The 57,671-nt window shown below is 47.0% G+C and carries 53 protein-coding genes, 7 tRNA genes and 1 rRNA gene; 41 read left to right on the top strand and 20 right to left on the bottom strand.

Translation table 11 applies throughout. The features are described 5' to 3' along the window. Window positions 1–42: 42 nt before the first annotated feature. From rlmD (J2S00_RS14160) to rlmD (J2S00_RS14150), 3 genes are all read left to right on the top strand, one after another. Window positions 43–1,428 carry a 23S rRNA (uracil(1939)-C(5))-methyltransferase RlmD gene (gene rlmD / locus J2S00_RS14160; protein ID WP_307341072.1) on the top strand — a complete coding sequence of 462 codons (1,386 nt, stop codon included), beginning with the start codon at window positions 43–45 and terminating at the stop codon, window positions 1,426–1,428. A 3-nt stretch (window positions 1,429–1,431) separates the two neighbouring features. Next, window positions 1,432–1,683, top strand: coding sequence for a cupin domain-containing protein (locus tag J2S00_RS14155; protein ID WP_307341070.1), 252 nt, complete (start codon window positions 1,432–1,434; stop codon window positions 1,681–1,683). An 89-nt stretch (window positions 1,684–1,772) separates the two neighbouring features. Then, a complete protein-coding gene (gene rlmD / locus J2S00_RS14150) occupies window positions 1,773–3,164 on the top strand; it encodes a 23S rRNA (uracil(1939)-C(5))-methyltransferase RlmD (protein WP_307341068.1) in 1,392 nt (463 codons plus the stop codon). A gap of 102 nt (window positions 3,165–3,266) precedes the next feature. Here rlmD (J2S00_RS14150) and J2S00_RS14145 read toward each other — a convergent pair whose 3' ends face one another. Together J2S00_RS14145 and J2S00_RS14140 are read right to left on the bottom strand one after the other, a co-directional pair. Next, a complete protein-coding gene (locus J2S00_RS14145) occupies window positions 3,267–4,211 on the bottom strand; it encodes an LLM class oxidoreductase (protein WP_307341066.1) in 945 nt (314 codons plus the stop codon). A 126-nt stretch (window positions 4,212–4,337) separates the two neighbouring features. Further along, on the bottom strand, window positions 4,338–4,640 hold the full coding sequence (locus J2S00_RS14140) for an ArsR/SmtB family transcription factor (RefSeq protein WP_307341063.1): 303 nt from the start codon (window positions 4,638–4,640) through the stop codon (window positions 4,338–4,340). A gap of 294 nt (window positions 4,641–4,934) precedes the next feature. Between J2S00_RS14140 and J2S00_RS14135 the strand changes: the two genes are divergently transcribed. The 5 genes from J2S00_RS14135 (at window position 4,935) to J2S00_RS14115 (ending at window position 11,115) form a co-directional block, all read left to right on the top strand. Continuing rightward, the gene (locus J2S00_RS14135) at window positions 4,935–5,882 is read left to right on the top strand and encodes a DMT family transporter (RefSeq protein WP_307341062.1); all 948 of its coding nucleotides are present in this window, start codon (window positions 4,935–4,937) and stop codon (window positions 5,880–5,882) included. A gap of 308 nt (window positions 5,883–6,190) precedes the next feature. Continuing rightward, entirely contained in the window at window positions 6,191–7,606 is a 1,416-nt protein-coding gene (treP, locus tag J2S00_RS14130; RefSeq protein ID WP_307341060.1) for a PTS system trehalose-specific EIIBC component, read from the top strand. Further along, window positions 7,603–9,288 carry an alpha,alpha-phosphotrehalase gene (gene treC, locus J2S00_RS14125; protein ID WP_307341058.1) on the top strand — a complete coding sequence of 562 codons (1,686 nt, stop codon included), beginning with the start codon at window positions 7,603–7,605 and terminating at the stop codon, window positions 9,286–9,288. Before treP ends, treC begins: the two co-directional genes overlap by 4 nt. 21 nt (window positions 9,289–9,309) lie before the next feature. After that, entirely contained in the window at window positions 9,310–10,020 is a 711-nt protein-coding gene (gene treR, locus J2S00_RS14120) for a trehalose operon repressor (protein ID WP_307341056.1), read from the top strand. A 171-nt stretch (window positions 10,021–10,191) separates the two neighbouring features. Beyond that, complete coding sequence (locus tag J2S00_RS14115) at window positions 10,192–11,115, top strand: hypothetical protein (protein WP_307341054.1); 924 nt, start codon at window positions 10,192–10,194, stop codon at window positions 11,113–11,115. Between the two features lie 67 nt (window positions 11,116–11,182). On the opposite strand, the gene J2S00_RS14110 is transcribed toward J2S00_RS14115, so the two are convergent. Both J2S00_RS14110 and J2S00_RS14105 read right to left on the bottom strand, forming a co-directional pair. After that, entirely contained in the window at window positions 11,183–11,998 is an 816-nt protein-coding gene (locus J2S00_RS14110) for an ATP-grasp domain-containing protein (protein ID WP_370875883.1), read from the bottom strand. Between the two features lie 70 nt (window positions 11,999–12,068). Continuing rightward, window positions 12,069–12,731: a TerC family protein gene (locus J2S00_RS14105; protein ID WP_307341049.1), complete on the bottom strand. Its 663-nt coding sequence runs from the start codon at window positions 12,729–12,731 to the stop codon at window positions 12,069–12,071. 341 nt (window positions 12,732–13,072) lie between these two features. On the opposite strand from J2S00_RS14105, the gene J2S00_RS14100 reads away from it, so the two are divergent. The 9 genes from J2S00_RS14100 (at window position 13,073) to J2S00_RS14060 (ending at window position 22,486) form a co-directional block, all read left to right on the top strand. After that, window positions 13,073–14,458, top strand: a complete 1,386-nt coding sequence (locus tag J2S00_RS14100) for an amidase (protein ID WP_307341046.1) — start codon at window positions 13,073–13,075, stop codon at window positions 14,456–14,458. 119 nt (window positions 14,459–14,577) lie between these two features. Continuing rightward, complete coding sequence (locus J2S00_RS14095) at window positions 14,578–15,081, top strand: protease complex subunit PrcB family protein (protein WP_307341042.1); 504 nt, start codon at window positions 14,578–14,580, stop codon at window positions 15,079–15,081. Window positions 15,082–15,167: 86 nt separating this feature from the next. Next, window positions 15,168–15,800 carry a histidine phosphatase family protein gene (locus J2S00_RS14090; protein ID WP_307341040.1) on the top strand — a complete coding sequence of 211 codons (633 nt, stop codon included), beginning with the start codon at window positions 15,168–15,170 and terminating at the stop codon, window positions 15,798–15,800. 117 nt (window positions 15,801–15,917) lie between these two features. Beyond that, a complete protein-coding gene (locus tag J2S00_RS14085) occupies window positions 15,918–17,456 on the top strand; it encodes a fumarate hydratase (RefSeq protein ID WP_307341038.1) in 1,539 nt (512 codons plus the stop codon). A 226-nt stretch (window positions 17,457–17,682) separates the two neighbouring features. Further along, window positions 17,683–18,681, top strand: coding sequence for a phosphotransferase family protein (locus J2S00_RS14080; protein WP_307341036.1), 999 nt, complete (start codon window positions 17,683–17,685; stop codon window positions 18,679–18,681). Further along, window positions 18,678–19,880 carry a phosphopyruvate hydratase gene (eno, locus tag J2S00_RS14075; RefSeq protein WP_307341033.1) on the top strand — a complete coding sequence of 401 codons (1,203 nt, stop codon included), beginning with the start codon at window positions 18,678–18,680 and terminating at the stop codon, window positions 19,878–19,880. The genes J2S00_RS14080 and eno overlap by 4 nt, the downstream gene beginning before the upstream one ends. Continuing rightward, window positions 19,846–20,526 (top strand): mandelate racemase/muconate lactonizing enzyme family protein, encoded by a 681-nt coding sequence (locus J2S00_RS14070; RefSeq protein WP_307341030.1) that lies wholly within the window; start codon window positions 19,846–19,848, stop codon window positions 20,524–20,526. The genes eno and J2S00_RS14070 overlap by 35 nt, the downstream gene beginning before the upstream one ends. 12 nt (window positions 20,527–20,538) lie before the next feature. After that, entirely contained in the window at window positions 20,539–21,741 is a 1,203-nt protein-coding gene (locus J2S00_RS14065; protein ID WP_307341028.1) for a mandelate racemase/muconate lactonizing enzyme family protein, read from the top strand. A gap of 112 nt (window positions 21,742–21,853) precedes the next feature. Then, window positions 21,854–22,486, top strand: a complete 633-nt coding sequence (locus J2S00_RS14060) for a GntR family transcriptional regulator (protein WP_307341026.1) — start codon at window positions 21,854–21,856, stop codon at window positions 22,484–22,486. Between the two features lie 20 nt (window positions 22,487–22,506). Here the strand turns inward: J2S00_RS14060 and J2S00_RS14055 are convergent, their stop codons facing one another. Next, on the bottom strand, window positions 22,507–22,872 hold the full coding sequence (locus J2S00_RS14055) for a GAF domain-containing protein (protein ID WP_307341024.1): 366 nt from the start codon (window positions 22,870–22,872) through the stop codon (window positions 22,507–22,509). Window positions 22,873–23,088: 216 nt separating this feature from the next. Here J2S00_RS14055 and J2S00_RS14050 point away from each other — a divergent pair, with 216 nt between their 5' ends. Beyond that, window positions 23,089–24,003 carry a DNA-3-methyladenine glycosylase family protein gene (locus J2S00_RS14050; RefSeq protein WP_307341022.1) on the top strand — a complete coding sequence of 305 codons (915 nt, stop codon included), beginning with the start codon at window positions 23,089–23,091 and terminating at the stop codon, window positions 24,001–24,003. Between the two features lie 99 nt (window positions 24,004–24,102). On the opposite strand, the gene J2S00_RS14045 is transcribed toward J2S00_RS14050, so the two are convergent. Further along, window positions 24,103–25,176, bottom strand: coding sequence for a CdaR family transcriptional regulator (locus tag J2S00_RS14045; protein ID WP_307341019.1), 1,074 nt, complete (start codon window positions 25,174–25,176; stop codon window positions 24,103–24,105). A gap of 154 nt (window positions 25,177–25,330) precedes the next feature. Here J2S00_RS14045 and J2S00_RS14040 point away from each other — a divergent pair, with 154 nt between their 5' ends. Then, window positions 25,331–26,476, top strand: a complete 1,146-nt coding sequence (locus J2S00_RS14040; protein ID WP_307341016.1) for a glycerate kinase — start codon at window positions 25,331–25,333, stop codon at window positions 26,474–26,476. 76 nt (window positions 26,477–26,552) lie between these two features. Then, a complete protein-coding gene (gene larA / locus J2S00_RS14035; protein ID WP_307341014.1) occupies window positions 26,553–27,815 on the top strand; it encodes a nickel-dependent lactate racemase in 1,263 nt (420 codons plus the stop codon). Window positions 27,816–27,933: 118 nt separating this feature from the next. On the opposite strand, the gene J2S00_RS14030 is transcribed toward larA, so the two are convergent. Beyond that, window positions 27,934–28,434, bottom strand: coding sequence for a LysM peptidoglycan-binding domain-containing protein (locus J2S00_RS14030; RefSeq protein WP_442319990.1), 501 nt, complete (start codon window positions 28,432–28,434; stop codon window positions 27,934–27,936). A gap of 349 nt (window positions 28,435–28,783) precedes the next feature. On the opposite strand from J2S00_RS14030, the gene J2S00_RS14025 reads away from it, so the two are divergent. Next, window positions 28,784–29,962 carry a GTP-binding protein gene (locus J2S00_RS14025; protein WP_307341012.1) on the top strand — a complete coding sequence of 393 codons (1,179 nt, stop codon included), beginning with the start codon at window positions 28,784–28,786 and terminating at the stop codon, window positions 29,960–29,962. A gap of 119 nt (window positions 29,963–30,081) precedes the next feature. Next, on the top strand, window positions 30,082–30,396 hold the full coding sequence (locus tag J2S00_RS14020; RefSeq protein WP_307341009.1) for a DUF1811 family protein: 315 nt from the start codon (window positions 30,082–30,084) through the stop codon (window positions 30,394–30,396). A gap of 81 nt (window positions 30,397–30,477) precedes the next feature. On the opposite strand, the gene gltB is transcribed toward J2S00_RS14020, so the two are convergent. From gltB to J2S00_RS13985, 7 genes are all read right to left on the bottom strand, one after another. Continuing rightward, a complete protein-coding gene (gene gltB, locus J2S00_RS14015) occupies window positions 30,478–35,103 on the bottom strand; it encodes a glutamate synthase large subunit (RefSeq protein ID WP_307341007.1) in 4,626 nt (1,541 codons plus the stop codon). Window positions 35,104–35,281: 178 nt separating this feature from the next. Further along, window positions 35,282–36,274, bottom strand: coding sequence for a 2-hydroxyacid dehydrogenase (locus J2S00_RS14010; protein WP_307341004.1), 993 nt, complete (start codon window positions 36,272–36,274; stop codon window positions 35,282–35,284). Between the two features lie 38 nt (window positions 36,275–36,312). Next, entirely contained in the window at window positions 36,313–37,008 is a 696-nt protein-coding gene (locus tag J2S00_RS14005) for a LutC/YkgG family protein (protein WP_307341001.1), read from the bottom strand. Next, window positions 36,998–38,431: a LutB/LldF family L-lactate oxidation iron-sulfur protein gene (locus tag J2S00_RS14000; RefSeq protein WP_307340998.1), complete on the bottom strand. Its 1,434-nt coding sequence runs from the start codon at window positions 38,429–38,431 to the stop codon at window positions 36,998–37,000. Before J2S00_RS14000 ends, J2S00_RS14005 begins: the two co-directional genes overlap by 11 nt. Further along, a complete protein-coding gene (locus J2S00_RS13995; RefSeq protein WP_307340996.1) occupies window positions 38,403–39,158 on the bottom strand; it encodes a (Fe-S)-binding protein in 756 nt (251 codons plus the stop codon). Before J2S00_RS13995 ends, J2S00_RS14000 begins: the two co-directional genes overlap by 29 nt. Before the next feature lie 137 nt (window positions 39,159–39,295). Further along, complete coding sequence (locus J2S00_RS13990; RefSeq protein WP_307340992.1) at window positions 39,296–40,030, bottom strand: FadR/GntR family transcriptional regulator; 735 nt, start codon at window positions 40,028–40,030, stop codon at window positions 39,296–39,298. 149 nt (window positions 40,031–40,179) lie between these two features. Continuing rightward, a complete protein-coding gene (locus J2S00_RS13985) occupies window positions 40,180–41,967 on the bottom strand; it encodes an L-lactate permease (RefSeq protein WP_307340989.1) in 1,788 nt (595 codons plus the stop codon). Between the two features lie 401 nt (window positions 41,968–42,368). On the opposite strand from J2S00_RS13985, the gene J2S00_RS13980 reads away from it, so the two are divergent. Together J2S00_RS13980 and J2S00_RS13975 are read left to right on the top strand one after the other, a co-directional pair. After that, on the top strand, window positions 42,369–43,784 hold the full coding sequence (locus tag J2S00_RS13980) for an FAD-linked oxidase C-terminal domain-containing protein (protein WP_370875879.1): 1,416 nt from the start codon (window positions 42,369–42,371) through the stop codon (window positions 43,782–43,784). Further along, window positions 43,781–45,133, top strand: coding sequence for a (Fe-S)-binding protein (locus tag J2S00_RS13975; RefSeq protein ID WP_307340986.1), 1,353 nt, complete (start codon window positions 43,781–43,783; stop codon window positions 45,131–45,133). The genes J2S00_RS13980 and J2S00_RS13975 overlap by 4 nt, the downstream gene beginning before the upstream one ends. 56 nt (window positions 45,134–45,189) lie before the next feature. On the opposite strand, the gene J2S00_RS13970 is transcribed toward J2S00_RS13975, so the two are convergent. Both J2S00_RS13970 and J2S00_RS13965 read right to left on the bottom strand, forming a co-directional pair. After that, a complete protein-coding gene (locus J2S00_RS13970) occupies window positions 45,190–45,879 on the bottom strand; it encodes a glycoside hydrolase domain-containing protein (protein ID WP_307340981.1) in 690 nt (229 codons plus the stop codon). A gap of 140 nt (window positions 45,880–46,019) precedes the next feature. Continuing rightward, entirely contained in the window at window positions 46,020–46,199 is a 180-nt protein-coding gene (locus tag J2S00_RS13965; protein ID WP_370875882.1) for a DJ-1/PfpI family protein, read from the bottom strand. Window positions 46,200–46,342: 143 nt separating this feature from the next. Here J2S00_RS13965 and J2S00_RS13960 point away from each other — a divergent pair, with 143 nt between their 5' ends. Together J2S00_RS13960 and J2S00_RS13955 are read left to right on the top strand one after the other, a co-directional pair. Continuing rightward, window positions 46,343–47,242, top strand: coding sequence for a TIGR01777 family oxidoreductase (locus J2S00_RS13960; RefSeq protein ID WP_307340978.1), 900 nt, complete (start codon window positions 46,343–46,345; stop codon window positions 47,240–47,242). A gap of 74 nt (window positions 47,243–47,316) precedes the next feature. Further along, window positions 47,317–47,511 (top strand): hypothetical protein, encoded by a 195-nt coding sequence (locus J2S00_RS13955; protein WP_307340976.1) that lies wholly within the window; start codon window positions 47,317–47,319, stop codon window positions 47,509–47,511. A gap of 88 nt (window positions 47,512–47,599) precedes the next feature. On the opposite strand, the gene J2S00_RS13950 is transcribed toward J2S00_RS13955, so the two are convergent. Beyond that, entirely contained in the window at window positions 47,600–47,788 is a 189-nt protein-coding gene (locus tag J2S00_RS13950; protein WP_307340972.1) for a DUF2929 family protein, read from the bottom strand. Between the two features lie 80 nt (window positions 47,789–47,868). On the opposite strand from J2S00_RS13950, the gene mutY reads away from it, so the two are divergent. The 4 genes from mutY (at window position 47,869) to J2S00_RS13930 (ending at window position 51,656) form a co-directional block, all read left to right on the top strand. Then, window positions 47,869–48,990, top strand: coding sequence for an A/G-specific adenine glycosylase (gene mutY / locus J2S00_RS13945; protein WP_307340970.1), 1,122 nt, complete (start codon window positions 47,869–47,871; stop codon window positions 48,988–48,990). Window positions 48,991–49,049: 59 nt separating this feature from the next. Next, window positions 49,050–49,208, top strand: coding sequence for a gamma-type small acid-soluble spore protein (locus J2S00_RS13940; RefSeq protein WP_307340967.1), 159 nt, complete (start codon window positions 49,050–49,052; stop codon window positions 49,206–49,208). A 141-nt stretch (window positions 49,209–49,349) separates the two neighbouring features. After that, window positions 49,350–49,877, top strand: coding sequence for a DUF402 domain-containing protein (locus J2S00_RS13935; protein WP_307340964.1), 528 nt, complete (start codon window positions 49,350–49,352; stop codon window positions 49,875–49,877). A 27-nt stretch (window positions 49,878–49,904) separates the two neighbouring features. Then, window positions 49,905–51,656: an ABC transporter ATP-binding protein gene (locus J2S00_RS13930; protein WP_307340961.1), complete on the top strand. Its 1,752-nt coding sequence runs from the start codon at window positions 49,905–49,907 to the stop codon at window positions 51,654–51,656. 45 nt (window positions 51,657–51,701) lie between these two features. On the opposite strand, the gene J2S00_RS13925 is transcribed toward J2S00_RS13930, so the two are convergent. Further along, window positions 51,702–52,757 carry an FUSC family protein gene (locus J2S00_RS13925; protein WP_307340958.1) on the bottom strand — a complete coding sequence of 352 codons (1,056 nt, stop codon included), beginning with the start codon at window positions 52,755–52,757 and terminating at the stop codon, window positions 51,702–51,704. 80 nt (window positions 52,758–52,837) lie between these two features. Beyond that, complete coding sequence (locus J2S00_RS13920; protein WP_307340956.1) at window positions 52,838–54,151, bottom strand: glutamate-1-semialdehyde 2,1-aminomutase; 1,314 nt, start codon at window positions 54,149–54,151, stop codon at window positions 52,838–52,840. 95 nt (window positions 54,152–54,246) lie between these two features. Between J2S00_RS13920 and J2S00_RS13915 the strand changes: the two genes are divergently transcribed. From J2S00_RS13915 to perR, 3 genes are all read left to right on the top strand, one after another. Continuing rightward, complete coding sequence (locus J2S00_RS13915) at window positions 54,247–54,966, top strand: SDR family oxidoreductase (RefSeq protein WP_307340954.1); 720 nt, start codon at window positions 54,247–54,249, stop codon at window positions 54,964–54,966. A 174-nt stretch (window positions 54,967–55,140) separates the two neighbouring features. Beyond that, window positions 55,141–55,443 carry a cyclic-di-AMP receptor gene (locus tag J2S00_RS13910; protein WP_307340953.1) on the top strand — a complete coding sequence of 101 codons (303 nt, stop codon included), beginning with the start codon at window positions 55,141–55,143 and terminating at the stop codon, window positions 55,441–55,443. A 74-nt stretch (window positions 55,444–55,517) separates the two neighbouring features. Continuing rightward, the gene (gene perR, locus J2S00_RS13905) at window positions 55,518–55,985 is read left to right on the top strand and encodes a peroxide-responsive transcriptional repressor PerR (protein WP_307340949.1); all 468 of its coding nucleotides are present in this window, start codon (window positions 55,518–55,520) and stop codon (window positions 55,983–55,985) included. Between the two features lie 70 nt (window positions 55,986–56,055). Here the strand turns inward: perR and J2S00_RS13900 are convergent, their stop codons facing one another. Beyond that, a complete protein-coding gene (locus J2S00_RS13900) occupies window positions 56,056–56,397 on the bottom strand; it encodes a DUF2614 family zinc ribbon-containing protein (RefSeq protein ID WP_307340947.1) in 342 nt (113 codons plus the stop codon). Between the two features lie 174 nt (window positions 56,398–56,571). On the opposite strand from J2S00_RS13900, the gene J2S00_RS13895 reads away from it, so the two are divergent. From J2S00_RS13895 to J2S00_RS13860, 8 genes are all read left to right on the top strand, one after another. Next, window positions 56,572–56,647, top strand: a tRNA-Lys gene (locus J2S00_RS13895). 11 nt (window positions 56,648–56,658) lie between these two features. Beyond that, a tRNA-Leu gene (locus tag J2S00_RS13890) sits at window positions 56,659–56,746 on the top strand. Between the two features lie 87 nt (window positions 56,747–56,833). Next, window positions 56,834–56,908 (top strand) — tRNA-Gly (locus tag J2S00_RS13885). Between the two features lie 11 nt (window positions 56,909–56,919). Beyond that, window positions 56,920–57,008, top strand: a tRNA-Leu gene (locus J2S00_RS13880). A 106-nt stretch (window positions 57,009–57,114) separates the two neighbouring features. Then, window positions 57,115–57,191, top strand: a tRNA-Arg gene (locus J2S00_RS13875). A 4-nt stretch (window positions 57,192–57,195) separates the two neighbouring features. Next, window positions 57,196–57,272, top strand: a tRNA-Pro gene (locus J2S00_RS13870). Between the two features lie 23 nt (window positions 57,273–57,295). Continuing rightward, window positions 57,296–57,371 (top strand) — tRNA-Ala (locus tag J2S00_RS13865). Between the two features lie 201 nt (window positions 57,372–57,572). Continuing rightward, window positions 57,573–57,671, top strand: a 16S ribosomal RNA gene (locus J2S00_RS13860); the annotation flags it as partial.

The following is a 57,671-nucleotide window of genomic DNA, read 5'->3' as shown; positions in this document are numbered from 1 at the left end:
GTGGCAAAACTGGATAGAGCTTTGTGAAAGAGGGAACAGTTCATGTCTACCAAGGTACAGCTGCCGGTACAGAAAAATGATGAAGTAGAACTGAAGATACATGATCTCAATCACGAAGCAATGGGTGTGGGCCGTTATGATGGGTATACCCTGTTTGTCAAAGATGCCTTGCCCGGCGAAGTGGTGAAAGCAAAGGTCTTGAAGACAAAGAAAAACTTCGGCTATGCCAAAGTGGTGGAGATTCTAGAGCAAAGCCCGGCGCGAGTGGAACCGCCCTGTCCGCTCTTTGCCCGTTGTGGTGGCTGTCAACTGCAGCATTTAGCCTATGAGGAGCAGCTGAAATATAAGGAACAGCTGGTGAAAAGCGATCTTGAACGGATTGGCGGTTTGGATTTAAACAAGGTTAACGTTCACCCTGTGCTAGGCATGGAGGAACCATGGCGATACCGGAACAAAACGCAGGTGCCGATCGGGGAAGAAGAAGGGGGATTGATCGGCGGATTTTACCGCCTGCGCAGTCATGACATCATTGATATGAAAGCCTGTTTGATTCAGCATGAACAGCACGATCAAGTCATTCAAAAGGTCAAGGAGATCGGCACGCGCCTGGGGATCCCGGCTTATAAAGAGGAAAAGCACAGCGGTCTGTTGCGCCATGTGGTAGCCAAGTACGGCTTTGCCACCGGTCAATTGATGATTGTCCTCATCACCAATGGAGAGCACATCCCTGCCCAGAATAAATTAGTGGATGAATTGGTGTCCTCTTTTCCCAATCTGAAAAGCATCGTCCAAAATATTAACATCAAGCGGACCAATGTGATTTTTGGAGACAAGAGCAAAGTTTTGTGGGGAGAGCCTTATATCTATGACAAAATTGGCGATATCCGTTTTGCCATTTCAGCCCGCTCCTTCTTTCAGGTCAACCCGGTGCAAACCAAGGTATTGTATGAAAAAGCCCTGGAGTATGCCTGTTTAGAAGGGTATGAAACGGTGATCGATGCTTATTGCGGCATCGGCACCATCTCTCTGTTTTTGGCTCAAAAAGCAAAGCAGGTGTTGGGGGTGGAAGTTGTTCCCGAAGCTGTGGCCGATGCCAAGCGGAATGCCCGGCTTAATGGGATGACCAACGTGCAGTTTGCCGTAGGAGAGGCAGAGAAGATCATCCCTTGGTGGCGGGCGCAAGGCATTAAAGCCGATGTTATTGTCGTTGATCCCCCGCGTAAGGGCTGTGATGAGTCTCTGCTGCAGACCATTATTGAGATGAAACCGGAGCGGGTGGTGTATGTTTCCTGTAACCCTTCTACCTTGGCGCGGGATCTGCGTATTTTGGAAGTGGGCGGATTTCAAACCCGGGAAGTACAACCCGTTGATATGTTCCCCCACACCAGCCATGTGGAGTGTGTAATATTGATGGAACGTATAAAGTGAGATGTGACAGCATCGCTCAAAGGATTGAAAGCTCAAGTCGAAAAAAGGCTTATGGAATCGCTTTTGCGCAAGTCAATTGTTCGCAAAGATGAGAGTGTTGTCGATGGAGAAACGTATGAGCTTCATACGCACGAGGCGATTCGCTTTCGCGCAGATAAACCTCACCGCTGCAAAAATCCGACTGCATCGCAAGTGGCACTCCATTTCGTGATCATCTTCATGATGATAGAGAACATGGGGCTGTTTCAAAAATAAGCAGGATTGTGGGTCTAGTAAGTTTAGGAATTTTCTTATACGGCGTGCTATAATGGTAACCAGTCAACAAGAGAGACGGAGTGGAAGAAATGAAACGTGAGAAAACAAGAGATGTTGCAATTGAAAAGGGACAAAAAATTCCCCTTACGATAAAACGACTGGGCATTAATGGAGAGGGAGTCGGCTATTACAAGCGAAAGGTTATCTTTGTTCCCGGTGCTTTACCTGGTGAAGAAGTTGTCGTGGAAGTGACGAATGTTCATCCCGGTTATGCAGAGGGGGCGATTCACACGGTTCGCAAGCCGTCGCCGGAACGGGTAAAGCCGCCTTGTCCTGTGTATGATCAGTGCGGGGGTTGCCAGCTGCAGCATTTGCGGTATGATGCCCAGCTTCGCGAGAAAAAGGATATTGTACGCCAGGCGTTCGAACGCTATACGAACTTAACCGGAAGCAGCTTGCCGCTTCGTGACACGATGGGCATGGATGATCCGTGGCACTATCGCAACAAAAGTCAACTGCAAGTACAAAAGAAAAAGGAACAAGTCCTCGCCGGTTTATATGCGATGAATTCCCATCGGCTGATCGACCTGTCCGATTGCCTTATTCAGCATCCGGCAACGAATCGCGTCACTCAGGAAATGAAAGCGATCCTGCAAGACTTAAACATCCCGATTTACGATGAACGCAGGAAAACCGGCCTTGTCCGAACGATTGTGACGCGGGTCGGCGTGCAAACAGGGGAAGTGCAATTAGTGATAATCACAACGGAAAAGCATCTTCCAAAGAAGGAATTGCTGATTGAGGAAATCCGCCGCCGCCTACCGGAAGTGAAATCGCTCATGCAAAATATCAACGGCAGGAAAACATCGTTAATCTTTGGGGAAGAGACACTTCATCTGGCAGGAGAGGAAGTCATTCAAGAATCGCTCGGAGACTTGTCATTTGAACTGTCGGCCCGGGCCTTCTTTCAGCTGAACCCGACCCAAACCGTCAGGGTATACGACGAGGTGAAAAAAGCGGCTCAGTTGACGGGAAAAGAAAAGGTCGTCGACGCCTACTGCGGAGTCGGAACGATTGGCTTATGGCTTGCCCGGCATGCAAGCGAAGTGCGGGGCATGGATGTCACCCCTGAAGCGATCGCCGATGCCAATGCGAATGCGAAAAAACACGGCTTTCCTCATGTGCAATACGTCGTCGGAAAAGCCGAAACGTGGCTGCCCCGCTGGGTGAAAGAAGGCTGGCATCCTGACGTGATTGTCGTCGATCCGCCCCGCACCGGCTGTGATAAACGGTTGCTTGAGACGATCATTGCCGTCAAACCGAAGCGATTGGTCTACGTCTCCTGCAACCCTTCCACATTGGCTAAAGATAGCAACAAGCTCCTTCAATCCGGTTTCCGTCTTCAGTATGTCCAGCCGGTCGATATGTTTCCGCACACAAGCCATGTGGAGTGCGTATCGCAGATAGTTGGAAAAGGATAGTACCATTATTCATTGAGACTTTATTCTATTCATGGAGATTTATTCATTTATTCGTCCAGTTAAGTCCGCACCCTAGGGCCGAGAATTTCGACCTTAGGGTTGTTAACTTAATGCCGGAAAGTGCGGAACAACTTCTTCCCCTAATTCTTCAACCACTTCTTCAACAGGACGTTGGCCATATTTTAAGTTCATAATCACATGGTTCACACCCGCCATTTTAAGGCTTTCTATAAATTCAATGAGTGGATTGCGCCCGATTCGGAACCCTAAATGGATAGGGATTGGCGGATGATTCGGATCCTCCGTCAAATCTACATATAAGGATTGACTGAACGGTTTAAACTGACCGGTATGAGCACGCCAATTTTTAATCAGTTCCGCTTGGAATCTCAAGTTTCGGGGATAGTACAGCCAACCATCACTGTTTTCAGCAATCCATTCCACGGACTGGGAGCTGTGACCAGTGACCAACACCGGAATGTCCAACAGGCGCGGTTTAGGCAAAAGATCCCCGTTCGACAGCTGAACCCGTGGTGATCGGATCGCAGGAAAGTTCTCCTTCCACACTTTTTTCATGACCATGATGGCTTCTTGAAACAAAATACTACGCTGTTCAGGATCAACGGAGAAGGCAGGAAATTCGATAGGACGATCTCCTGTTGCCACCCCGAGAACCAGGCGTTCGCCGGAAATTTGGTCGATGGAAGCAGCCGCTTTGGCCACATGCAAAGGGTGACGCAAGGTTAGAATAATACTTCCCGTGCCCAAAGCAATGTTGTCTGTCTGGGCGGCTATATATCCTAAATAGACCCAAGGATCATAAATTTGGCCCACATCCCCAAAATAAGGATCATGTAACGGAACGTCCCTGACGAATAATGCAGCAAAATTGAGCTCTTCTGCTCTTTTGGCCAGTTTCATTTGCTGGTCAATGTCCATTTTTGGAATGCTGCCCTCGTATGATTCTATGGGAAAGAACAACCCAAGAGTGAGATGACTTTCTTTAAACATGCGTGAATATCCTTTATGCTTATCAAACCGGTTCATCATCATCCCTCCACACCTTTATATATAAATATCTAGAAATATCGATATATTACTATAAAAATAAGATGACTTCAAGGTATAAATTTTAATGATGCTTAGGGCGTAAATGGTAAACGTGGATTTTTTTTATAAATCATTCGATAACAATTCGATTATTTTTTTGATGTTCTCCTCATCCCGTTTATAATAAGTCCATTGCCCGATTCGTTTGGCTTTTATCAATCCGGCATTTTGAAGCATGGACAGGTAATGGGACACTGTAGATTGTGACATTCCAACTTTTTTTTGGATGTCGCTCACGCAAACCCCGTCTTCGCGTATATTTGTGTTTTGCGATTTTGGAAAGTGAACTTCAGGATTTTTTAACCACTGTAAGATCTGCAATCTCGTTTCATTGGACAAGGCCTTAAACACTTCCAACAGTTCCATTGCTACCTCCAAGTTTATCACATTCAATCGTTTTTCGTATTTTTATATTACATGATTTGCAATGGTTCAGGAATGCCTTGAGTGGTTTTATGTCAAAAAAAATTGGTACCCGCGGGAAAAATGGAGATAAGGGAGATCTTAAAAGGGAATGAGGCTCGTAGTGGAAATTTTGGTCCGCTACGAGTATTCTTTATGATAAAAGATCTGCCAATATATTATAGATGAACCACATGTAAAAAATCTGGTTAGAAGTTGACGGGACCTTACAGAATCTATTGATAAGGAGTGGGTCACATGCAGAAAAAGTGGCGGCAAGCTTTGGCTTTATTTACGTCATCTAGGATGTTTATCGTCGTTCTTATTCTAACCATAACGTTTATCTGGGGTTATGGTTGGGTATGGATGAAAGTAGGTTTGGATTATATGGGCCCGTTTACCTTTTCAGCTTTCCGTTTTACCGTGGGATCATTGGCATTGCTTCTGCTTTTATGGGGGCTTCGCCGGCTTACTTTTCACAACTTACAATGGAAACCCTTGCTCATTCTTGGACTGATACAAACAGTTTTGGTTTTTGCCCTGATTATGTATGGGATGCGCTTTGTTGAAGCAGGAAAGTCGTCCATTATCCTGTATACGATGCCCATTTGGAGCAGCTTGCTAGCCAGTCACTTTTTAAATCAAAAGCTCGGGTTGAGAAAAGTCATAGGCTTGATTTTAGGCATCGCAGGGCTCTTCCTTATCTTGGGAGTCGACTTATGGAAACAGCAAACCCCTGCCGTGATATGGGGAGAAAGTCTCATTTTGCTTGCTGCCCTGTGCTGGGCAGTGGCTAACATTTATTATCAACTTAAGTTCTCTGGTCAAGACCGTATACAGGTGAATGCCTATCAAATGGTGTTTGGGGCTGTGGGCATTACTATTTTGGCTGTTCTGGCGGAGTGGGGCCAACCAATTGTGCTGAACGTAACAAGCCTCTTTGCCGTGCTGTTTACCGGTGTGCTGGCCTCTGCTTTGTGCTTTACCATTTGGTTTTATCTTTTAAACAGGATAGATACAGCGACAGCCACCATTTCAACCCTGTTGGTTCCTGTTTTCGGGGTGGTGTTTAGCTGGCTCTTTCTGGGGGAACCACTCACACTGGAGATGGTGTGCGGAGGATGTATGATTGTGCTAGGAATCAGCTTCTCTTCCTTGTCCAAAACTAAAACAACCACAAAGGAAACAGTTGAACAAAGCTATTAAAGGAAACTTGAGTTTCAAGCAGCTTCGCTCGTGTGAGCTGATTTATTAATAAAAGAATTTCCAACATAAAACGTTCATCCTGGAAATTAACAGAGGCTGCCCTGAAGTACCATGACTTTGGGGCAGCCTTTCTGGGTTAGGCAAGGATACGGTTTGGACAACTTTGTCATTGACGATCTTGTATAGACAAGTTAAACTTGTAAAGGGTTCAAATCTTGTATATACAAGATCAGTTACAAGTGTAGCAACAATTGGAAGCGCTTTTTCAAAAACATTTGTTGGATATATTGGAAACGGGAGGAAGAGCGATGGCAGTCGACAGAGCATCAGTAGAACAGATTGTTGAGGCGATTGGGGGTAAAGACAATATTGTGGCGGCCAGCCACTGTGTCACCCGCTTGCGTTTTGCTTTAAAAGATGAAAGTAAAGTGGACAAAGAGAAACTGGAGAACATTGACTTGGTCAAGGGGGCTTTTTCAGCCAACGGCCAGTTTCAGGTCGTCATCGGTCAAGGTGCAGTCGATAAAGTATACAAAGAATTGACCGAGATCACGGGCATCGGCCACGCGACCAAACAGGATGTTAAAGATGCCGCGGAGAAAAAGCTCAATCCTTTACAACGGGCCATTAAAACCTTGGCCGACATTTTTATTCCCATCTTGCCTGCCATTGTCACGGCTGGCTTGTTAATGGGTATTCACAATCTTTTGGCTGGTCCGGGCATTTTCTATGAGGATCAAGCCTTGATTGACGTTCACACCCAGTGGGCTGATTTAGCCGACATCATTAACCTGATTGCCAATACGGCCTTCGTTTTCCTGCCGGCCTTGATTGGCTGGTCTGCGGTTAAAAAATTTGGCGGAAGCCCTCTGTTGGGGGTTGTTCTTGGTCTCATGCTGGTGCACCCGGCCTTGTTAAATGCATGGGCTTATGCTGAAGCGGTACAAGAGGGAACGGTCCCGACCTGGCATTTATTCGGATTTGAGGTGTCCAAAATCGGTTATCAGGGGCAAGTCCTGCCTGTGCTTTTTGCCGCTTATGTTCTGGCCAAAGTGGAGCAGTTTTTAGACAGGAGAGTACCCGATGCGTTTAAACTGCTGGTGGTCGCCCCCGTTACTTTGTTGTTAACAGGCTTCTTAGCCTTTACCTTGATCGGTCCGGTCACTTTTGCGGCCGGCAATGCCATTACCTCTGCTTTTGTGACGCTGTTCGAGCATTTTGCCCTCTTGGGCGGATTGATCTACGGTGGCTTTTATGCTGTGCTTGTGGTGACAGGGATGCATCATACTTTCTTAGCCGTCGATTTACAACTGATCGGCACCATTGGCGGAACATTCTTATGGCCCATCCTGGCCTTGTCCAATATTTCTCAGGGCTCGGCGGCTTTGGCGATGATGTTTGCCAGCCGGGATAAAAAAATAAAAGGATTATCGTTAACATCTTCAGTTTCGGCTTATCTGGGCATTACGGAACCGGCCATGTTTGGTGTGAATTTGAGATTTAAGTATCCCTTTATTTGTGCCATGATCGGGTCCGCTACGGCTGCTGCGTTTATTACCCTTAATCAAGTGAGAGCGGCATCCATCGGTGTCGGCGGGCTGCCGGGATTCCTCTCCATCTTCCCGCAGCAGTGGGGGGCGTTCTTCATCGGCATGGCGATTGCCTTGATTGTTCCTTTTGCCCTGACGCTGGGCTATGCCAAACTGAGAGGTGGACAAGTATGAGAGAACCCTGGTGGAAAAGAGCAGTGGTCTACCAAATTTATCCCAAAAGTTTCAAGGATACCACAGGAAACGGTGAAGGCGACTTGCAAGGCATCATCCACAAGCTCGACTATCTTAAAACATTGGGGGTTGACGTCATTTGGTTAACCCCGATCTATCAATCCCCACAGCGGGATAACGGTTATGATATCAGTGATTACTATCGAATTGACGAGCGTTATGGCACGATGGCCGATTTTGAGCAGCTCTTGGCTGAAGCCCACCGGCGCAACATCAAAGTGATCATGGATATGGTCGTTAACCATACCTCCACCGAACATGAGTGGTTTAAAGCCAGCCGCCAATCCAGAACCAACCCTTACCGGGACTTTTATATTTGGAATAACCCGAAAGACGGACGGGAACCGAACAATTGGCAATCTAAATTTGGCGGTCCGGCTTGGGAATATGATCCTCAGACCGGGCAGTACTATTTGCATCTGTTTGATGTGACCCAGGCTGATCTGAACTGGGAAAATGAAGAGGTGCGCCGCCGCATCTATGAGATGATGCATTTTTGGTTAAAAAAGGGGGTTGACGGCTTCAGGCTGGACGTGATCAACCTGATTTCCAAAGACCAGCGCTTCCCCGATGATGACGGGAGCGTGCCTCCTGGAGACGGACGCCGTTTCTATACGGATGGCCCCCGGGTACATGAATTTTTACAGGAGATGAACCGGGAAGTTTTTTCAAAATATGACATCATGACAGTCGGTGAGATGTCTTCCACATCTATCGAGCATTGTATCCAATACACCAATCCTGAACGGAAAGAATTGAATATGACCTTTAACTTCCATCATTTGAAAGTGGATTATCCCGGCGGAGAAAAATGGGCAGTAGCTGACTTTGATTTTCTGGCTTTAAAACGCATTTTGTCCGAATGGCAGGTTAAAATGCATGAAGGCAACGGCTGGAATGCCTTGTTCTGGTGTAACCATGATCAGCCTCGCGTGGTCTCCCGCTACGGGGATGACGGACAGTATCACCGGGAGTCGGCCAAAATGCTGGCCACCACCATCCATATGATGCAGGGCACCCCTTATATTTATCAGGGGGAAGAGATTGGCATGACGGATCCCAAGTTTGAGAACATCAGCGATTACCGTGACGTTGAGACCCTGAACATCTACCGCATGAAAAAGGCAGAGGGGCTCAGTGAACAGGCAATAATGGACATGATTAAAAAGAAATCCAGAGACAACTCCCGTACCCCCATGCAGTGGGATGACAGCCGGCACGCCGGATTTACCGACGGAACGCCTTGGATTAACGTGGCCCCCAATTACAAGCAGATTAATGTGCAACAGGCACTAGCCGATCCGGACTCGATTTTTTACCACTACCAAAAGTTAATCAAGTTGCGCAAAGAGCTGGACATCATCACCTACGGGGATTACCGCTTAATATTGGAAGATCATCCGCAGATCTTTGCCTATCTGCGCACCTATGGCCAGGAAATGTTGCTGGTGATTAACAACTTCTACCGGCAAGAGACACTGTTTGAACTGCCTGGTGATATAAACGTGGACGGGGCAGACAGCCGCATCCTGATCTCCAATTATCCGGACACACCGGCCGATTTCAGACAGATCAGGCTGCGTCCTTACGAATCGGTTGTGTATCATCTCAGAAAGCATTAAAATGGAGATAGGGTGTGGCAGATGGAGAACAAATACTTGCACATTTATGCTGATTTGTCCGGAAAAATAGAATCAGGGGAGCTCAAGCCCCAGGCCAAACTCCCTTCAGAACATGAACTGTGTGAGCTGTACCAAACGTCGCGGGAGACGGTCCGCAAGGCTTTAAACCTGTTGGCCCAGCAAGGATATATCCAAAAAATCCAGGGTAAAGGCTCCATTGTCCTGGACATTCCCCGGATTAACTTTCCGGTGTCGGGGTTGGTCAGCTTCAAAGAGTTGGCTGAAAAGATGGGCAGAGAGGCCGAAACCATTTGCCACCAGTTGGCTTTGATTGAACCGGACGCCTGGCTGAAGGAACATCTGCCGGTCTCCCCCAAGGACAAAGTGTGGAAAATTATCCGCAGCCGCAAGATTGATGGGGAAGCAATGATTCTGGACCGGGATTATATTGCCGCCCAGCACGTCCCCCGCTTAACTAAAGACATCTGTGAACGGTCCCTGTATGAATATCTGGAACAGGATCTGGGCTTGAAAATCAGCTTCGCCAAGAAAGTGATCTCCATCGAAAAAGCCACTGCAGAAGACAGGCGCTATCTTGATCTGCAAGGTTATGATTTTATTGTGCTGGTCAAAAACTATGTCTATCTGGACGATGCCACCTTGTTCCAATACACCGAGTCCCGCCACCGCCCGGATAAATTTCAATTTGTTGACTTTGCCAGACGGCATTAAACCACAGCAGAGGCCCCCAGGCAGGGGATGGCCTCTGTTTTTTATACCCACCTTTTTATACCCACCGGCACCATGCATCAATTTCAATTTTAACGTAATTTTTTACGCATATTACCAGCTCCTGGGTACAAGATAACATATGTACATATCTTACTCAGGAGGAAGAACAGCATGATCAACACAATCATGAGGTTTTGGCCGGTGTTGGTGATAATGATGGTTTTGGTAACGACCGGCTGTCAGCAGCAGGGGCAAATGAAGGCCCAAACCATTGAAAAGATGGCCAAGAATGACGCCATCCAAAGGTCATTTTCCGAGGGCAGGCTGCAAACCGTCCAAAAAAACAATAAAACTGGCCGTGTGATCCTGCGCAATAGCCTGAGCGAACAACAGCATATGCTTAAAGACCCTGAACTGAGAGACCGGTTGATACAATTTAATGTAGATGTGAATAAACTGATGACGAACACGAAAGAGGGTCAACAACAATTGATGGATTCAACGCTGGCAATCATGGAAAAAATGACCGAGGAAGAAGACAAATACCGGCGGCTTGTCAAAAGCCAGCAAGAAGCCAGGGCCAAGGCTGTCCGCGATTCTGACCTGCGCCAGGCCATTTTGGAACAGAACCTAACCGAACAGGAATTGGCTTTAAAACATGATGCCACTGCCAGAAGAGTGCGAGCGTTAACATTACAGACAAACGAACAGTTGTTAAAGGACCAACAACTGAAAAACCGCCTGCTTAAACAACAGATTGAAGCGTTTGGGGCCATTGCTGAAAATCCTGATTTACGCGCTGACATGGCTGACGCCATGCTGTTGCTCATGAAAGATCCAAAAATACAAAAGGAATTGGAAAAAATGATCAAAATGGCTGTCGCCAAGGAGATGGCCAAGCTTAAAAAAGAATTGCAAATTCTCTACCAAAAGCTGGGTCAGCTTCAACAGGAATCGGGGCAGCAACAACAGCATTCCTCAAATGAACAGGCACAACCCCAGGAACAAAAGCAGTCCAAAGCACCAGCACAACCTGTTGAACCGCAGGCGGTGCCTGAACAATCTGAAAATGTTGAAGGAGAACCTCAGAGCTAATCAAAAAAACCAGTCCTGTCCTTGCTTGTGTGCAAAGGCGGGACTGGTTTTCCTTTCTGTCAAGGGTTTACGAAGCACGGGGCGCTGGTGTGATTGGCTTAAACGGCGGAGAATCGGGGGAACTGTGGGTTAAGAGGTACTCCCATATCTTGCGTTCAATCAGCTGCTGGTTATCCCTGAAGCCCATATTGCCAAATAGTACATTAAACTCGAGAAAGTACAAGCGCTCTCCCACCACCGCTATATCGAAGCCGGCATGGTTAATCCCTAACTGCTTGGCCACGGTTTCCACCAGGCGAATGGCACCGGGCGGGACGTGTTCGAAGGAGATGGTTCCCCCTTGAGCCACATTATTAAGAAAATGTCCCTCTTGCCCTACACGCCAGTAAGCCCCGATCACTTCATCACCGACAAAGGTGATACGCAAATCACGGTCGATAGGCAGATACTCCTGCACATATAATATATCATTATGCCGGGCATAGTCTTGAAGCTGGGCTTCTGACTCGATCAGGAAGACCCCTCTGCCCATGGAGTTGCGCACTTCCTTGGCGATAAACGGAAAGGGAAACTCCTCCAGAATGTGTTCAATATTAGCCTCCGTATTGGCCAAGATTTGGGTATAGGGCACATGTTCAGGACAAACGGCCCATAAGGCGCGGGTCATTTCAACTTTGTTATGTCCTAGATGGTAAGACTGGATGCTGGGGAAAATACGCTTTTTCAGGCCGTAAACCAGAACATTAACTTGCCAATATTCAGGAAACAAAATCCAATCTGCTTCAGCAATGGTTTGTTTCTCTTTGAAAAGATGTTCCGGCTTAATATAAGAGACATTGGGCAGACCAATGGTGCGCATCGGTTGAAAAGTGACCAGCTTCATTGCTCTTCCTCTCCGTTCCCCAAGTAAGAAACTCATTCTATTATCTATCATATGCGCAAAAAGCTTTTCGTCAATAGCACGTTTTGCTATTTTTGGAGATGTGTCCTGCCCCCATAACCAGTAAAGCCAGGGCAACTGGGAGGCCCCAGTGAGGAAGAGGCCACACACTTTCAAGCCAGGGAGATACTTTTTGATCTTCCAACACCATTTCTCCGGCCGTGAAGCCTAAGATGGCGGCACCTAAATATAAAAAAACAGGATAGCGGTCTAAGAGCTTCAAGACAAAATGGCTCCCCCAGATGATAATGGGGATGCTAAGGATTAAGCCCAATGTGATTAAAAGCAGATCCCCTTTGGCAACGGCAGCAATAGCAACCACATTATCCAAGCTCATAATAAAGTCAGCCATCATAATGGTCATCACCACAGTCAGCAATACATTGGATGCTTGGATGTCTTTCTCTTGTTCTTGATCGGCCAACAATTTAATGGCCACCCACAGCAGCAAAAGCGCGCCAACGGCCATTAAAAAGGGGATACTTAACAACTGAATAGCGACTACGGTAAGGATGACTCGTAAGGCAATGGCGCCGAACGCTCCCCAAAAGATAGCCAGCCGCCGCTTGGCTTCAGGCAAATTTCGGCTAGCCATGGCAATGACAATGGCATTGTCTCCACTTAAGATCATATTGATGAACACAATTTTAACAAAAGCCAGTAACCACCACTCCATGTTCTTGTCCCTCCCCTTGGGACATGTATATGTCAAAAGAGGAGCAGATAGTCGTTGTGCAGTCGATTTTTACAACTCGAAGTGCTGCAACTGGGGTATGTTGAGGATGTTAAAGTGACATTTCAGGCTGATCTGGGGTAATCTTGATCCGCAGTGACTTTTTTCAGTATTCAACGAGGAGGCACTCGGTTGCTTTGCCTCCTCGTGTTTTTTGTGTAAAATTTCATTAAAGTTAGGTATTAGCTAACATTTAATATCCTGAACTATTAGAAAAGAGGTGCAAGAGTTTGGATAGTCCAAACGTATGTTATATGTCTGCAGTACAGCTGAGGAAGTTGATGGTGGCAAAGGAACTCTCGCCTGTGGATGTGATACAGACCTTTTTGAAACGGATTGAGCAAATTAACCCTAAGGTTAATGCTTTTTGTACCCTCAATCCGGAAGGTGCGTTAATGCAGGCTAAGCAGGCTGAGCAAGCAATCATCAAGGGTGAAAGGCTTAATCCCTTGCACGGGATTCCTGTGGCGATTAAAGATTTAACCCCTACCAGAGGGCTGAGAACCACCTATGGTTCACTGGTCTATGCTGAGCATGTGCCCGATGTGGATGCGATCTGTGTTCAGCGCATTAAACAGGCTGGAGCTATTATCTTGGGCAAAACCAATACCCCCGAATTTGGTTACAAAGGAACCACCGATAACAAGTTATTTGGCCCAACCCGCAATCCGTGGGCTCTGGATAAAACGGCGGGCGGATCCAGTGGCGGGGCAGCAGCGGCGGTTGCCGCCGGTCTGGTTCCTTTAGCTGAAGGAAGTGATGGAGGAGGTTCGATCCGCATTCCGGCCAGCTTGTGCGGTGTGTTCGGTTTTAAACCAACCTATGGGCGGATTCCATCAGGAACCGGATTTCATACGGAGAACAGTTTTGGCTACCAGCATCCATTTCTGCACCATGGCCCGCTCACCAGGACAGTGGAGGATGCGGCTCTTTTTTATTCAGTGATGGCCGGGCCTCATCCCAGTGATCCTTTCTGTTTGCCTGAAGATCCCATAGATGTTGTGCAATCTCTTCAAGACGGGGTCCAAGGGAAGCGTGTCGCATACAGCCGCAACTTGGGGTGGTACGAAATTGATAAAGAGGTAGAGAAAGCAGTGGAGCAAGGGATGCAGCACCTAAGTGAGCTTGGCTGCTATGTGGAAGAAGTGAACCTTGACTTTGGTCTGTCTAAGCGGACGGTGGACCAAGCGTTTAACCTTTTATGGCTGGCCCATTTTGCCTCCCAGCACCGGGGACTGCTACCTCGTTTTAAAGATCAGTTGAGTGAAGATATGGTCTATATCATTGAAAAAGGTCAACAAGTGAGCTTAATGGATTACAAACATGTGGAGCGGGTGCGCACGAAAGTGTGGCAAACCCTGCAGCAGCTGTTCCAAACCTATGATCTGCTTGTTTGCCCCACTTTGGCGGTTGCAGCTTTTTCCTATCAAATTAAAGGGCCGTCAACTATTAATGATAAAGAGATACATCCCGCCTCTGACTGGATGTTGACCCCTGTCTTTAACTTAACGGGTCATCCAGCCGCTTCTGTTCCTGTTGGATTTACGAGAGATGAAAGACCAATTGGCATGCAAGTGATTGGCCGCAGGATGGAAGATTCCCTGGTTTTACGTCTCGCTTATGCTTATGAACAAGCGTTTCCCTGGCATACAAGAAAGCCTGGAATTTAATCTTCAAAAAAGTAACCCACCCTGTCTAGGAAAAAACAGGGAACTTTTACCAGGGTGCAACATTAGCAATATATTTCTCGTCTATATAATTAAACAAGACAAGAACAGGGTGATATTAGATGAGCAAATTGAAAGGGATCAAAGGCTGGGGCTTTACGGTGCTGGTGATGCTTATTCTGGGGGGCTGGATCTTCGCTGTCACCGATATCTTCTCTACCGAAACATCCCAATCCGGTTCCGGTGAGCTTCTCCCTGACGAGACAGAGACAAGAGAAGTGGACTATGACATTATACTCAGCCAGGATATTCAATCGGGTACCCAAGCAAAGCTGCCAGCAGACATTCAAGACTGGGTGGAGCAAAATGGAAGAAAGGAGTATCAGGGAATTAAACAGGCTGAAGGAGCCACCTATATCCTCATTGCCCGTGGTGAAAGCGCCAGTTCCGGATATGGCATCGAACCGGTCCGTGTGCAAGTCCAGGGTCACACACTCCTCGTGGAAGCGGCGTATACGGATCCGAAGCCCGGTGATATGCATTTGACCATGATCACCTACCCGGTCCTGTTGTTAAAAGTGGATGGAAAGTATGAAGAAGCCGAGTTTAACCTGTCTAAATCTTAAAGTTCAGGGCGCTGGTTGGAACACCAGCGTCCTTGTCTTATGGCCCGGTATGTTACAATAGAAAGAAAAAAGAGAGGAGAAACAGTGTGCATTTACGTTTGATTCGGCATGGGGAAACTGTGGCTAACAGGGAAGGGCGGATGCAGGGCCAGTCTGACTTTCCTCTCTCTCCAGAGGGAAAGCAACAGGCCCAGCTGTTGGCCGAATGGCTGGCGGACGACCAAATTGACGCACTTTATTCCAGTGATTTGAGCAGGGCCTATGATACCGCTCTGGTCATTGCCCGTTACCATGATCTTTCTGTTCAAACCAGAGAGGATCTGCGGGAAATCAAGTTAGGCCGTTTTGAGAAGTTAACCGCAAGTGACATCAAACAAAAGTATCCCGCTTATTTTCAGACCGATTTGTTATCGTGTGGTCTGGAAGATGTGGAACAGGCCGAGCAGGTGTATCAACGGGCTTTAAGTGTTGTGGATGACCTGTTGCAACGTCACTTTGGAGAGCGGGTTGTAGTTGTCTCCCACGGCACATTCATCGGGTGTATGTTGATGGCCCTTTTAGGCATTAAATGGCCGGGAAAACGAATATTTTCGGTAGGAAATACCAGTATCACCACCATTGATTTTCGTACGGAGAAGCAGTTCATGATTTTGGGGGTTAATGAACAACCTCATCTGCAAGTGAATCAGGTCATAAACCAAAAGCTGGGAGCTGGTTAAGCCGCTTTTTGCTTTGAGCCTGTTCAAGAAAGCGTTTATAATAATGAAAGAAGATTATTCTTAATCGTTAAAATCATAGAAACGGGACCGTTGATGATGGGAAGGGGTATATTGTCTATGAAAAACTTTAGGGAAAGCATGTACAAGTTAATTGTAGAAACATCCACCAACTTGCCGCCTGATGTTCGGGCAGCCATTGCCAAAGCGAAGGCCCGGGAGAATGCGGGTACACGTGCCGCCTTATCATTATCCACCATCAGCGAGAACATCACCATGGCAGAAGAAAACGTGTCCCCCATCTGTCAGGACACCGGCTTGCCCACCTTTATCATTAAAACACCGGTTGGTGCCAATCAGCTGGAGATGACCGAAGCGATTCGTGAGGCGATTGCTCAGGCCACTAAAGACGGCAAGTTGCGTCCCAACTCTGTGGACTCCTTAACCGGGGAGAACAGCGGAGACAACCTTGGGGAAGGAACGCCTGTCATTAAGTATGAACAGTGGGAAAAAGATGAAATTGACGTCCGCCTGATTCTCAAAGGAGGCGGCTGTGAAAACAAAAACATCCAGTACAGCTTGCCCACTGAACTGGAAGGATTGGGCCGGGCGGGCCGTGATCTGGACGGGATTCGCAAATGCATTTTACACAGTGTCTATCAAGCCCAGGGACAGGGCTGCAGCGCCGGTTTCATTGGTGTCGGTATTGGCGGAGACCGGGCCACCGGTTATGAACTGGCCAAGAAGCAACTGTTCCGGGAAGTGGATGACGTTAATCCTAACCCAGAGCTGGCCAAGCTGGAAGAGTACATCATGGAAAACGCCAATAAGCTGGGTATTGGCACTATGGGATTCGGTGGTGAAACCACCTTGCTGGGCTGTAAGATCGGGGTGATGAACCGCATCCCGGCCAGCTTCTTTGTTTCAGTCGCTTACAACTGCTGGGCTTTCCGCCGTCTGGGTGTCGTGGTGGACCCTGCAACAGGGGAGATTAAACGCTGGTTGTATAAAGATGAACGGCCAATCGAGATGGAAGTGAAGAGAATCGTTGAAGTGGCCAAGAGTGAAGGCGCCCGGGAAGTGGTCCTAACCCCGCCGATTACAGAGGAGCAGATTCGCCAGCTAAAAGTGGGCGATGTGGTGATCATTAATGGTTCCATGTACACTGGCCGTGATGCCATTCACAAGTATCTAATGGACCATGATGCACCGGTTGATCTGAATGGCCAGGTGATTTATCACTGCGGCCCAGTGATGTTACAGGATGAAAACGGCAAGTGGCATGTCAAGGCAGCAGGACCTACCACCAGTATCCGTGAAGAACCTTACCAGGCGGATATCATCAAAAAGTTTGGCATCCGGGCCGTGATTGGTAAAGGCGGTATGGGCCCCAAAACACTGGCTGGTCTTAAAGAACACGGGGCAGTGTATCTCAATGCCATTGGCGGAGCGGCCCAATATTACGCCAAGTGTATTAAAGATGTCAAAGATGTTCATTTCCTGAAAGAATTCGGTATTCCGGAAGCCATGTGGCATCTTGAAGTGGAGAACTTTGCCGCCATCGTCACCATGGATGCTCATGGCAACAGCTTGCATGAAGATGTGGAAAAATCTTCACTGGAGCGTCTGGCTCAGTTCAAAGAGCCGGTATTTAATTAAAAGACATTTATAACAGAAGTTCCCTCCGTCACTGGAGGGAACTTTCATTTTTGTGCGCCTGGAGTATGACAAGATCACAGCCCCACAACCATAAAAAATAAAAATAAATTGACATTTTGTATGATTATCGATAATATATCGATAAGACAGATGTTAAAAAATAAGCAAAACATATCCTCTCCAAGAATTACCTAAAAGTAATTCTTCGGCAACGGGAGGCTGTTAAATGAGCTGGTTATTAAGTACCCATGAAGAAGTAGTTTCATATCTGCGGCAAATGGAATGGGTAAACATCGATGAACAATTGAAAGTTGAATTATTGACAGGCGGTGTTTCAAATATGGTTTGGAAAATCACGACACCGTCCAAACGTTGGGTGTTGAAACAAGCTCTGCCCAAACTTAAAGTTCAGGAAGAATGGTATTCGGATGTCGATCGTATTTTTCGCGAGCAATTGGTGATGAGGTTTTTGCAAGACTTAATCCCAAGTGATACAGTACCTGGGATCATCCATCATGATTTAGAAAGGCATATTTTAATTATGAATTGTGCACCCGAAAGCACAATACCCTGGAAGAATCAACTGATGGAGGGTATATTCGATCAATCTGTTGCTAGCAATGTAGGTCGATTGCTGAAGATGATTCATAAGCAAAGTTTATCTATGAATGAAAATCAAATCGCTCAGTTAAAAGATTTGAGATTTTCTAAACAACTTAGAATTGACCCTTTTTATCATTACATAGGACAAAAGTATGCTGAATTAAAAAACATGGTTCAAGTGTTAGTCAAGGACTTAACTGAGGTACAATTCTGTCTTGTCCATGGAGATTTTACACCTAAAAATATTCTCGTCGATCAAGATCATTCGTTAATTTTACTGGATTACGAAGTTGCCCATTGGGGGAATCCTGTTTTTGATCTGGTATCCTGTATTGCTCATTTGTTACTTAAGGGATGGGCATTGGAAAAACGGACAGAAGCTGTCCGTACAGTTTTGGCATTATTAGATGAATATGGGGAGCAAATCAGTGAAAAATTTCCATGTCATTTAGGGCTTTTTCTACTTAGTAGATTAGATGGAAAATCTCCGGTCAGCTATTTACAAGATGATAAATTAATTAAAGAAATACGAATGACGGCTTTAAATATTTTAAGAGGCTCAAGGAAGGTTCCGCTAGATCAATTTTTTCATGAAGTCATGGGAGGGGACAGCACTCTATGAATCGCATTAAATCGATAAATGGGAGGGAAATCTTGGATTCACGTGGGAACCCAACGGTAGAGGTAGAAGTCTTACTTGAATCTGGGGATACAGGGCGCATGATGGTTCCTTCGGGTGCATCAACTGGAAAATATGAAGCATGGGAACTTAGAGACGGAGATCTCAGTCGATTCCGGGGGATGGGTGTACTTTCTGCAGTAAAACATGTTAATGAGGAATTGGCTGCTAAACTTATAGGGATGGATGCGGAGGAACATGAAGCAATTGACTACACGATGATTGAAATGGACGGTACTGCAAACAAGTCCCGATTAGGTGCGAATGCCATCCTTGGTGTTTCCTTTGCAGTCATTCATGCAGTTGCCAAAGCAAAGAAATGTCCTTTGTATCTTTATATCGCTCAAAAATATTTTAATAATCATAATCTTGAAATTCCATTGCCTATGGTCAATATGATTAGCGGTGGTCTTCATGCAGGCAAAAACATTGATCTTCAGGATTTCTTGATTATTCCCATCGGCGCGATGAATTTTCCACATGCGTTGGAGATCGTATCCAATGTTTTTTGGAATCTTAAGCAAGTATTAGAAGAAAAGGGATACCAATCCTCCCTATTTGCGGATGAAGGAGGATTTGGTCCTCAATTAAGCTCACATCGAGAGGCATTAGAGTTACTTCTTCAGGCCGTAGAAATGGGAGGGTTATTGCCGGGTAAGGATGTTATGATTGCCCTGGATGTAGCTGCTTCACATTTCTATCATCCAGAGGATGGAATGTATCATTTAAAATCTGAGAATCGTATATTGAGTTCTTTAGAAATGATTGATTTGCTTGAAAAATGGGTCAATGAATATCCAATATTATCAATCGAAGACGGCTTGGCTGAAGAAGACTGGGAGGGGTGGAAGGAACTGACACGAAGATTAGGACATCGCGTTCAATTGATTGGTGACGATTTGTTCGCAACAAACCCGCAGCGAATAAAAATGGGCGTTAAGGAACAAGCCGGAGATGCGGTACTAATAAAAATGAATCAAATTGGCACGTTCACGGAAACGATTGCAGCAATAAAGTTGGCTCAACAGTCTGGTATGAATACTATTATTTCAGCTCGTTCTGGAGAAACAGAAGATGCTACTCTGTCTGATTTGGCAGTGGGAGTCGGTGGAGGGCAGATTAAAATCGGATCCAGACTATAACCGTTCCTTAGCAATGAAGGAAATCGAGTTCATGGTAAGCCTGGTGGAAGCAGTCCGTGAAGCGGTGGGAAATGAAGTGGACCTCGCCATTGATTGTCATTGGAATTACAATGTCAACGACGCTATTAAATTGGCTAGAGCTTGTCAACCTTTTAACCTATTGTGGATGGAAGATCCTGTCCCTCCGGAGAATATCTATTCCTTGCATTGGGTGACGCACGCCACAAGTGTTCCGATCGCTTCCGGTGAAAATCACTATTTAAGGCACCAATTTTATGAGATTTTGCAAAAGCAGGCAGTCAATATTCTTGCTCCTGATTTTCAGAAAGTGGGAGGCTTGTTGGAAGCCAGACGTATCGCAGATTTGGCGGATATGCACAATGTCGCAGTTGCTCCCCACAATATCAGTAGTCCGATTGGAACAGTTGCGGCCGCCCATGTTTGTGCAGCGATTCCGAACTTCCTTGTCCTGGAGTGGCACTCTGCCAGTGTACCCTTCTGGAATGATCTAGTGAAGGACTCGGATAAACCCTTGATACACAACGGATATTTGACGCTAACCGAGAAACCGGGTTTGGGAATCGAATTGGACGAAGATATCGCATACCAATACCGCAAAGATGGAGAGAGTTTTTTTGAAGCATAGGGGGGGATCAAGATGAAAATCACTGCAGTTGAAACCATTCAGATTCCGGAACATCCGCATCTTTTATTTGTACAAATACATACCGATGAAGGGATAACCGGACTTGGGGAAACATTTCCGCGACCATCCTCTTCGGTGGCCGTGATCCACGATGTATTGACAGGTCTGATCCTTGGCCAGAATCCTTTCGATATCGAACGTCTGTGGAGGGATATGTTCCAGGCGATTAACTACCATGGATACGCTGGAGCGGAACTTCGTGCGTTAAGTGCCATAGATATGGCGCTTTGGGATATTCTTGGCAAGGCCAGCAATTTGCCTGTCTATCGCCTGCTGGGTGGAAAATGCAGGGAAGAAATCCCGGTTTATAATACTTGTGTGAGCCATGGTCCGTACCAGGATCATGAACTCTTTACCGAAAACCCCGAAGAGCTGGCGCAAAGCCTTTTGGCTGACGGCATTCGCGCCATGAAAATCTGGCATTTTGACGAATTATCGGTCAAAACGGGAGGTCAATCGATTTCGAAAGAGGACCTGGCTTATGGGGTGAGCATTGTCGAACGGATTCGCCAGGCTGTGGGAGACAAGATGGAAATTGCCATAGAGGGGCATGCCTGCTGGAATCTGCCTTCCGCAATCAAGATTGCCAAAGCACTGGAACCTTATGATGTGATGTGGCTTGAGGATCTTATTCCTGCGGATAACATCGGGGCATTGAGACAGCTTCGCAATACAACAACGTCTCCTATTTGTGCGAGTGAGCGGTTATTTAGCCGGTTCCAATTCTTACCTCTGCTTCAGCAGGAAGCAGTAGATATTGTCATGCCGGATATTGCTTGGGTTGGCGGCATTTCTGAAATGAAAAAGATTGCCACTTTGGCAAGCGCGTATCAACTCCCAATTGCTCCCCATAACTGCGGAGGTCCAATTATCAGCCTTGCTAATGCACATATTTGCGCCAATATCCCGAATCTGTTTATTTGTGAGTCGGTACGTGCATTTTATAACACATACTTCAAAAATATTGTGACCAATCCGATTCAGGTGAAAAACGGGTTTATGCAGATCCCTGAGGCTCCAGGAATCGGAGCGGAACTCTTGCCGGAACTTTTAAAACGGGATGATCTCATTCGTAGAGTGACAAAAGATTCAGGAGTAAATACCCATTGGGCGGTGGGTGATCCTTGGAAAGATGATTTAGGAAACAATTTTTAAATTGACATCTTCAGGGATCATCGTTAATCTAACTACCAGAAGTCTCATTTTAAAAGTTTTTAACATACGGCTATCAATAACCAATATATACAGCATTGGAGTGCAGGCACAAGTGACAACCAACGTACGGCGGGAGCAAATTTTATCCGAGTTACGGCTACAGATCATAACCGGTCAATTGCGTCCGGGAACGCGAATCAGAGAGCTCCAAGTCGCCAACTCTTTTGGCACAAGTCAAGCGCCGGTGCGCGAGGCGCTGAGGGTTTTAGAAATGGAGGGCTTGGTCAACGTCATTCCACACACAGGAACCTTTGTAACAGAAATCTCTTTTCATGAAATGGAGCAGCTTTTTGAGTTCAGGAAGCTGATCGAAATCTCTTCGGCCAAGGCGTTGATCAAGCGTCCTTTTGATTTGGCCCCCTTCGAGGACGTTGTACGGCGTATGATGCAGCTTGCCTTGGATGGAAATGTACTTCAATTTACGGCCGAGGATTGCCGTTTTCACCAGTTGATCATTGAAGGCGCCAACAAGAACGTGTTTTTGCGGTTGTGGTTAACCGTCGATGCCCAGATTCGAAGGTTCATTGCACTGGTTTCCACCCAATATCACCAAAACCTGACCAGGGTGGCGGAACAACATCTGTCGATCCTGGAAGCAATTCGCAATCGGGACGAGGCGCGGTTAACCGCAGAGTTGTATCGCCATCTTGATTTAGATGATTCGTGGAGGGTGTTCCTTGAGTAACAGGAACACCTTTTTATAAGTCAATGCAGGCTCAACCGTTGGCTAAGCTCATGAGCCAGGGTTTGCAGAGTGGAAACGTCTGTCATATCAAAGCACAGGGGATCCCGGCTTTTAACCACAATTTTCCCTAATTCCTGTTGTTGAACTTGGTCTTCAATGGGGATGCGTAGCTCGGCATTAGCTTCCCATTCCAGTTGCTTGTCTTGGTCGGATGCCGCTACCAATTCTGATGCGTTCCCTTGTCTCAGATAAACGCCGACCCAATCAAAATAGGGCACTTGCTTCTGCAGTGTGCGTACAACATCCGCAAAGCTTTGATTAAGATTTCGGTTTCTCAGCACTTTGGCTAAAGCGGCAAGGGATGCTACATCGGTTCTAATTGACATAAAACTTCCCTCCATCATTGTACGATCTATGTGTGAAGTTTGAACACTCTGACCACGCTGGGCTTAGAGGGTCAGTTCAATGGTGATTTATGATAAAATCATTGTATCAAAAGTTTGATCCGTCATTCGCTAGTAGTTTAAGGTAATGGAGGGACAAACACACAGGTTTCTGTTTGTCTAGCGTTAATTGTTATAAACGAACTGAGGAGGCATAACATGGAGTTTGTTATCCTGCCCCGGCCACCCTATGACTTTGCGAGGGTGATCCAGCGCTGTTCAAGGGAGCCTTTTTATCATGTGAATGAAGAGGGAGACGAACTGTCATTTGCCGTACGCATCAAGCACAGTCTGGTGGAGGAAAACTGGAAGCCCGTGGTGTGCGTATTAACCAATGAGGGTACTGTGGATACCCCTCAGATCCGGGTTACTGTCAAGGGAGACACACTGACCAGTGCGGATCAAAATTGGTTGCAACACCACCTTAACCAGCGCTTTCAGTGGCAAACTGATGTGCTTGTACGATTTTATCAGGCCGTTCATTCATACCCGCCATTACGCCGCTTAACTCATCATTTGCGTGGTCTTCCTCTGATACAAGATGAGGGAATTTACGAGGGACTCGTGCAAACCATTATCCAACAGCAGCTTAACTTTTCTTTTGCCCGTCAACTTTCTCGAAATTTAGCCCGTTTTTATGGACAAACCATCTCGTGTGATGGTCAGGAGTACTTGTTGTTGCCTACACCCGCCCAATTAGCTGCTCTTACCATAGAAGAGCTCAGGCAACATAAATTTAGTGCCCGCAAGGCAGAATATATCATTAATGTGGGACGTAAGGTTGCATCCGGTGAATTAAACTTGACAGAATTGGCCCAGCTTGACAATGAGGCTTTTATTGACCGGCTCACCCGGGAAAAAGGCATTGGGCTGTGGACTGCCGAGTGTGTCTTATTATTTTGCCTGGCCCGACCCAATCTGTTTCCGGCAGCAGACATCGGCTTGCGCAACGCCTTGCAAAAACTTGAGCAGCTTGAACGGCGGCCGGAGCCTGAAGAATGCCGGGAGTGGGTCAAACCTTACGCCGACTGGGCCAGCTATGTCACCATATATTTATGGGGTTCACTTGGATAGGAGAATAAACATGAAAGTGAAACGCGGACAAGAAGTGACAATGACCATCAAGCGTTTGGGCATAGATGGTGAAGGGATCGGTTACTACATTGTTCACTTCTATTGCCGCATCCATAGAGCAATCTGCAACGTAACGGCATCTTCAAAATTTTGGGGATCATAACCTGTATCTTGTTTGATTTTTTTCAAACGGTAAATCAACGTATTCCGGTGCACATATAGTGCTTTGGCAGTCTTGGCCAGATTCAAATTACAGGAAAAAAATACTTCCAGTGTTTGGAGTGCTTTAGGCGAAAGGTTTCCCAAAATCCGGGAAGTAAATTTTTGTTTAAACTCCCTGTCAATTTGAGAAAGCAATGCTCTCGTCTCAATGTCAGCATAAGAAATGAGATCCTGATCTTGGGTCCCCATATCCAGGGCAATCCTTGCCTCTTCATAAGAGATCCATATCTTTTCCTTTTCTTCCACTGCGGAACCCAGTCCCATTTTTAGTGGAATCCCCATCCGTTTCATAAACGCGCAAACCTTTTCCAAATTTTGTATAATGGTGAGTTCAGCAAGGCCGAAAGAAAGAATGAACAAACGGTTGAAGCCAAGAAAGCCGGTGACCATTTTTTTGTCATCAAGAAGGTCTTCTAGCGTTTTAATCAACATCTGGCTTTTCATGGTCATTTCTCCAAATTCAACAATAGTCACATGAAATGGGGGATGGAGATGAATCTGTAACAGATTTAAACGCTGGTCCACCCCTTCATAATTAGTTTTTGGTTGAATTAATTCATGGAAAACAATTTCTTTCATCCGCTGTTTCCATTCCAATTGAGTTTCAACAAAAGCTTGGTTGATCATCATCTCTGTGATCATTTTGACCAACTCCGCGACTTGCCCGATTTCATCCGGGGCTCCAGTGATTCCAATGACTCCCACAATTTGACCTTGGAATACAACGGGCAAATTGATACCAGGGAGGGCTCCCATCCATTGTGAAGGATTTTGAATAATTAAGGGTTGGCCGGTCTCCAAAACATACTGAGCACCTTCATGAATTTGATTCAGCCGGGAAGCATCTCCGGAGGCGATGATCTTTCCAGTGTGATCCATCATATTGACATTTCGATTCAGCCGTATCATTGTTTCCTTTACAATGTCGCGGGCAATTTCCTTGGTCAGCATGCTGCTTTCACTCCCTGTGTCATTTATGTTTATATTAACCAAAAATATGCTATAATTTAAATCTTTCTTTTGTATATTTTAACTGAAGATTTTTGGGGTTTAAATTTTTATAATATATATAACTAAGAGCGTTTTACAGGGAGGCGGTGAAAACGTGAAAATTGTAATTGCACCTGATTCTTTCAAGGGCAGTGTATCGGCATGGGAAGCTTCGCTTGCAATCGAAAAGGGAATTAAACGTGTACTGCCAAAAGCGGAAACGGTCCTTGTTCCCGTAGCGGATGGAGGAGAAGGTACGCTGGATAGTCTTGTTGCCGCCACCAACGGTCGGAAGGTGGCGGTATCCGTGACCGGGCCCTTGCACAGGCCGGTTCAGGCAGCATATGGCGTGTTGGGAGATGGGGAAACCTGTGTGATCGAAATGGCCAGCGCTTCCGGCCTATGTCTCGTCCCTCCCGAAGAGAGAAATCCCATGGTAACGACAACCTACGGAACGGGGGAGTTAATTAAAAAAGCCCTTGATGACGGATGTCGCCGTTTTATTTTGGCGATTGGCGGAAGCGCAACCAATGATGGCGGAATAGGGATGCTGCAGGCTCTGGGTATTCGGCTTTATGATAGTAAAGGGAATCCCATCGGATGGGGCGGGCAGGCCTTGGGCGATATCGCCGATATTGATGATCGAAACTTTGATCCTCGTATTGAGGAGTCCCAATTTTTAATTGCCTCCGACGTACAAAACCCTTTGATTGGTCCTCATGGAGCTTCCCATGTGTTTGGTCCGCAAAAAGGGGCAACACCGGAAATGGTGGAACAATTGGATCATTATCTCACTCGTTGGGCGGATCTGGTGGAAAAGAAAAAAGGGATCCGTTTGCACGACCTGCCTGGAGCGGGGGCGGCTGGCGGGATTGGGGGAGCATTTCAAGCCTTTTTCCCAGCCACAATGAAACGGGGGATCGATATTGTGATTGAGTTCACCAGGCTGGGGGAAAAAATGAGAGGAGCTGAGTTGGCCTTCACAGGGGAAGGACAAATCGATTTCCAAACCGCTTCCGGAAAAACACCGATGGGAGTGGCCCAGGAAGCCCAAAAGCAGGGGGTACCGGTGTTTGTCTTAGCAGGCTCTGTGGGGCCTGGAGTGGAAACCCTCTATCAATATGGGATCCATAGTATTCATAGTATTGTCAGCGGTCCAATGTCCCTCGAGGAAGCGATCGATCGTGCCGAAGAATTACTGGCGCAAACGGCGGAACAAGTTGTACGAACATATATGGCAAATCCAGCTCATCATGAATAGCAAGGAGGTCTAAACATTGAAAATCAAACAAATGATTGAAATAAAAAAGTAAAAATTGGGAAATGGGGAGGCTTGTATGAAAACAACACTGCTTTACGGAAAACAAGGATTGGCGATTGAAGTACCGGATCATTCGGTCATTCTTGAACCAAAAAACTTGCCTGGACTTGAAAATGAAGAGGAAGCGGTTCTTCATGCCTTGCGAAATCCGATCGGGACAGCCCCATTACGCGATAGAGTGAAAAAAACGGATAAAGTGGCCATCGTCATCAGCGACATTACACGTCCCACCCCTAATCACAAGCTGGTTCCATGGTTATTAAAGGAATTGCATCACGTTCCCCTTGAAAACTTTGTTATCATTAACGGGACCGGAACCCATAGAGATCAAACGAGAGAAGAATTTGTTCAAATGTTGGGCGAGTGGGTTGTTGACAATGTTCGTGTCATCAATCATCATTGCCATAATAAAGAGGAGTTGGTCAAAGTCGGGGAAAGCCGATTTGGCTGTCATGTTTATTTGAATAAGGAGTATGTGGAAGCCGATTTCAAGATTGTGACTGGATTTATTGAGCCTCACTTCTTTGCGGGATTCTCCGGAGGACCGAAAGGGATCATGCCGGGGATTGCGGGAATCGAAACAATCATGACCTTCCACAATGCACGGATGATTGGCGATCCTTTAGCCACATGGGGAAATATGGTAAACAATCCAGTCCAGGAGATGGCCCGGGAAGTGAACCGGATGTGTCCGCCTGACTTCTTGTTGAATGTCACCTTAAACAGGGAGAAAGAAATTACGGCGGTATTTGCCGGGGAGTTGTTTCAAGCCCATGACCGGGGCTGCGCATTTGCCAAAGAACATGCGATGATCCGTTGCGAGCATCGTTTCGATGTGGTCATTACATCGAATTCAGGTTATCCGTTGGATCAAAATCTTTATCAAGCTGTAAAAGGGATGAGTGCCGCGCATAAAATCGTAAAACAGGGCGGAACCATTATTTGTGCAGCGGAATGTTCGGACGGTCTTCCCAATCATGGGAATTACGCAAAGATCCTTCAAATGAGAAAAACGCCCCAGGAAATCCTGGATATGATCAATGACCCGTCATTTAAAATCTTTGACCAATGGCAAGTACAAAAACAAGCCGTCATCCAGGTTTGGGCGGATGTTTACGTTTATTCGAGTTTGCCCGACAAAGATGTGGAAAAAGCCATGTTCAATCCTACTCATGATATCGAACACACATTGGAACAATTAAAGGAAAAATATGGTGAAAATATGAGTGTAGCTGTGCTTCCCCTCGGTCCATTAACGATTCCCTATGTTGAAGAGTAAAAGTAAAGGGGTTGCCCCCAATGTCATGGGGCAGCCCCTTAAACCGGATGGAAGAAAGAGAGGTTTGTGCTGGATGCTAGTCAGGGACAGCAAGCCGGCAGCTCCTTGGTTGATTGCCTTATGCTGTGTGCGGAATAATTAGCCCATATCCCGGATACAGTAAATCCGGTGAAAAAAACGGGCGCCCTCGATTTGCTGTAATAATGGACTGGATGGAAACCTCAAATGTTTCGGCAATCCGGGAGAGCGTGTCTCCTGGAGAGATGACATAAATAGCCGCAGGAACCCTGATGAGTTGGCTGGGAGCAAGCAAATCCGGGTCGATAATCTGGGGATTCGTCTCCAGCAACATTTCCACAGTAGTTCCAAACCGATCAGCAATGCTACCGAGGGTATCTCCCCAATTCACAATATAAATGACTTGATCATCAGGAAAGAAAACGGATGGGGCAATCAGGACCTGACCTGGAAAAATGAGGCCAGGATCAGTAAATGGTGGGTAAAGGGCGTTTAGGCGTTCAAGTTGATTGATATCGCTGCCTAATATGGTAGCAATCCAATAAAGTGTATCAGTGGGCCGGACAGTATAAATAAAATGTGTTCCATGAGCCACAGGCAAAGGTCATTCCCCCTTAAGACTTTTTCATATTAGGGTATGTAACCATAAGGGGAATGGTGATAAATGACTACTAGCTGGCAGCAATCCAACTTTATCACCCTGAATTCCGCCTCCGATGAAGAGCCAGTCAAGCATGTCTACAACTCCTTTGATTGATGTATTCTTAATCTGATCATAAAGCAGAATAATTAGGAATATATTATTTGACAGAGGTTATTTATTACTCTACAATGGCTAATGTAAATCGTAATAATTATTATAAACAAACTACTTAGGATCACAAGATGTTTTTTTATAAGAAAATACCAAGCAGGGTGTAAAAAATTTTTATATATGGGAGAGAAGAACAATGGAAGACAAACGGATTCCTGTGACGGTTTTAAGCGGGTACCTAGGGGCGGGGAAAACAACAATCCTTAATCATGTCTTAAACAACAAACAAGGGTTGAAAGTGGCCGTCATTGTGAATGATTTGAGTGAAGTGAATATTGATGCCAATTTAATTCAGAATGAAGGGGCTTTATCCCGCACTGATGAAAAGCTGGTGGAGATGTCCAACGGCTGTATTTGCTGTACATTGCGTGAAGACTTGCTGGTAGAGGTAGAACGTCTGGCCAAGGAAGGCCGGTTTGATTACATCTTAATTGAATCTACTGGCATAGGGGAACCCGTTCCGGTTGCCCAGACGTTTACCTATGTGGACGAGGAGCAGGGCATCGATTTATCCAAATACTGTCGCCTGGATACCATGGTCACAGTGGTTGACGCCTACCGTTTCTGGATCGACTTCTCTTCAGGGGAGAGCCTGATGGACCGCAATCAAGCGGTGGGAGAGGATGATACCCGGGACGTGGTTGATCTGCTTATTGATCAAATCGAGTTTTGTGATGTACTCATATTAAATAAATGCGATCTGGTCAATGAGCAGGACTTGGCGAAACTGGAGAAATTGTTACGCAAGCTGCAGCCGACAGCCAAGTTTATCAGGGCTTCCCATGGCCAGGTAGATCCCAGGGAAATTTTGAACACTGGCTTGTTTAACTTTGAGCGGGCCAGTCAATCGGCTGGATGGATCAAAGAATTACAAAAAGGAGAACATACTCCGGAAACAGATGAGTACGGCATCAACTCCTATGTATACCGGCGCAAAAGGCCTTTTCATCCTGAACGACTGGCCCGGTGGTTTGAAGAGTGGCCAGAAGAAATAGTTCGGGCCAAAGGGCTGGTCTGGTTAGCTTCCCGTCCAGACGTTGCTAACAATATAAGTCAAGCGGGTCCTTCGATTCAATTCGGTCCAGCCGGCTACTGGATAGCTGCTTTGCCAGAAGAGGAGCGGGAGGCTCTACTAGCTGAACAACCTCAATTGAAGCAAACGTTGGCTTCGGAGCATGGTGACAGAATTAATGAGATCGTATTTATCGGGATTCATCTGGATCCTGAAAGGGTGACAAAATCCCTTGATGAGTGCCTGGTTTCAGATGAAGAGTTCAAACGTTCGGCGGATGACTTTGTCGATCCGTTACCATAAATTGTATCATGTGCTCATTTATCCCCATGAAAATTTCATGTACAATAGGGACAGAATGGATACAGGCCTTTCACTTTTGCATGATAGGGAAAAGAGCCGGGAGAAAGGGATGGGACAACATGACCAGAATGAGTGAGATGAGCAGGGAAGAACTGGAGCGGGAAATGCGGCGGCTGTTGGCTGAAGCAAGGAAAAAGGAGCAAGCTGGGTTTATTTCTGAGGCTAATATATTGGAGCAAAAATTTTACATGGCTAAATCGTATCTGATGGATCCGGCTGAGATTAAAATAGGAGGCACATACAGAGTTGTCGGTGAAAAAGGCATCTTCACTGTAGAGTATATAAACGGCGTGTTTGCTTGGGGGAAGCTGGATACATCACCGGAGGAACGTGGTTTCCCCATTGGAAGATTAGAAGAGGTAAAAGAGAACTAACAGATAAAGACCCTGGCCAGAAGGCAGGGTCTTTATTATGGGTGGCTTGTGGATCAGCGATCAGTTTACTTTGGTAGCAAGCTATTTAGCAGATACTGCAATCTGCTTTTTCTTCTTTTTCTTGGTTTGTGTACCGACGACTTCTTCAAAGGCAACAAGGGCTGCTTCATATCCGCTTAAACCTTGCTCTTGTTCAACACGGGCAATGGTCTCGACCATACGCTTGTAATCTTTCGGAATTACTTTGACGAAGCAGGACACAACCAAGTCCCACTGCTCCAGGATTCTCTTAGCATGTTCGCTTCCCGTATATTGCACGTGCTTCTCAATCATCGCCTTAACTTCTGCGATTTCAGCGGGATCTTGCAAGGATTCAAACTCGATTAATTCTGTGTTGCAGGTGGATTTAAAGGTGTTTTTCTCATCCAGCACATAGGCGATACCGCCGGACATACCAGCTGCAAAGTTCTTGCCAGTCGGACCAAGAATCACGACCCGGCCGCCAGTCATATATTCGCACCCGTGGTCACCGACACCTTCCACGACCACCCGGGCTCCGCTGTTACGGACGCAGAAGCGCTCTCCAGCCAAGCCGCGGATATAAGCTTCACCCCCGGTGGCCCCATAGAAAGCGACGTTACCGATAATCATGTTTTCTTCCGCTTTAAATGTGGCTTTGGGTGACGGGTAGGCAATGAGCTTGCCGCCGGACAGTCCTTTGCCGAAGTAGTCGTTGGCGTCTCCTTCCAGGGTTAAGGTTATCCCTTTGGGTACAAAAGCGCCAAAACTTTGGCCGGCTGAACCGGTAAAGTGCAGGCGGATCGTATCTTCAGGCAAGCCTTCAGCACCGTAACGCTTCGTCACTTCATGTCCCAGCATGGTGCCTACCACACGGTTGGTGTTTTTGATTGGGAAAGAGGCTTCCACTGTTTCTTGTTTCTCCAGGGCCGGTCCGCAGCGTTCTATCAGCTGCTTATCCAGCGCTTGATCTAAACCATGATCCTGTCTTTGAGAGTTGTAACGTTTGTGCTGGCCTTCCACCGGAGGCTGGTAAAGCAGCGGTGACAGATCAAGACCGCTGGCTTTCCAGTGGTCAATGGCTTGCTTCGGCTCAAGCACATCGGTGCGGCCCACCATTTCATCAATGGTGCGGAAGCCGAGCTGGGCCATTAATTCTCTGACCTCTTGGGCGATAAAGCGCATGTAGTTGACAATGTATTCCGGATCACCCTTGAAGCGTTCCCGCAGTTTAGGATCTTGGGTGGCTACTCCTACCGGACATGTATTCAGGTGGCAGACACGGGCCATCACGCACCCGAGCACCACCAAAGGAGCGGTAGAGAAGCCGTACTCCTCGGCTCCCAGCAGGGTGGCAATAACCACATCACGCCCCGTCATCATTTTACCGTCAGTTTCAACAGCAATGCGGTCACGCAAATTGTTCAGGACCAGCGTTTGATGAGTTTCAGCCAATCCCAGTTCCCAGGGTAAACCGGCGTGCTTAATGCTCGTTTTGGCTGCTGCACCTGTACCGCCGTCATAGCCGCTGATTAATACGGTATCGGCCCGGCCTTTAGCCACTCCGGCTGCCACAGTGCCTACTCCCGCTTCAGAAACCAGCTTGACGCTGATGCGGGCTTGAGGGTTGGCATTTTTCAGATCATGAATTAATTGGGCCAGGTCTTCAATTGAGTAGATGTCATGGTGCGGAGGCGGTGAAATCAGTCCGACACCCGGGGTAGAACCTCTCACTTCTGCAATCCACGGATACACTTTGTTCCCCGGCAATTGTCCCCCTTCGCCCGGCTTGGCTCCTTGGGCCATTTTGATCTGAATCTCATCGGCGTTGGTCAGGTAATGACTGGTCACCCCAAAGCGGCCGGATGCAACCTGCTTGATCGCACTGCGGCGCCAGTCACCGTTTTTGTCACGGGTGAAGCGGGCCGGATCTTCTCCCCCTTCACCGGAGTTGCTTTTGCCACCGATGCGGTTCATGGCAATGGCCAGAGCTTCATGGGCTTCCTTGCTTAAAGCCCCATAGGACATGGCGCCCGTTTTGAAGCGGCGGCAGATGGATTCGACCGGCTCTACTTCGTCTAAGGGGACGGGCTGCCGGTCTGTTTTAAACTTAAGCAGACCGCGCAAGCTGTTTTGTTTCTCATGGAAGCTGTTGGCCAGTTCGGCAAATTTTTTGTATTCCTCATAATCGTTGTTACGGCAAGCTTTTTGCAGCTGGTGGATCACCTTGGGTTCAAACATGTGCTCCGTATCGCCATTGCGTCTGAACTGGAAGTCGTCTCCACTGTCCAGCTGCTGGGCCTGTTCAGGATCTCCATAGCCCCGTTCATGGCGGAGCAAGGCCTCTTTGGCGATGATGTCGAGATCGATGCCGCCCAGGCGGGAGGTGGTCCAGGTGAAATATTTGTCGATCACAGTCTGGGCAATACCGATCGCTTCAAAGATTTGTGCGCCTTTGTAGCTCTGGATGGTGGAGATCCCCATTTTGGAGATGACTTTGAGAATCCCTTTGGTCGCCGCTTTAATATATTTGGCAATGGCTTGCTCCACCGTGATGTCTTTCAGAATTTGATTTTCAACCATATATTCAATAGATTCAAAGGCAAGATACGGGTTGATTGCATCAGTGCCGTAACCCAGGAGCACACAGAAATGATGGACTTCCCGCGGCTCTCCAGATTCGACAATGATGCTGGCTTTGGTGCGTGTGCCCTGACGGATGAGATGATGGTGCAAACCTGAAGCAGCCAAGAGCGCAGGCATAGCAGCATGCGCTTCATCCACATTGCGGTCAGACAAAATCAGGAGGCTTGCACCGCTTTGCAACGCTTTATCCGCTGCTTGGAATAAGGCTTGCAGAGCCTTTTCCAGGCCTTGTTCACCTTCAGCGACAGGGAACGTGATAGGCAGTGTGGCTGCCTTGAGCCCTTCGCGGGTGTTGGCCCGGAGGCGAGCCAGCTGTTCGTTGGTCAAAATCGGTGTCTCCAGGCGAATATGGCGGCAGCTTTCCGGTTCAGGATGGAGCAAATTGCGCTCCGGACCGATAGTGGTGCTGACCGCTGTGACCACTTCCTCGCGGATGGCATCAATAGGCGGGTTGGTTACCTGGGCAAACATTTGCTTGAAATAGTTATACAAGAGCTGTGGCTTTTTAGACAACACCGCCAAGGGGGCATCATAGCCCATGGATCCGACTGGATCTTCGCCACCCTCCACCATTGGTTTGATCATTTTATCCAGTTCTTCTTTGGTGTAGCCAAAAGCGTTTTGACGCTGGGTTAAGCTGTCAAAATCGGCTTGGGGCATTTCAGGATTGTTCGTTTCAAGCTCATCCAGGTCAATTAAATGTTCATCCAGCCACTCCTGGTAAGGGTGTTCTGTGGCGATTTGTTGTTTTAGTTCCTGGTCGGAGACAATGCGTCCCTCTTCCAGGTCAACCAGCAGCATATGGCCAGGATGCAACCGTTCTTTAAGCACAATATTCTCTTCCGGGATGTCCAAGACACCGACTTCAGAAGCCATAATCACCCGCTCATCCTTAGTGACATAATAGCGGGCAGGACGCAAGCCGTTGCGGTCCAGACAAGCGCCCACCTGTTTTCCGTCCGTAAAAGCAATGGCAGCCGGTCCATCCCATGGTTCCATCAAACAACTGTGATACTCATAAAAGGCCCGTTTTTCCGGATCCATATGCTGATCATGAACCCACGGTTCCGGAATCATCATCATCACGGCATGGGCCAGAGAACGTCCCGATAACATCAAGAACTCCAAGGCATTGTCAAACATGGCAGAGTCACTGCCATCCTGATCAATGACGGGGCGGATTTTTTCCATGTCCTGGCCAAAATAAGGGGATTCACATACGGCTTCACGGGCATGCATCCAGTTCACATTGCCTTTTAAAGTGTTAAACTCCCCGTTGTGAATGGTATAGCGGTTGGGATGGGCACGCTCCCAGCTGGGGAAAGTGTTCGTACTGAACCGGGAGTGCACCATAGCGACTGCCGTGGTGACATCCGGGTCTTTGAGATCCAGGTAAAAACGGTCCAACTGGTCAGAAGTGAGCATCCCTTTATAGACAACTGTCCGGCTGGACAGGCTGGCAACGTAGAAGGGATGGTCTTTGACCTCTTCAAGAGCCCCGATTTCGTTTTCTGCCCGTTTGCGGATCACGTACAGGCGGCGCTCAAAATCCAGATCATCTGTCAGATCAGCACTGCGGCCAATAAATACCTGACGGATAAACGGTTGGGCGGCTTTGGCTCTTTGGCCCAAAAATTCGTTTTCCACGGGAACCGTACGCCAGCCAAGCAAGGTTTGCCCTTCTTCTTTTATGATCCGTCCTACGATGGATTCAAATTGACTGCGCACTTCATCATCATGAGGGAGAAAAATCATGCCCACACCATATTCGCCGGGAGCGGGAAGGTTGATACCTTCCTGGGAACAGGCCTTGACTAAAAAGGCATGGGGAATCTGCAGCAAAATACCGGCCCCATCTCCGGTGGTCGGTTCATCCCCCTGTCCGCCCCGGTGGTCTAAATTGCGTAACATGTGTAACGCATCTTGCACGATGGCATGCGATTTTTTACCTTTCATATGAGCTAAAAAGCCGATTCCACAGGCATCGTGTTCAAATTGGGGATCATAAAGTCCCTGTTTTTCAGGCAGTCCGTTCTGTCTCATGAGCTCCACTCCCACTGTTGTTTGATATTTGTCAGATTTTTTTACCATTATAGAGCAATTTGATTGATCTTTACAATATATAATTTCGATCATAATGATCGCAAAATGATATGAATTAAATAGGAAAATGGCAGCCGTTGTTTAGCGGCCGCCATACGGGGGGCTGATTTGGAATGAACTAGCGGGAGCGGTGGCTGGTCCACATCGCTTCATCAATCAGTGTTTTGGGTTTTTGGCCGGACAGCCCTAGCATGATGTTTTCAGCTGCCAGGCGAGCCATAGCCATCCGGGCCGGGATGCTGGCACTGCCGATATGGGGAAGGGGAACTAAATTTGGCAAGGTGAGCAGGGGGTGGTCAATGGGCACGGGCTCCTGTTGAAACACATCTAATCCTGCTGCCCAAATTTGCTTCTCTTTCAAGGCATGATATAAGGCATCTTCATCAACAACAGGTCCGCGGGAAGCATTAATAAAAATGGCTGTCTTTTTCATCAATTCAAATTCCCGCCGGCCAAACAAATGGCGGGTTTCCGGGGTCAGCGGAGCCAAAGATACAACAAAATCGGCTTGTTGCAAGAGCTGTTCAAAAGAACAGTAGGTGGCTCCCAGCTTTTCTTCTGCGTCTGGTTTGCGATGGCGGTTGTGGTATAGAATCTCCATGTCAAACCCCTTGGCCCGGCGGGCAACTGCTTCCCCTATGCGGCCCATGCCCACAATGCCCAGCGTTTTGCCGTACACATCCTGCCCAGCCATATACATTGGACTCCATGAAGTCCACTTGCCTTCATACAAGGCCAGGGAGGCTTCTACCAGACGGCGGGCGGTGGCCATCAGCAAAGCAAAGGTGAGGTCTGCTGTCGCTTCACTGAGTACATCGGGGGTATTGGTCACCATAATGCCAAGTTGTTTGGCTGTTTTAAGGTCAATGTTATCATAGCCGACGGCCATATTGGCCACCAGTTTCAAATTTTGTCCGGTCCTTAACACTTCTTCGTCGATGCGGTCCACCACCATGGTGAACAGAGCATCCGCTTTGGCCGCCTCTTCCAGCAATTTATCCCTGGGGCAGGGAATATCGGCTTCCCACATGCCTACGTGAGCTACTTTTTCCAGAAGAGAAACGATTTCATTCGGAATTTGCATGGTAATAAACACGTACGGTTTAGCCATGGACTCATCTCCTTTGTCAGAGACCTTTTATCACCATTTTACGACAGATGATCGTCAATGAGAAAGACAACAATACGTCCTGGACCGTGAACGCCGATGCTCAGATCCATTTCTATGTCAGCACTGCGGCTGGGCCCAGTAATAAGGTTAATGCAGGAATAATCTGGGACAATCCCTTTGAACTGGCTTAACACTTGGGTGAGTCGCGGGATAATTTGTGACCCGTGCAGGATCACGCCACAAGTAGTGGGCAACAAACTGACCAATCTTCCTTGCTCTCCCCGGTTATAGAGCACAACAGTGCCTGTTTCTGCCAGGCCGTGCTCAGCCACCACCAATCCTAAATCGGCTTGTTCGGCTGCGGCAATAAGGGCCTCCCGTCCGGCTGAGGACGACCAATAGGTGGTGTGGATGTCTCTTAACTGGTTCAAGGTTTCGGTAAGGACTTGTCCTGCAGCAGAAGGATGCTGCCAGGCCACGATTCGCTTACAGCCCTCCTCTTGAATCCAACGGCTCACTGCTTCAGGCAGCTCTTGCAGGGTAGAAATGCGTACCACTTCACCGGTTAAAGCGCTCAGTTCTTGTTCAAATTGATCTACCAGCTCGCTTTGAGTAAGGCCTTGGCACAGATGGTCCCAAGGGTGACGGGTCCAGCGGGGACGGTTGACCTGTGTAGGTGTGGGACGTCCCAGTTTATGGGCAATCTTCTGCAAAAATGCCTGTCTATCTGCCATCGGGATCACCTCCGTACCGTCCTGCCCGCTGCCACCATTCCCGGAAACTTTCTTTAGCTGGTGCAGGAAAGTCGCGTTCCTCGGTCCATGCTTTTAATGGCCCTGGCCCCTTGTTCAGGAATCCTTCATCATCAGCAAATGGTTTTAACAGATGTTTGGCCATTTTTAATCCCAGCCGGTAGAGGGCAGGGTTGTTCATCGCCGTGCCGAACAAACGAAAAATAAACCGTTCCACGCCAGGACTCCGCTTCTCATCTACTTCATCCCGGCGCAGATCAATCAGCATATCGTGCAGAGGGATTTTGACAGGGCACGTTTCCGTACAGGCACCGCACAGACTGGAAGCGTAAGGGAGTTCTTCCCATTCATCAAATCCTTCTAAAATGGGGGTTAAAACTGCGCCCACGGGGCCGGTATAAACACCGCCGTAGGCATGGCCGCCAATGTGCCGGTAAACAGGGCAGACGTTCAGGCAGGCACCACAGCGGATGCAGTGCAAAATGCTTTGGTACTCTGTGCCCAACGCGTTGGAACGGCCATTGTCCACGATAATCACATGCATCTCTTCCGGTCCGTCTTGATCATTTTCCCGCCGGGGACCGGTTAGTGCTGTTACATAGCTGGTTATTTTTTGGCCGGTGGCACTGCGCGGCAGAAGAGAAAGCACGGCATCAAGATCTTCCCAGGTGGGCACAATGCGCTCCATGCCCATCATGACAACATGGGTTTTGGGCAAAGTCGTGGTCAGTCGGGCATTGCCTTCATTGCTGACCAGGACGATAGAGCCGGTCTCTGCCACAGCAAAGTTACAGCCGCTGATACCTATATCCGCGTTTAAAAATTTGTCCCGCAACTGGTGGCGGGCAAAGCGGGTTAAAGCCGAAGTGTCTTCGGGCAGTTCTTTCCCGGCCACTTCTGCAAACAACTGGGCAATCTGTCTGCGGTTTTTGTGAATAGCCGGGGCAATAATATGAGAAGGCATCTCTTTAGCCAACTGAATGATGTACTCTCCGAGATCCGATTCAATGGCTTCTACTCCAATTTCCTCTAAGCGCTTGTTTACATGCGTTTCTTCGGAGACCATCGACTTGGACTTAATCACAGTTTTGGCCTGCTTTGCTTTAGCCAGACGGATGAGGTAATCCACCGCTTCCTGTTCTGTCTCGGCAAAAAAGACGGTGCCACCGTTGTTTTCCACATTGGTGGCGAATTGGTCCAAATAGTAATCGAGGTGTTCAATGGTATGGTGGCGAATCGCTTCTGCCCGTGTCCGCCATTCCTCAAGATTGCCCAAAATCTGAGCAGCTCTTTGTTTTCCTTCCCGGAAACGGGCTTGGGCGTTTTTTAAGGACTGGCGCAGGAAGGGATCATTCAGCCCTTGTTCCACTCGTTGTTTAAATGGCAGAGGATTGGAGAGACTCATAGCGCTGCACCCCCTCATATAACAGTTCGGCTACATGAAAAACCTGGACAGGATATCCAAGTCTTCTCAAACGCCCTTGGATGTTCATCAGGCAGGCCATATCAGAACCAACCAAAATATTGGCCTGAGTAGCAAGGATATGTTCCACTTTTTCATCCACCATTTGTTCAGAAATCTCTTTCATCTTCACGGCAAAAGTTCCACCAAACCCGCAGCAATCCTGATGATAAGGCAGATCCACGACTTCTAATCCCTTGATGGATTGTAAAAGTCGAAGGGGTTCGCCCGAGACACCCAGGCCCCGCATCATATGGCAGGAATGATGATAGGTGGCTCTGCCTTCGTAACAGGCATCAACAGAGCTAACTTTTAGAATATTAACCATAAATTGAGAGAATTCATAAACTTTGTCGGCAAATTGCTGGGCCTTATCACGCCACTCGTCGTCGGCTGCAAACAAAGTAGGATAATAATGGCGAATCATGGCTGCACAGGAACCAGAAGGGGACACCACGTACTGAGCGTTTTTAAAGGCGCGGATCAGTTGTTTGGCTGCTGTCCGGGCCTCTTCATGGTAACCGCTGTTATAGGCAGGCTGACCGCAACAGACCTGTTCGAGAGGAAAATCTACCTCGCAGCCGTGACGGCGCAATAAATGAACGACCGCCTGGCCTACACGTGGAAAAAAACAATCTGAAAGACAGGTGATGAACAGAGAAACGCGCATGTCAAATCCCTCCTCAGTTGAGATTTAAAAGTATGATCATCTGATGATTGTTCAAAAAAGAAGAACAAAACAACACGAGAAGCTTAGAAAAAGTGAAACCTATGCTTTTTGAAAGATAGCCTGGGAATTATGTTTATTTATTCTGTTTTTGTATGTTCAAGATCTTTGTTAAAACGAATCAATACCTCTTCAACTTTGACGAGGTGGGCAAGCATCAGCTGTTCAGCTAGTGGCGCATTGCGGTCAACAATGGCCTGATAAATGGAAACATGCTCTTGATATAATCGTTCAAAGGTGGATTCTTCCGCATAGAGCCAGATGCGCCGGCTTTCCCTCATGGTTTCTACCATCGTATCGGCAATTTGGTTCATGAGCTTGACTAAAACGCTGTTTTGAGACGCTTCTGCGATTGCCAGATGAAATTTGACATCGGCCTTTTCCCCGAGATCTTCATCTCCTGCCGCTCGGCTCATTTCGTCCAGGGCCGCTTTCATCTGGGCTAAATCGGACTCCTTCCGTTTGGTTGCTGCCAGACTTGCGGCCCCTGTTTCAATGATTTTGCGCACTTCAAAAAACTCCAGCATGCTCTTGTTATCTAGTAAAATAGCCGGTGTAGCGGGCAAGGAAAGCTTGGAAAAGTCATAGGCATTGACAAAAGTTCCTTCTCCCTGCTTCATGTGCACCAAGCCCATGGCCCTCAATGCACTTAATGCTTCCCGAATGGCTGAACGGCCAACATTAAAGTTTTTGGCCAGCTGTTCAACCGAATCCAGTTTATCCCCAGGTTTTAATTCCCCGCTTTTGATCATCTCTATTAACTGTTCAGCTACAATTTCATAGATTTTTTTTGTTCTGACACGTTTATATCCCATAACGCCACCCCTGGAATAACCTACATACTCTTATTGTAACCAATGACGGAAATGATCACAATAGAGGTGGCGGTGGGAACACAATTTCCTGGGCCGTCTCTACGGACCAGGGAAGGGAAAAAAATGGATCCTCCATTGTCGATCTGATGTTATTTTTGAAGAGAGTGGCTTATGTTCTGCTCACCAGCTGCACCTTTGTTGGTAAGCATGAAGGCCAGGAATAAACCGATGATGACCAGCCAAGCCAAGTACCAGGGGTTCGCCCCGCCGGTAATCAGAGCCATACCCAATCCACCAGTGGCAAGAATATAATAGGTCATCGGGATTAAAGCTTGGCGAATCAAATCCCCTTCACGTCCCACGAGACCAACGGTGGCTGAAGCAGCGACCACATTGTGGACACAAATCATATTTCCGGCAGCCCCCCCGACTGCTTGCAAGGCCACGACAATGCCTGCCCCGGTCGCTCCGAGTCCAATACTTTCAGCTGTTCCAAACTGGAATAACGAGAACATCATATTGCTGACCGTATTACTGCCTGCGATAAACGCGCCCAGTGCACCGATGGCCGGGGCAAACATTGGCCATAAACCCCCGACCATATTAGAGACCCCTTCTGCCAAAACAAGCGGCATGCTGGCCAGCTCATCTGTCGCGGAATTGAGAAACACCTGCACCATGGGGACAGCAAATATCAGGGCTGCAGCAGCACTAAACGTGGTCTTCAACGAATCAGACCAGGCCCGGATGTAATGTCCGTTTTTGGACATGTTATGGATGAAGTAGGTAGCTAAAGAAGCCACGATAAAGATAAATCCAGGTAAATAAAGCGGTTGAGACGAAGTTGAAATACCTGAACCAAAGATATCGGTAATTGAAAGAGTCACATACTCGTGCCGCAATGCAGCCTGAACCGTATCAACGGTTCGTGTGATAACCAACAAACCGGCAACGATAATATAAGGGGCCCAAGCTCTTAACAGGGACATGGCAGGCGTTTCGGTTGATTGCTGGGAAACCTCATTTAATTTACCAATCCATTGGGATTCCCACTTGCTGCGTTCTTCAAAATCGAATGTTTCTTTGGGCATAAATAATTTAGCTTTAGTTGCGGGTACGACGATCAATAAACCAATTAAAGCCCCTAGTAATGACGGAAACTCAGGACCGAACAACAAGGCAACCAAATAGTAGGGAACGGTAAATGCCACTCCCGCAAACAGGGCGAACTTCCACACCTTTAACCCTTCTGTAAAAGAGCGTGATGCACCAAAGAAGCGGGTCAGCATCCCGACCATGATCAAGGGGATCAATACGCCAACCAAACCATGAATCATGGCCACTTTAACCCCAATTTGAAATAAATATTCTGAAAAAGGTGTTGAGCCAATGGCTGCTAGTACATTTTCTTGCCCGTCAAGGCCGCTGTTGACACCGACCAGAATAGGTGTTCCTACAGCTCCAAAAGAAACGGGTGTGCTTTGAATAATCAGTGCCACCAAGACCGCAGCCATAGCCGGAAAGCCAATGGCAACAAGCAATGGCGCTGCAATGGCTGCAGGAGTGCCAAACCCGGCTGATCCTTCAATAAACGCACCAAACAGCCAAGCAATGAGGATGGCTTGGATGCGCCGGTCCGGAGAAATATCAGTAAAACCTTTACGGATGGCTTGGATGGCACCGCTTTCTTTTAACGTATTAAGGAGCAATATAGCCCCAAAAACGATAAACAGCATGTTTAATGCCGTGACCAGTCCGTGAACGGAGGCAGCCCATACTTTGTTTGAGGGTGTACCCCAAATGATCAGCGCCATAAGTACGGTTATGATGTAGGCCAGTGGCATGGCTTTTTTGGCTGGCCATTTTAAAATGACGAGAAAAATAAATACAGTGGCGATAGGTGTCAATGCAAACAGGGATAATAAACCAACGCTCACATCAATTCACTTCCTTAAGTTATTCAGTTTGGACAAAACAGGTCCGTGGCAAAGACAGACGGCACATTTAGAACGCTTTCAAATTGTTATTTAAAATTAATGTTTGTTTTTCACCTCCTTCTCTGGGTTAAGCTTTCAAACCACCCATAGTATGATAAGGTCATCAGATGTATAAATAATCATAAAAAAATGTCACATTGATTTCAATCTCTTTTTTAAAAAAATAATGATTGTTTGACAGATCAAGCAAGAATGAATTTACAACACATTTGGGTTCAGCTATAATCATGGTGGAGAGCATACTCATTTTGTGTCGGCCAAAATCATCATATGACCTGATTTATACACAATGGCCCGATATATGTATTTTTAAGGTTTGACAAAAAGGAGATGAATAAAAATTGCGTCGCATTACTGGGGAGATTCGTGCCAAGCTCATTGAAGCAGCCGGGGTTAGTGCTTATTTTGACGATGAGGAAAGTTTGCTCAGTCATTCCTATGATGCTACACCCATGCTGCAGGCCATGCCTGAGGCAGTGATCTATGCGCAATCGACCAACCAAGTCAGTGCCGTGTTGAAGATATGTCATCAGTATGAGATCCCTGTTTACACCAGGGGGGCGGCCAGCAATTTGTGCGGTGGCACCGTTCCGGTCCATGGTGGGGTGGTCCTGGTGACCACACGTATGAACCGTTTGCTGGAAATTGATGAGGAAAACTTAACAGCTACTTTTGAAACCGGTCTCACCACCAAAGCGCTGCATCAAGCAGTCGAAGCTAAAGGATTATTTTACCCCCCTGACCCAGGCAGTATGTTGGTCTCTACGTTAGGTGGAAATATTGCCCAGTGTGCCGGGGGGCTTCGCGGACTGAAATATGGCACCACAAAGGATTATGTGATCGGTTTAACAGCTGTCTTGCCCAACGGGGAAGTGATTCATACGGGAGGCAAATTGATGAAGGATGTGGCCGGCTACGATTTAACGAAATTGCTGGTCGGGTCTGAAGGCACCTTAGCTGTCATCACAGAAGCAACGGTGAAGCTTTTGCCTAAACCGCAGGCCACAAGCGTGATGTTGGCCTATTTCGATGATATGTATGCTGCTGCCCGGACGGTCTCCAAAATTATCGCTGCCCGTATCATTCCCAGTACGCTGGAGTTTATGGATCATGGCACCATTTTGGTGGTAGAAGACTATGCTAAGATCGGCCTTCCCACTGACATGAAGGCCATCTTATTGATCGGACAGGACGGACATCCTGCTGTGGTGGAAGAGGATATGGAAAAAATGAGGGCAATTTGTATGGAAGAAGCGCGGGAAATCAAAGTGGCCAAAGACATGCGGGAAGCAGAGGAACTTATGACTGCACGCCGCAGTGCCTTGTCCGCCTTGGCACGCCTTAAACCGACCACCATTTTGGAAGATGCTACAGTACCACGCTCCCAGATTGCGACCATGGTGGAAAAAATTGCAGAGATTGGCGCCAAATATAACGTCCGTATCTGTACCTTCGGCCATGCAGGTGACGGCAATCTTCATCCGACATGTATGACCGATGCCCGGGATCAAGACGAAATTGAACGGGTGGAAGAAGCGTTTGAAGAGATTTTTGCCGCTGCATTGGAGCTGGGAGGAACCATTACAGGCGAACACGGTGTAGGTATCGTCAAGGCTCCTTTTTTGGAATGGAAAGTGGGCCCGGCTGGTATAGAGGTGATGAAAGGGATTAAACGGGCATTCGATCCGAAAAACATTCTAAACCCTGGAAAAATGTTTGCCGGCCAAACCCGCAAGAGAGTGGTGATTAACAGATGAAGACAAAGGAGATTCAAGGCAAAATGCCTCAAGTTGAAAAAACTCCGGTCACACGGCGTCTGCAGGACAAGCTCAATTATGACGAATTATCCAATTGTATGCGCTGTGGTTTTTGTCTGCCGGCCTGTCCCACCTACAGGGAGACAGGCCGGGAAGCATCTTCTCCCCGGGGACGGATTGCCTTGATGAAAGCCGCTGTTGACGGTCACCTGCAGAATGGAAAGCAGTTAGAAGATCAGCTTAATCAGTGCCTGGGTTGCCGGGCTTGTGAGCCAGCCTGTCCGGCTGGTGTTAAGTATGGGGAACTCTTGGAGCAAGCGCGCGATGCACTGGAAGATCATGCCCGCCATAAGGTTTGGGTGCGGGTTTTGCGACGCTTCTTTTTCCACTTCCTATTTCCCCATCCCAAGCGGTTGCGCTGGCTGGGACGATTGCTGATCATCTACCAAAAAACGGGTTTGCAATGGCTGTTGCGCAAGCTTGGGTTCCTAAAACTTTTGCCATCCTATTTAAGGGAGATGGAGGCGGTGATGCCTGCCGCTGCGTCCAAGGGTGTAGCCGAACAGTTGGGTAACTTTATCCCTGCCCAAGGGAAAAAGAAAGGAACAGTGGGTCTGTTCAGAGGGTGTGTCATGGATGTGTTGTTTACTGAAACTAATATAAATACAGTTACACTGCTGAGTGAGGCAGGGTTTGACGTCGTTATTCCTCCGCAACAAACCTGTTGTGGGGCCTTGCACGCTCATAGCGGAGAACGGGAGATGGCCCGCTCATTGGCCCGTCAGAATATCCAGGCTTTTAAACAAAGAGAGGTGGACTACATTGTATCTAATGCGGGAGGATGCGGGGCTTTGTTACAGGAGTATGAGCATTTGTTAGAGGATGAATGTGAAGCGAAAGAGGCCCGCTGGTTTTCAGAGCGGGTGAAAGATATCAGTGAACTTTTGCTTGATCATGGTCCAGTGGAAAAGTGGGGAACACTTGAAGCAAGAATTACTTATCAAGCCTCGTGCCACTTGCAGAATGTGATGCAAGTCAAGGAACAGCCGCGCCAATTGTTGCGCCAAATCAAGGGAGCGACTTATGTTGAGCTGTTTGAAGCGGACCGTTGTTGCGGTTCAGCTGGCATCTACAATCTGACGCAACCCGAGATGTCAGCACGCATATTGGATGAAAAGATGAAACATGTGAGAGCCACGAAAGCTGATATCCTGGTGACCTCAAATCCTGGCTGTTTATTACAGATGAAAGCAGGTATCCAGCGTGCAGGGCTGTCCGATCACATGAAGGCAATTCATGTGGTTGATCTGTTAGCAGAAGTGCGCCAAAAAGGAGAATCAAGATATTGATGGTGGGTAACGTAGAAACTTTGTGAGTTACGGAAACTCTCCTGTTTCAAATCAAATTACCACAAATACTGCATCAGTTTTGAGTCGATGAGGTTTGAATCGATCGGCATGTTGCATGTTGGATCATCCCAACCATATTGCCACCCCCATACATTGGCTTGACACGGAGGCATGCTTGGCCGATAGGCTGGTGCTTCTGCCCTGCGTGTGACACCGGGTCTGGGCATGTTCGACCAAATGATGGCCTGTGCGGCAACCAGATTGCTGTTCTGGACGGCCTGGCAATAAGCAGTGGAAAAGTCACCTTCAGCAGGGTCTCCATATAGACCCGGCCGGTAACCACTTGGATAGATGGCATCGACCCATCCTCTGATCCAGGCTTCATCGATGGCATATTCCAGGTTGGCGGTGAGCATGATTCCTTCCGGTATGCCTAAACGTTGGGCATGATAAATACTGTTGCGCGCAGCTACACGCCCGTTACGGTAACCAATGGCATCAACAAATTCGTTATATATAGGCCAAATCTTTACACCTCGTCCGCGTAATAGGGCAATTTCTTGGCGCGTGAGTCCGTCAGAGACATTTGGCACGGTGGTGAGATATCGTCCCCAGTAAGAGGGATAACCAAAGTGATCCACGACACATTGAAAAAAGGATTCAGTGACAGGTGCTGCCGAATCGACTCCCCATTCATAAGGCACAATTTCTCTTCCTCTCCATAAAAGATAACATGGTAAATGCATATGAGGCTGAAATGTAGAATATGAAAAAAAGAGAGAAATTCGGCAGTCATAAAAATGTGTGTACAGGTAAAAAAGTGGCTGCCCCGGTTGCGTTCCAAACCAAAGGGCAGCCACCAATGATTTATATTGACATACTAACATTATTTGACACCCAATTTTTTTAAGAACTCTCTCATAAAACCTGGGAGATCAGGCCAGGCATGGGCCGAGACAATGTTGCCATCCACATGCAAAGGTTCTTCAATATAGGTTGCTCCTGCCGCTTCTACCTCTGGCCGGCATGCAGTGTATGCCGTCAATTCTCTCCCTACGCCCACCATCTCCTTTCCCACAGGATATAAAACCGCTATACTTATGGTAACATACGGTTAACCGTCACTCAAGAAGATAAAACCATTATAGGAAAAAATAGCATAATTATGATCTGGCAAGTTGTTATCCTTATAAAAGGGGAGAGCTGAATATGCGGGTCGCTATTGTGGGAGGAACCGGCTTTATTGGGCGGGCTTTGATTCATTATTTACTGGAGCAAGGGGATCAGGTCGTGCTGTTTTCCCGTTCAGCAGACGTGTATCGGACCGTTCCCGACTTCAAACATGTTCAGCTTGTATCATGGCCTCCACAAAGGGAAGCAGTCAGTTTGGCAGAGATGGAGGCGGTGGTGAACCTGGCTGGGGAAACGATCAACCAGCGCTGGAACAGCAAGGCCAAGAAACGCATCTTAAGCAGCAGAGTGGAAACCACCCGTCACTTGATCGGTCTGATCAAGGAGCAAAACCTGAACCCCAAAGTGTTGATTAACGCCTCAGCCGTTGGTTATTATGGCACATCTGTTGAGGATGTATTTACGGAAGAATCTGGGCCGGGTGCTGATTTTTTGGCTGAGGTGACTCAGGCTTGGGAAAAAGAAGCGGATCAGGCCGCTCATTATGGAGTCCGTGTGGCCAAAATGAGGTTGGGGGTTGTGCTGGGGCACAAAGGGGGAGCCTTGGAAAAAATGCTGTTACCTTACCGTTTGTTTGTAGGAGGTACGCTGGGCAGCGGACAACAATGGGTATCTTGGGTGCATATCCGGGACGTGGCCCGGGCCATTGCGTTTGCCATGGTTAACTCGGATATTCAAGGTCCTGTTAATGTAACAGCGCCTCATCCGGTGCGAATGACAACGTTCGGTCAAACCGTGGCCAAGGTATTGGGACGCCCACACTGGCTTCCTGCTCCTGGCTTTGCACTTAAGCTGTTATTGGGGGAAATGTCTGATCTCATCTTGAAGGGCCAGTGTGTCAAACCTGACAAGCTGCTTGAGGCTGGATTTAAGTTTCAATTCCCCCATCTGGAAGAGGCTTTGCGTGATCTGGTATAATAAAATGAGTGAGTGAATGAAGATCAAAGTATGAGTGTGTCTGGGACAAGCCAAACTGAAGGGAGAACAAGCACATGTCAGTGATGTTTAGCAGCCCAGCTTTTATTTCCATGTTTATCATGGGTATTATTTTGGCTGTTTCCATTATCGGTGCCATTTGCTGGGCAATTTACCATATTGCTTCGGGAAAATTTCATGAGGAGTATGAAATTGCCACCGTTCAAAAAGAGGATGACAATGACCAAGATAATACAGATTCTAAGCAATAGATCTCAGCTTCCAGTCACCAACATTTTATAGGGCACGTTAAACGGTATAATTGAAAAAAGAGCCTGCTGTCAGGCTCTTTTGGCGTTGTTAAGACTGTTCGCTGGCTGTAACCACAGAACCAAAAAAATAAATGATAAGCCCCAGCACAACACCATAGGGAACGGCATCACTGAAGTTGTACTCGTACCCGTTAATGCTGGCCACCACAAAGCCGACCACAAGGGTTAAGGCGATGGCGATTATGATGGAAACGATAAAGGCCAGTAGTTTATTCATGACAAGACACCTCATCCGTATGTAATCATCTTATCCTATTGTAAAGAATATCGAAAAAGTTGACAAGGGAGAGGAACAATTTGGACCAAGCGGCAGAAAAATATTTGGCTGCATTTCCGGTCGACAGGTTTCAGAAGCAGTTGTTGTACTGGTTTGAACGCAATATGCGCCAGCTGCCTTGGCGGGAAGACCGGGACCCCTATAAAATCTGGGTTTCTGAGGTCATGTTGCAGCAAACGCAAGTGGATACAGTTATCCCCTATTATAAGCGGTTTATGGAACGCTTTCCCACACTGGAAGCCCTGGCAGAAGCCGATGAGGAAGAAGTGTTGAAGCATTGGGAAGGGTTGGGCTATTACTCCCGCGCCCGCAACCTGCATCAGGCTGTGAAAGAGGTCAAAGAGCGGTATGGCGGGCAAGTGCCTGAGAACCGTGAGGATATTTCCACTTTGAAAGGGGTTGGGCCTTATACGGCCGGTGCTATTTTGAGTATTGCCTATGGGCAGCGTGAGCCGGCTGTGGATGGCAATGTGCTGCGAGTCATCTCACGCCTTTTGTATATTGAGGAGGATATTCAAAAAGTAAAAACGCGTCGATTGGTTGAAGCCATTGTGCAGTGTTTAATCCCCGAGGGACGGGCCTCATACTTTAATCAAGGTTTAATGGAACTGGGCGCATTGGTATGTACCCCTAAATCACCCCACTGTCTGACTTGTCCCGTCCATGAAGTGTGCCTGGCCTACCAGCAAGGGGTGCAGTCTCAGCTACCAGTGAAGGCTAAGAAAAAGAAGCCAAAAACGGTAAAGCTGGTTGCTGGTGTCTTGACTGATGGGGAACAGGTGCTCATCCGCCAGAGACCAAACAGCGGCTTACTGGCCAAGCTGTATGAATTTCCTAATGTGGAGTGGTACGGGCATGAACCTGCTGAAACCATCAGTCGCTATTTGTTTGAAACGTATGGTTTAAGGGCGGAAACGGTAGAGGAATGGCCGCTCGTCCAGCACACTTTTACCCATTTAATTTGGGAGATCAGAGTTTATCGTTTGCAATTAGCTGAGCCATTGGGAGGTACCCTAAAGTCTGCGCAAAACCGACTGAGTCTTGCCTCTGAAACTCGTTGGGAGCGGATTGGAAATCTGGACCGCTATCCGTTTCCTGTCTCCCACCAGAAAATCAAAAAGGAACTCAGACAAAGATTATGATGACCCAATGCATATTTTTTATCCGCATGGCTAACATAAGGCATGTGGAGGTGATAAAAGTGGCCGATCAACAAAAAACCAATGCTCAACAAGTGAGAAGACAAAACCAAGCTGCTGCTCGCGGTCAACAAGCTGAGTTTGCTGCTGAAACCGCTGCTCAACAAGTCCGCCAGCAAAACCAGCAAGCTGAGGCTAAGAAACAACAAAGACAACAATAACTCCAGCGAACCTGTTTATAACGCCAAAATGCTTTTGGGGAGTGGTATTAAGCCACTCCCTTTTTCACGAAAAAAATTAGCAGTTTGTCCACATAAAGAGTATAATATCAGTAACATTGATTGTATTGGAAGGAGTTTACCATGAGTTTCCCCCATCCAGGACAGCAAATCGAGATTGTCAGTTTCAAACATGACGGCTCAGTCCATCGTGTTTGGGAACGGTCAACAGTGCTCAAAACCGGCTCAGAGAGCTGGATTGTTGGCAATGATCGGGTGCTGGTGAGGGAAGCGGACGGGCGGGAATGGCGAACCCGGGAACCGGCCATCTGTACTTTTGGGAAAGGGCAGTGGTTCAATACGATTGGTATGTTAAGAGAAGATGGTGTGTATTATTATTGTAATATCGGCTCACCATACCAATGGAAAAACAATTGCTTGCAATATATTGATTATGACTTGGATGTGAAAGTGTTTCCGGACATGACCTATGTCATTTTAGATGAGGAAGAGTTTCAACTTCACAAACGAGAGTTGAACTACCCGAACCACATCGTGCGCAAGGTACAGCAGGCTTTGGAAGAGCTTCTCTCTCTAATACATCAACAAAAGGGGCCTTTTGAGGCAGATTACATTGAGCGCTGGTACGAACGGTTTTTGTTTTATAAATAAAATTTGTGAACATAGAGGGGAAGACGGTTGGAGAGCATTAAGCACTATTTTCAATTTGTCAAGCCATACTGGAAGATGATTGGCATTACCGTTGTGATTGGGATTTTGAAGTTCGGCATTCCCATGTTGTTACCTCTTATCCTCATGTATGTGATTGATGAAGTAATTCAGACCAAGACATTGAGCATTGAGGAAAAACTGACCCAGTTAGCCCTGGTGATGGCGGCTAGCTTTTTTATCTTTACCGTGATTCGGGCACCAGTGGAGTATTACCGCCAATTTTTTGCCCAGTGGGTGGGCAATAAAATTTTATATGATATCCGTGCCCGGTTGTTTGAACATTTGCAAAAATTATCCCTCAGGTATTATCAAAACCATAAATCGGGAGAGATTATATCAAGAGTGATCAACGATGTGGAACAAACAAAAAATTTCGTCATGACGGGTTTGATGAACTTATGGCTAGATTTTATTACTTTGTTTATTGCCATTGGTATTATGTTTTATTTGGATGCCCGTCTGGCGCTGGTGGCCATTGCTGTGTTCCCATTGTATGGCTTTGCGGTAAAGTACTTTTACCAGCGGCTGAGGATGTTGACCAAGAAACGCTCCCAAGCTTTGGCTGAGATGCAGGGTCATCTCCATGAGCGGGTGCAGGGCATGCCTGTGACCCAGAGCTTTGCCTTGGAAGAGCATGAACAACGGCAATTTGCTAAGCGGAATGATCATTTCTTGAGCCGGGCTTTGACTCATACCAGCTGGAATGCCAAAACGTTTGCCGTGATCAATACCATCACTGATTTGGCACCTTTATTAGTGCTCTCCTACGGCGGTTATTTGGCCATTCATGATCAGTTGAGTTTGGGGGCATTGGTTGCTTTTTACGGGTATCTGGAACGAATCTATGGTCCTCTGCGCCGTTTTGTCAATTCTTCCACCATATTAACGCAGGCGATTGCTTCTATGGACCGAGTCTTTGAGCTATTTAAGGAACCCTATGACATTACGGACCGTCCCCATGCCAAACCAGCTCGTCATATTAAAGGGGATGTCAGTTTTGAACAGGTCAGCTTCCGCTATGATGACAATTCACCCTTTGTACTAAAGAATATCAACTTGCGTGTCAAAGCGGGGGAAACAGTGGCAGTGGTAGGCATGAGCGGGGGAGGGAAGTCATCATTAATCAGTTTGTTACCCCGTTTTTATGATGTGACAGAAGGGACGATTCGCCTGGATGGGGTGGATATCAGGGATTATCAGTTGCGTTCTTTGAGAGGGCAAATTGGAATGGTGCTGCAGGACAGTATTTTATTCAGTGATTCGGTTCGTGAAAACATCATGATGGGCAATCCTGCTGCTTCAGAGGATGAGATGATCAGAGCGGCCGAAGCGGCCAATGCCCATCAATTTATTATGGAATTGCCCCATGGGTACGATACAGAAATTGGGGAGCGGGGCATTAAATTATCCGGTGGGCAAAAGCAACGGATTGCCTTGGCCCGACTTTTTCTTAAAAATCCCCCTGTTTTAGTTTTGGATGAAGCTACCTCAGCTTTGGATCTTGAATCTGAGCGGATGATTCAGGAAGCCATTGAGAAACTGGCCAAGAACAAAACCACATTTATCGTGGCCCACCGCTTATCCACCATTACCCATGCTGACCGGATTGTGGTGATTGAAAATGGGAAGATCGTGGAGGAAGGGACCCATGAGTCCCTGATGGCCCGGCAAGGGGTGTATTATCGTTTGTATCGAATTCAAGAACTTGAAGATGAGTGATTATGTGTTAAAACGGTCCGGTGTTTATGCCACACGACCGGTTTTTTAAAGTCTCTGCTCATGGAAGGAGTAATAAGCTTCCACCAATTTATCCAAGCGTTCCAATTCGTCAGCATAATCGATCAGTTGGGCGAAAAGGGGAAACAAATGAATCCAGTCTTCATCTTGTTGTTCCTGATTTTCTTTATATAAGGACATAAATTGGGTTAACACCTGGTCTCTGCCGCTAAATACGTCTGTGGGAATCATATGGGGATGATGTGAACGTAATTTCCGCTCATATTTTAACAAAATTCGCTCGTGGTAATTGGTTAAGATATCGATTTCTTCTTGCAGCAGTTTTGTTAATCCCAATGGGACCTGGGCCAGGTTACATTTATGTTTCTCGATGCTTTTAAGCAAGGCCAACCCTTTTTGGTTGGCGTGAATCATTTTACGGAACAGTACCAGCTTCCGCTGTTTGCTATAGGTGACTTTCCTGAAATAGGTACGTTCTTCTTTGAATAACAAATATATCTGGTCAATTTTAATTAACTGGTCTTTGAGGCGCCTTACTTCCTCCCGGTATCTCCGCTCGTCCAGTTCATCTAATGTACTTGAGCGCAGATAAGACAAAATGTCATAAGTGGCCTCATTTAATTCCCGGTATAAGCGGTCTTCATATTTAGGCGGCAAGAAAATAGCATTAACGACGACCGACGAGCCAATTCCCAGCAAGATAAGTAAAAAGCGGTCCAAAGCAAACAGCAGGAAGTTCCCTTCAGTTGATTCCATAATGGCAATCACAGTAATAATGGCTAAGGGAATACTTTTTTCAAAACGCAACCGCAGATTAATGGCAATGACGATGATAACCACTAAACCGACAACAAAAGGTTCGTTCCCCAATAGATAGGTGAAGGAGACAGCCACTACAGCTCCGATTACATTAGCTTGCAGTTGCTCCAGCACATTTTGCCATGAACGGTATAAAGAAGGTTGAATGGCCAGGACCGCGGCTAAAGCCGCAAATATAACCGGTTCCAAATTGAACATGCTGGCCAAATACAAAGACAAGGTAACCGCTATTCCTGTCTTAATGATGCGTGCTCCCAGTCTCATGGAATTTGAAATCTCCTCTTTGACAAGGTGGTATAAGTATGCTTAGAAAATCCTCATCCATTATAGTGTGTGCATGTGTTTTAATCAACATGTGAAGCCATTGTTTTAAATGTGTTGGCGACAGCTTGTAACGTATCTTCTACATCCTGTTCCGTGTGCTTTATGGTTAAGAACCAGGCCTCGTATTTGGAGGGGGCCAAGTTGATACCTTGCTTCAACATGCCTTTAAAGAATGTGGCAAACAGACGGTCATTACTTTTGGCGGCATCCTCATAGTTTTTCACCTGGTCGACACCAAAATAAACGGTAAAGGCACCTTTGTACCTGTTAATGGTAGCGGGGATGTTGTGCTGCTCAGCCAGGCTGATGATGCCATTGGCCAGTTTTTGTCCCAAGCGGTCAAGATAATCATATGTTCCTTTCTCTTGCAGTACTTCCAGGCAGGCAATACCGGCTGCCAAAGAAAGAGGGTTTCCAGCCATGGTTCCGGCCTGATAGGCAGGGCCTAACGGAGCAACTTGTTCCATGATCGATTTTCTCCCGCCGTAGGCACCTATCGGTGTTCCGCCACCGATAATTTTACCCATGGCAGTTAAATCAGGTTCAAGTTTAAGAATATTTTGGGCACCTCCATACATAAAGCGGAAGGCGGTGATTACTTCATCATAAATGATGAGGGCCCCTTTTTGATGCGCCAAGCGATGTACCTCTTCCAAGAAACCTGGTTCTGGCATGACGATGCCAAAATTGCCCACAATGGGTTCAATCAAGACGGCAGCGACTTCTTCCCCCCAGGTGTGCAGCGCTTCTTCAAAAGAGGCCAAGTCATTGAAGGGGACGGTGATCACCTCCTGGGCTATGCTGTGCGGGATACCAGCACTGTCAGGAATACCTAGCGTAGAGGGGCCTGAACCAGCTGCAACCAGCACAAGATCGGAGTGGCCATGATAACATCCGGCAAACTTCATGATTTTGGTCCGGTTGGTATAGGCGCGGGCCACCCGGATAGTGGTCATCACGGCTTCAGTTCCGGAATTCACAAAGCGGATCTTTTCCAGGGACGGAATCGCTTCCCTTAGCATTTTGGCAAACTTTACTTCCAAAGGTGTAGGAGTGCCGTATAAAGTTCCTTTCGCTGCTTGGTCGGCAATGGCCTGTGTAATATGGGGGTGTGCGTGTCCTGTAATGATCGGGCCAAATGCACCAAGGTAGTCAATATAACGGTTGCCATCCACATCCCAAAAATAAGCCCCTTCTGCCCTATCCATAAACACGGGTGTTCCCCCGCCCACGGCCTTATAGGAACGTGAGGGACTGTTAACTCCACCCACAATATATTCCAATGCCTCGCGGTAATATGCCTCGGATTGTGAATAAGATCTGGTCTCATTCATTTTTATATATACCCTCCTTTTCGTTGCGTGTATTATTGTATCATGGCAGTGATGAGGTATACTAGTAAGTTAGAAGGGATAAGGAGGTTAATCGTATGCTAAAAAATAAAGTGGCTATTGTGACAGGAGCAAGCCGTGGGATTGGAAAGGCCGTGGCTTTTAAATTGGCCCAACACGAGGTGCAGGTTGTTTTGTTTGGCAGTTCAGAACAGATTCAACAAAGTGCAGAGGAGCTGGAGCATCTGGGTCACCGGGTGTTAGCGATTCGCGGGGATGTGGCCCGGGAAAATGAGGTTAATGATTGTGTATCCAAAACCATTGAACATTTCGGTAAAATAGATATTTTGGTTAATAACGCAGGTATTGGCTTTTTTAAAGATGTAGAAGCAACCTCTTTGGAGGAGTGGCAGCGTTTGTTTGAAGTCAATGTTCAAGGGGTGTTTTTATTTACAAAAGCGGTATTGCCCTACATGAAGGAAAGGGGACAGGGAACCATTATTAATATTGCTTCAGACGTAGCTAGAAGGACGATCCCCAAAGGGGCTGCTTATACCGCTTCTAAATACGCAGTGCAAGGATTTACAGGGTCTGTTGCCCAGGAGGTCCGTAAATTGGGCATTCGTGTTGGCACCATTAATCCTGGAATGGTGGATACGTATTTTAATAACACTGTCCAGGGTGATCCGCAAAAAAAAGACTGGTTAAAAGTCGAGGATGTAGCAGATGCCGTGCTCTATATGGCCAGTGCGCCAAAACATATGGTTGTAGATGAAGTGATGCTTCACCCATTGATCCAAGAGTATCCCAATGTGTGAATGAATACCCCTGTCTGACATAGACATAACTTGTCGAAAAAGAGGACAGACTATTTCCGTGGAAATAACTTAACTCTCGACAAAATAATGCAGCCCCATTAATGATTTGCCTGTCACTGTCATACGCTATATTAGCGCTTTATTATTACTATTGGAACGGTGGTGGGCAGATGGATGAAGGTCATAATCTGTATCATTGACCAGCGATATGGAAGCAAAGTAATTCAGCAACTGGTGGATGGAAAATATAAGGCAACCCATTTGGCAAGCACAGGAAACTTCTTGAAACAAGGGAATGACACCTTAATTTTAGGCGTTAAAGATCAAGAGGTACAAAAGGTTAGGGGAAAGATCAAGTCCGTTATTGACCGTATTAATCGAGAAAAAGGATGGAAAATCCACCAGTATCGTTGTACCTTGTTTGTGCTTGACATGCATCATTTATCGGTTTTTGGGGGGATCAACATTGACAAATAGGCACATCATGGGTAGTATGTTAGTAAAATAAAATGGTGTGCAGTGTGTTTGGTAAAAATGAGGTGTATGTCGTTATGGCAGAGTCCAAACAATTAACAATTGCCCTTGATAAGTTGAAGAAAAAAGGTGTTCGTATGACTCCCCAACGTCATGCGATTTTATCATATTTAATTAATACTATGAGCCATCCAACAGCTGATGAAATATATCAAGCATTGGCCAGCCAGTTTCCCAATATGAGTGTGGCCACTGTCTATAATAATTTGCGTCTGTTTAAAGAGGCTGGTTTGGTTCAAGAATTAACCTATGGGGATGCATCTAGCCGCTTTGATGCCAACGTCGAGGAACATTATCATGTCATTTGTCGTGAATGCGGCAAAATTGTGGATTTCCATTATCCGAGCTTATACGATGTAGAACGTGTTGCATCTGAAAAAACAGGATTTGATGTGGAGTTTCATCGTATGGAAGTATATGGACTTTGTGCAAAGTGTAAAGATAAGGCTACGCACAAACAAAAACTGCTCAAACAAGTAAATTGATATTAATTTTAAAGAGGTCCGTGGCCGGACCTCTTTGCTTTGCGTATGTTTAACGTATATGGTTTGTCAATCATTTTGTTTCCTTCATTGGCGTTGTTTTCACATCTGTCGCCTTCTGAGGATCCAGAGTCAACTTTTGCTTGCAATGCATGCATTCATCTACTTTTCCCAGCATTTTTGTTTGCTTATTACAATTAGGGCAAAGCACATATACGGCTCTAGTAGAAGAAATGTAGCCGATCCAAAAATACACCAGCGTGCTGGCGATCACCATGAGTAACCCTAAGATCATAAACAACCACATGGCCCATGGTGTATTCATGAGAAACGAGCCGTACATGACAATCATCCCGCCAAAAACAAGTCCTAGCGCAAATGTGCGAATAATATTGATTTTACCTTTTCCAAACATTGTTGTCCCTCCTGCCTGGGTCCAGTATATCATAATGGTTACGGCAATTTCATGATTAATTTCATCTATATTTGACAAATGTGTGCCTGGTTTATGAAAATAAGTGGAATAAAAAAGGGGTTGATTTTGACTGAAGGACATGCTATTATATCACTTGTCCATTGAGACAGATGTGAGCCGCTAGCTCAGTTGGTAGAGCATCTGACTTTTAATCAGAGGGTCGAAGGTTCGAATCCTTCGCGGCTCACCATGTAAATATATGCGGGTGTGGCGGAACTGGCAGACGCGCTAGATTCAGGGTCTAGTGCCCTTTACGGGCGTGGGGGTTCAAATCCCTTCACCCGCACCATGTTTGTGATATTCCTTGTTCCACATCTTAATTAAATATATGGAACGCTAACCAGTAGTCTTGCCATTGTGGTTGGCAACTTGGTGTGCGGAAATAGCTCAGGGGTAGAGCACCACCTTGCCAAGGTGGGGGTCGCGGGTTCGAATCCCGTTTTCCGCTCCATTTTTATATTTGCCGGGGTGGCGGAATTGGCAGACGCACAGGACTTAAAATCCTGCGGTTGGTGACAACCGTGCCGGTTCGAGTCCGGCCCTCGGCACCATTAATCACCATTAATAGTGAGCGATACTACATCTTTGCGAGCGAACTTGTTATACCTGTAAGATGCACCATTAGTAGTCAGCGACATTACAATGTAACGCAACTGTGCGCCCTTAGCTCAACTGGATAGAGCGTTTGACTACGAATCAAAAGGTTGGGAGTTCGAGTCTCTCAGGGCGCACCATTGTCGGGGAGTGGCTCAGCTTGGTAGAGCACCTGGTTTGGGACCAGGGGGTCGCAGGTTCAAATCCTGTCTCCCCGACCATCACCTTTAATCGAAAACGCTATGGGGCCATAGCTCAGCTGGGAGAGCGCCACGCTGGCAGCGTGGAGGTCAGCGGTTCGATCCCGCTTGGCTCCACCAACGATTTTGGTAAAAGTTGCTGTTGATTTTATTTGTTTGCTGTGATATATTATCTCTCGGTTTTGATTTGCGGTATAGCAAAAATTGCTTATTGACACATTGTGTTTGACTGTGTTATGATCAAAAATGTCGCTTTCAAGACAGAACCTTGAAAACTGAACAAAGCACAAGCGTGCGAGGCTCTTTCCTTTGGGAATGACTTTTACGGAGAGTTTGATCCTGGCTCAGGACGAACGCTGGCGGCACGCCTAATACATGCAAGTCGAGCGCGTGAAGCTTTCCGAAGCCTTCGGGCGGACG

This window comes from Caldalkalibacillus uzonensis, assembly GCF_030814135.1.
In the GTDB taxonomy this organism is placed as follows: domain Bacteria; phylum Bacillota; class Bacilli; order Caldalkalibacillales; family Caldalkalibacillaceae; genus Caldalkalibacillus; species Caldalkalibacillus uzonensis.
The sequence above is the reverse complement of the archived record's forward strand: the minus strand, read 5'-3'. Positions and strand labels throughout refer to the sequence as shown.

Excerpts from the sequence above, each read along its gene's own strand:
- J2S00_RS13935 (WP_307340964.1), top strand. The coding sequence starts at position 49,350 with ATGAGTTTCCCCCATCCAGGACAGCAAATCGAGATTGTCAGTTTCAAA.
- J2S00_RS14115 (WP_307341054.1), top strand. The coding sequence starts at position 10,192 with ATGATCAACACAATCATGAGGTTTTGGCCGGTGTTGGTGATAATGATG.
- J2S00_RS14145 (WP_307341066.1), bottom strand. The coding sequence starts at position 4,211 with ATGAACCGGTTTGATAAGCATAAAGGATATTCACGCATGTTTAAAGAA.
- J2S00_RS14085 (WP_307341038.1), top strand. The coding sequence starts at position 15,918 with ATGAAAAACTTTAGGGAAAGCATGTACAAGTTAATTGTAGAAACATCC.
- treP (WP_307341060.1), top strand. The coding sequence starts at position 6,191 with ATGGCAGTCGACAGAGCATCAGTAGAACAGATTGTTGAGGCGATTGGG.
- J2S00_RS13950 (WP_307340972.1), bottom strand. The coding sequence starts at position 47,788 with ATGAATAAACTACTGGCCTTTATCGTTTCCATCATAATCGCCATCGCC.
- J2S00_RS14065 (WP_307341028.1), top strand. The coding sequence starts at position 20,539 with ATGAAAATCACTGCAGTTGAAACCATTCAGATTCCGGAACATCCGCAT.
- J2S00_RS13910 (WP_307340953.1), top strand. The coding sequence starts at position 55,141 with ATGAAGGTCATAATCTGTATCATTGACCAGCGATATGGAAGCAAAGTA.
- J2S00_RS14020 (WP_307341009.1), top strand. The coding sequence starts at position 30,082 with ATGACCAGAATGAGTGAGATGAGCAGGGAAGAACTGGAGCGGGAAATG.
- J2S00_RS13995 (WP_307340996.1), bottom strand. The coding sequence starts at position 39,158 with ATGCGCGTTTCTCTGTTCATCACCTGTCTTTCAGATTGTTTTTTTCCA.
- J2S00_RS14010 (WP_307341004.1), bottom strand. The coding sequence starts at position 36,274 with ATGGCTAAACCGTACGTGTTTATTACCATGCAAATTCCGAATGAAATC.
- J2S00_RS14045 (WP_307341019.1), bottom strand. The coding sequence starts at position 25,176 with ATGCTGACCAAGGAAATTGCCCGCGACATTGTAAAGGAAACAATGATA.
- J2S00_RS13965 (WP_370875882.1), bottom strand. The coding sequence starts at position 46,199 with ATGGTGGGCGTAGGGAGAGAATTGACGGCATACACTGCATGCCGGCCA.
- treR (WP_307341056.1), top strand. The coding sequence starts at position 9,310 with ATGGAGAACAAATACTTGCACATTTATGCTGATTTGTCCGGAAAAATA.
- J2S00_RS14105 (WP_307341049.1), bottom strand. The coding sequence starts at position 12,731 with ATGGAGTGGTGGTTACTGGCTTTTGTTAAAATTGTGTTCATCAATATG.
- J2S00_RS13955 (WP_307340976.1), top strand. The coding sequence starts at position 47,317 with ATGTCAGTGATGTTTAGCAGCCCAGCTTTTATTTCCATGTTTATCATG.
- J2S00_RS13960 (WP_307340978.1), top strand. The coding sequence starts at position 46,343 with ATGCGGGTCGCTATTGTGGGAGGAACCGGCTTTATTGGGCGGGCTTTG.
- gltB (WP_307341007.1), bottom strand. The coding sequence starts at position 35,103 with ATGAGACAGAACGGACTGCCTGAAAAACAGGGACTTTATGATCCCCAA.
- eno (WP_307341033.1), top strand. The coding sequence starts at position 18,678 with ATGAATCGCATTAAATCGATAAATGGGAGGGAAATCTTGGATTCACGT.
- J2S00_RS14110 (WP_370875883.1), bottom strand. The coding sequence starts at position 11,998 with ATGAAGCTGGTCACTTTTCAACCGATGCGCACCATTGGTCTGCCCAAT.
- J2S00_RS14095 (WP_307341042.1), top strand. The coding sequence starts at position 14,578 with ATGAGCAAATTGAAAGGGATCAAAGGCTGGGGCTTTACGGTGCTGGTG.
- larA (WP_307341014.1), top strand. The coding sequence starts at position 26,553 with ATGAAAACAACACTGCTTTACGGAAAACAAGGATTGGCGATTGAAGTA.
- J2S00_RS13975 (WP_307340986.1), top strand. The coding sequence starts at position 43,781 with ATGAAGACAAAGGAGATTCAAGGCAAAATGCCTCAAGTTGAAAAAACT.
- J2S00_RS14000 (WP_307340998.1), bottom strand. The coding sequence starts at position 38,431 with ATGAGTCTCTCCAATCCTCTGCCATTTAAACAACGAGTGGAACAAGGG.
- J2S00_RS14025 (WP_307341012.1), top strand. The coding sequence starts at position 28,784 with ATGGAAGACAAACGGATTCCTGTGACGGTTTTAAGCGGGTACCTAGGG.
- J2S00_RS13915 (WP_307340954.1), top strand. The coding sequence starts at position 54,247 with ATGCTAAAAAATAAAGTGGCTATTGTGACAGGAGCAAGCCGTGGGATT.
- J2S00_RS13900 (WP_307340947.1), bottom strand. The coding sequence starts at position 56,397 with ATGTTTGGAAAAGGTAAAATCAATATTATTCGCACATTTGCGCTAGGA.
- J2S00_RS14055 (WP_307341024.1), bottom strand. The coding sequence starts at position 22,872 with ATGTCAATTAGAACCGATGTAGCATCCCTTGCCGCTTTAGCCAAAGTG.
- treC (WP_307341058.1), top strand. The coding sequence starts at position 7,603 with ATGAGAGAACCCTGGTGGAAAAGAGCAGTGGTCTACCAAATTTATCCC.
- J2S00_RS14005 (WP_307341001.1), bottom strand. The coding sequence starts at position 37,008 with ATGGCAGATAGACAGGCATTTTTGCAGAAGATTGCCCATAAACTGGGA.
- J2S00_RS14140 (WP_307341063.1), bottom strand. The coding sequence starts at position 4,640 with ATGGAACTGTTGGAAGTGTTTAAGGCCTTGTCCAATGAAACGAGATTG.
- J2S00_RS14135 (WP_307341062.1), top strand. The coding sequence starts at position 4,935 with ATGCAGAAAAAGTGGCGGCAAGCTTTGGCTTTATTTACGTCATCTAGG.
- J2S00_RS13970 (WP_307340981.1), bottom strand. The coding sequence starts at position 45,879 with ATGCATTTACCATGTTATCTTTTATGGAGAGGAAGAGAAATTGTGCCT.
- perR (WP_307340949.1), top strand. The coding sequence starts at position 55,518 with ATGGCAGAGTCCAAACAATTAACAATTGCCCTTGATAAGTTGAAGAAA.
- J2S00_RS13925 (WP_307340958.1), bottom strand. The coding sequence starts at position 52,757 with ATGAGACTGGGAGCACGCATCATTAAGACAGGAATAGCGGTTACCTTG.
- J2S00_RS14080 (WP_307341036.1), top strand. The coding sequence starts at position 17,683 with ATGAGCTGGTTATTAAGTACCCATGAAGAAGTAGTTTCATATCTGCGG.
- rlmD (WP_307341072.1), top strand. The coding sequence starts at position 43 with ATGTCTACCAAGGTACAGCTGCCGGTACAGAAAAATGATGAAGTAGAA.
- J2S00_RS14050 (WP_307341022.1), top strand. The coding sequence starts at position 23,089 with ATGGAGTTTGTTATCCTGCCCCGGCCACCCTATGACTTTGCGAGGGTG.
- rlmD (WP_307341068.1), top strand. The coding sequence starts at position 1,773 with ATGAAACGTGAGAAAACAAGAGATGTTGCAATTGAAAAGGGACAAAAA.
- J2S00_RS13920 (WP_307340956.1), bottom strand. The coding sequence starts at position 54,151 with ATGAATGAGACCAGATCTTATTCACAATCCGAGGCATATTACCGCGAG.
- J2S00_RS13990 (WP_307340992.1), bottom strand. The coding sequence starts at position 40,030 with ATGGGATATAAACGTGTCAGAACAAAAAAAATCTATGAAATTGTAGCT.